Below are 47602 nucleotides of genomic sequence, written 5' to 3' on the forward strand. Positions count from 1 at the left end.
CAACAACGCCATCCACCACCACGCGCAACGGATGCCAAGGTGACTCGAGCCCCAATTTTCCTGCACCACGGCGGGGCACACGCCCCTGGGGAACTAGCCTGATAAAAGTCCCCCCAGCGAAGCTAGTCGTTGCTAGTCGACGTTGAGGGGTTCGTTCCATTTCGACAGGGTCAGCTCGACCGCCCCGGACCCGATGTCGATGTTTGCCCGCACGAGGCGGTGCGAACCGTCCGAGGCGATCCACACGGTCGCCGGCCTGGGCTGCCGGGCTGCAGGATCCAACATCTTGACGGTGTCGGTCGGGACGGTTCCGCTGATCTTGGTGGTGGGAATTCCGTCGATCACCTCCGAGCCTTGTGACTGCAGATTGGTGATTCCCGAGAGTACCTTCGCCACCCCGTTGCTGGGATCAACCACCCGTGAGGCTGCCAAGTCGGAGATGGAGCCCAGGTTGGTCCAGTCATCGAACAGCTTCACCGAGATGTTGTCGTCCTTGGTGCGGAACGGAACGTCCGGCTGGCCCTGATAGGTGCACACGCCTTTCGCGGCGAGCGGATTGGCCCGGACATCGACGTCGGCGCTGGTGATACCGAGCAAACTGTCGACTTTCCCGGACGTTCGAATCGCCACGTGCACGCTCGTCAAAGACTTCGTCGCCTCGAGCGACTGCTTGACCTCGGCCACCAGCGCGGGGTCGCTCGTCGTACTGACCGAACTGTGCGCCTCGGATTCGGGTTTGTCGGCAGCGCAGCCGGGTAGCCACAGCACCAGGCCGGCGGCCACCGCCACCAGAAGGGCGAAAGTCACCGGCGGTTTCCGTTCGTTCATTGCTCATCCTCTCGATGATGTTTCGCCCGAACCGCTCGCAACGCGTGCGGCACCGACCCAACACACAGACCAGTCAAGCCACCACAGCGCAGCTAGACAGCGACGACGTTCACCGGTCCGGTACCCTGTCGCGGTCCTTTCCCGGCCCTCTCCGGCCCCCGTGATCCGCCGTGTGTCGGCCGATCAACCCAGCCGACTATAGGTTCGGTGCGTCCACACTAACCCGGCACGGTACCGCCCGGGCGGCCGTCGCCAACCCGGCATCCGAGCGGCATGACGGGCCATCGGCACCCGGGTACTGCTGGGCCGATGCCGCGACCCTGCCAGTGCCGGCCGGACCGTGCTACGCATGGACCGACAACTTCTCTTCGTCCTCTTCGTCGCGTTCGGCATGCGGTGAGTGGTCACCATTGGAGTCGGGACGGATTTGCCGGGCGATGTAGTCGGCGACAGCGGTCGGGGTGGGATGGTCCAAGATCACGGTGGGCGGCAGGGTCAGCCCGGTGGCGTTCTTGAGACGGTTGCGTAGCTCGACGGCGGTCAGCGAGTCGAAGCCCAGGTCTTGGAACCCGCTGTCGGGGTCGATGTCCTCGGGAGCGGGACGACCCAGCACCGCCGCGGCCTGCGACCGCACTATCCCTACCAGCAGGCCGTGTTGCTCGTCGGGGGCCAGCCCGTGGAGGCGTTGGGCGAGCGCCGACTTCGATTGGGTGGCATCTGCGGTGTCGTCGATTTGGCGTCGCCGGGGGCGGCGGGCGAGCCCGCTGAACAATGCCGGCAAGCCGCCGGCCTGGGCCCGGGCGTTGAGTGCGGCCCGGTCCAGGCGAGTCGCGACCATGACGGGGTGATCGATCGTCAGCGCGGCGTCAAACAACTCCAGCGCCTGCTCCGGGCTCATGGCGACCAGCCCGCTACGGCTCATCCGGGCCAGATCACGCTCACTCAAATGAGCGGTGATGGCGCTGGTTTGCTCCCACAACCCCCACGCCAGGGATGTTCCCGCCAGGCCCGCGACCTGCCGGTGAGCGGCCAGTCCGTCCAGGAACGCGTTCGCCGCCGAGTAGTTGCCCTGCCCCGGAGAGCCCACCGTTGCCGCGATCGAGGAGCACAGCACAAACATCGACAAATCCAGACCCCGGGTGGCCTCGTGCAGGTTCCAGGCCGCGTCCACCTTGGCCCGCAACACCGTGTCGATCCGGTCCGGCGTCAGCGAGCTGATCACCGCGTCGTCGACCACCCCTGCGGCGTGAATCACCCCGCGCACCGGCGGCCACTCCGCCGCAAGCTGCGTGAACAAGCCTGCGACCGCGTCCCGATCGGCCACGTCGCAGGCCACCACCTGCACCCGGGCACCCGCGTCCGCCAACTCGGCGGCGAGCTCGGCCGCCCCCGCGGCGCGATCGCCCCGCCGACTGGCCAGCACCACATGACGCACGCGAAAGGCGTTGACCAGGTGACGTGCCAGTACCGCACCGACCATCCCGGTGGCACCGGTGATCAGCACGGTGCTGTCGGTCAGCCCGTCGGGCAACGCCGAGGGCATGGTCAACACCACCTTGCCGATGTGGCGGGCCTGGCTCATGAACCGGAATGCCGCCGGCGCGCAGCGCACATCCCAGGTGGTGACCGGCAGCCGATGCAACACCTGGGTGTCGAACAGCTCCTTCACCTCACGAAGCATCGCCTGCATGCGCACCGGACCGGCCTCCGACAGGTCAAACGCCCGATACCGCACGCCCGGATAGTTGGCGGCGATCTTCTGCGGATCGCGGATATCGGTCTTGCCCATCTCGAGGAACCGCCCGCCGCGGACCAGCAAACGCAGCGAAGCGTCCACGAACTCGCCGGCCAGCGAGTCGAGCACCACATCGACCCCGCGGCCTTCGGTGACCGCCAAAAACTTTTCCTCGAACTCACAGGTGCGGGAATCGCCGATATGGTCGTCGTCGATCCCCATGGCGCGCAACGTGTCCCATTTGCCGCGGCTGGCGGTGACGAAAACTTCCACTCCCCAGTGGCGAGCCAGCTGCACCGCCGCCATGCCCACGCCGCCAGTGCCGGCGTGGATGAGCACCGATTCGCCCCCCTTGATCTCGGCCAGGTCCGACAACCCGAACAAAGCCGTCAAGAACACCACCGGCACCGCTGCGGCCTCCGCGAACGACCAGCCGCGGGGTGCCCGGACAACCAGTTGCTGGTCCACCACCGCCAGCGGGCCGGCGCCACCCAGGAAGCCCATCACCGCGTCGCCGACGGCCACACCGTTTACCTCGGGACCGGTCTCGATCACCACTCCGGCGCCTTCGGCACCCAGCGGTGGCGCCTGGCCCGGATACATCCCCAACGCGGCCACCACATCGCGGAAATTGACCCCGACGGCTGCCACGGCCACCCGCACCTGCCCCGCCTGCAGCGGTGCCCGGGCCTCCGGGCAGGGCTGGATCACCAGATCCTCCAGAGTCCCGCCGCCACCGGCGGCCAACCGCCACGCCTCTTCGGCGGGCAGCGCCAGCAGCGGCGGCGCCGGGGCCAGCCGGGCGTTGTGCACCACGCCGCCGCGCACCACCAGCTGGGGTTCGCCGACGGCGGCCAGCGCCACAGCATCCACCCCCCGATCCACCGGTGCGTCGGTGTCGACCAACACGATCCGGCCGGGTTGTTCGGCCTGTGCCGAACGAACCAGACCCCACACCGCTGCGCCAGCCAGATCGCTGACATCCTCACCCGGCAATCCCACGGCGCCGCGGGTCAGCACCACCAAGGTGCCGGCCCGGTCGGTGCCCAGCCAGGACTGCAACACCTGCAAGGCGGCGTGGGTGGCCGCATATGTCGAGCCCACCGCATCCGCGCCGGCAGAACCGCACTCCCACACCACCACGGCGGCATCGCCGGCCCCGGCGCCATTGCCGTTGGCGCTCGCCGGCATACCCGCAGCAGCGGCGCAATAGTCCTCCCAAGACAGCACCGACAGCACCGCGGGTTGGCCAGAGTCGTCAACACTGTTGTGGTTCAACGACATTGGTGACCAGATCACTTCCAGTGGCCCCTGGTCCGGCCCGCGGCCGGCCGCGTTCACCGCGGCGCGTAACTGCTCGGCCGTCGTCGCCCGGGTCACCAGGGCGCCGACCGTCAGCACCGGCAGCCCCTCGGCATCGGCGATCTCGACCGAGATGGCATCGGCGCCTGCCGAGGCGAGACGGGCCCGTACCCGCCCGGCGCCGCCGGCGTGCAGCGACACCCCGCGCCAGCAGAACGGCAGCATCGTCTCGGTGGTCTCGATAGCCAATCCCAGGGCATGCAGCACCGCGTCCAGCACGGCCGGGTGCATCCCCATCCCCTCGACCGCCACCCCGTGCTGCGCTGGAGCAACCACCTCGGCGAACAGCTCCGACTCGCGCCGCCAGACCGCCACCAGCCCCTGGAATGCCTTGCCGTAGGCATAACCGCGGGCGGCCAACCGTTCGTACCCGTCAGAAATGTCGACAATCTCGGCACCCTCCGGCGGCCACACCGACAAGTCCGCCGAGGCCTGCGCGGGGCTCTCCCCGAGGGTGCCCATGGCATGCAGCAACCACTCCCCGTCGCAGTGGTCACCGCGGGAATACACCGATACCGCCCGGGTTCCCGCGTCATCGGCGGCGCCGACCACCACCTGTACCTTGACCCCCGCGCCAGGGTGCATCACCAGCGGCGCGGCCAGGATCAGCTCGTCGATGACCGCACAGCCGACCTCGTCGGCGGCGCGGATGACCAACTCCACAAAACCCGCCCCGGGGAACAGCACCACCCCGCCGACGACGTGATCGGCCAGCCACGGTTGATCGGACAATGACAACCGGCCTGTCAATACCACTCCGTCGGAGTCGGGCCGCTCGACCACCGCACCCAGCAACGCATGTTCGGTCGGGCCCAGACCCAGACCGACCGCGTCGGCGGGCCCGTCGCCGCCCGGCGTCTCCCAAAACCGCCGCCGCTGAAAGGCATACGTGGGCAAGTCGACCCGCCGCCCACCCGAGCCGGCGAACACCGCGGGCCAATCCACCGGCACCCCAGTGGTGAACAACTGGCCGGCCGCACCCATTGCAGCGGCTAATTCGGGACGGTCTTTGCCGAGCATCGACACCACGACCGCCTCAGCCGGGGCCAACGACTGCTCGATGGAGCTCGTCAAACCACTGCCGGGACCGACCTCGATGAAGTGCGTCGCGCCGAGCTGCTGTACCTGGCGCGCGCTGTCGGCAAAACGCACCGGCCGGCGGACATGATCGACCCAATACGGCGCTGACCCGAAATCACCTGTGGTGCTGGCTAATTCGCCCGTGACGTTCGACACCAGGCCGATTTGCGGCGTCCGCGGCTCGAACCGGGCCGCAATCCGCGTGAACTCGTCGAGCATCGGCTCCATCAGTGGCGAATGAAAAGCATGCGACACCGTCAACCGGTGCACCCGCCGACCTTGCTCGGCAAAGCGATCCGCAATCGCGCTCACGGCAGCCTCGGCGCCGGAGATGGTCACCGATCCGGGCGCATTGATCGCGGCGATGCCCACCCCCTCGCCCAGCAACGGCATCACCTCTTTTTCAGCAGCGGCCACCGCCACCATCGCCCCACCCGCCGGCAGCGCCTGCATCAACCGTCCCCGCGCCACCACCAACATCGCCGCGTCCGCCAGCGTCAACACCCCGGCCACGTACGCCGCCGACAACTCCCCCACCGAGTGGCCCATCACGAAATCGGGCTGCACCCCCCAGCGCCGCAACACCGCGAACAACGCCACCTCGACCGCGAACAGCGCCGGCTGAGCAAACTCGGTGGTGTCCAGCAACGCCGCATCGCCACCCCAGACAACGTCGCGCAGCGGCAATCTCAGATGCTGATCCAACTCATCGGCCACTTCGTCGAACGCTTCGGCGAATATCGGCAGCCGCTCGTACAACTCGCGGCCCATCCCGAGGCGCTGGGCGCCCTGACCGGGAAACACCACCACCGCCTTGCCCACCGGACCCGCTTGACCCACCGCGACGCCCGCACCCGGGTCACCATCGGCCACGCTGGTCAGCCCCGCGATCAACGCCTGCCGGTCGGCGCCGACCACCACGGCTCGATGCTCGAACACCGACCGACCGGCAAGCGTGCAGCCCACGTCGAGCGGATCCAACGCCGGGTCGGCCTGCACATGGGCCGCCAATCGGCTCGCCTGCGCCGTCAACGCCTCAGCCGATTTCGCCGACACCACCCACGGCATCACCGACAACCGCTGTCCGCCCCCGGTGGTTTGGTCCGCCGCTACCGGGGCCGGCGCGGGTGCCTGCTCCAGGATCACGTGGGCGTTGGTGCCGCTGATCCCGAACGAGGACACTCCGGCCCGGCGCGGACGCCCGCCAACCGGCCAGTCCCGGGCCTCGGTCAACACCGACACCGCGCCGGTTTCCCAATCCACCCGCGGCGAAGGCGCATCCACGTGCAGCGTCGCCGGCATCAGACCATGCCGCATCGCCTGCACCATCTTGATGACCCCGGCAACCCCCGCCGCAGCCTGGGTATGACCCATGTTCGACTTGATCGAGCCCACCCACAACGGCTGCTCTGCAGGACGGCCTTGCCCGTACGTGGCCAACAACGCATTCGCTTCGATGGGGTCACCCAACGTGGTGGCCGTCCCGTGCGCCTCCACCACGTCCACGTCCGCCGCGGTCAGCCCGGCACTGCCCAACGCCGCCCTGATGACCCGCTGCTGGGCCAGCCCGTTGGGCGCGGTCAAACCATTGGAGGCACCGTCCTGATTGACGGCGCTGCCACGCACCACCGCCAGCACCGAGTGCCCCAACCGCAGCGCATCCGAGAGCCGCTCGAGGACCACCACACCGGCGCCCTCACCCCAGCCGGTCCCATCGGCCGCCGCGGCGAACGCCTTGCAGCGACCGTCGGCAGCCAGCCCCCGCTGCCGACTGAACCCGACGAAGATCGACGGCAACCCCATCACCGTCACCCCGCCGGCCAACGCCAGGTCGCACTCCCCCGAGCGCAACGACGCCATCGCCCAGTGGATGGCCACCAACGACGAGGAGCAGGCGGTGTCCACCGACACCGCCGGGCCTTCCAGGCCCAACACGTAGGAAACCCGACCCGAGGCCACGCTGACCGCCGTGCCGGTCAACCCGTACCCTTGCAGCCCCCCGGTTTCCTTGCTGCCATAACTCGGCGCGAAGATGCCGGTGAACACCCCGGTCGCCGACCCCCGCAACGACAGCGGGTCAATTCCCGCGTGCTCCAACGCCTCCCACGAAACCTCCAGCATCAACCGCTGCTGGGGATCCATCGCCAACACCTCGCCGGGGGCGATCCCGAAAAACCCGGCGTCAAAACCCGCGGCATCGTCTAAGAACGCACCCCAGCGCGTATAGGTCTTGCCCTCGGCATCGGGATCCGGATCGAACAGCCCCTCCACATCCCAGCCGCGATCCGTCGGAAACTCCGACACCAGGTCCCGACCCTCGGCGACCACCTCCCACAACTTCTCCGCGGAATCGACCCCGCCCGGAAAGCGACACCCGATCCCCACCACCGCCACCGGTTCGGTGGCCCGCTGTTCGTAATCCCGCAGCCGGGCGCGTGCCTCATCGAGTTCGACAGCAACCTTTTTCAGATAGCGGAAGAGCTTTTCGCTCTGCTGGTCGGCGCCTTCCATGCTCGTCGTCATCGCCACTTGCTCCTCTTCATGATTCGCCCAACTCCGAATCGATCAGCTGGAAAATTTCGTCGGGAGTCGAGGCGTCCTGGATCCGTTTGCCCAAGCGATCCCCGGCGTCGGTGATGGCGCCGAGGATGGCACGCAAACGGTCGGCCACGCGCCGCTTTTCGCCGTCCCCGATCGTCAGCACCAGCTCGTCGATTCTTTTCAATTCCTCGTCGACTCGCCCCTTTGCGTCCATGCTCGCCGGCAGGGGCATGGCCATCCGGCCCGCCTGCCGGTCCCCACCGGACAGTTCAGCCTCCAAATATTGGGCCAGTCCCGATATCGAGCCGTAGTCCCACCCGACCGTCTCCGGCAGCCTCAGGCCGGTAGCCGCGGCCAATCGATGACAAAGTACGACTGTCATCTGGGAGTCAAAACCCAGCTCCGAGAACGCAACATCCCGATTGAGCGACTGCGGATCCGACTCGCCCAGCATCTTGGCGGCCTCGGCAGACACCGCCTCCACCACCAGCCGGTGACGCTCTTGCTGCAACGCGGCCAGGCGTTCCTTCAGCGTCACTTCGCCGGCATGCCCGACGACGGTGTGCACGGCAGCCGGCCGGTTGTCGAGCTGAAGATCCGCGTCAGTCCCGGGCTGGACCGACGAGAGTTCCCAGATCGGTTTCGCCGGGCTCGCGGCACGAAGCGCGCTGCGCAACAACTTTCCGTTGGCGGTCCGGGGAAGCCGCTCCACGACGGCGAGTCTGTGCGGCACCTTGAATGCGGACAGTCTGGTAAGCAACCCCCGGTGGATGTCTCGCATCACCGATTCATCGATGACCGCGTCGCGTGCCGGCACCAGGAATGCCTGCAGTGTCGACGCACCGGCGGCCTCCTTTACTCCGACAACCGCGACCTCAGCCACCGCGTCGTGCTCGACCACCAGTCGTTCGACTTCCCGCGGATTGACGTTGACGGCTCCGACGATTTCCGTGTCGTCCGCGCGGCAACGGTAGGAAACCCAACCCTCGGCGTCGATGCGCACCGCGTCGCGGGTGTCGAGCCACCCGTCATCCTCCACGGTCGGATCGGGACAATTCCAGTAGCCGGTCGCGATCGATGGTCCCCGCACCCATAGATTTCCGTCCGCCCCGGGTTCTGCGGGTGCGCCATCCGGTGCCAGAACACGAATCTCGTAGGGCGGAAGAACTTTTCCCAGAGTTCCCGGACGCCATTCGTCGACGGTATTCGAGACGAAGGTCTGCCCCACTTCCGTCGATCCAATTCCGTCAAGAATGGGGATACCGCCGAAGAATTCGATGAGCCGCTCGGCGAGGCCCATGTCGAGGGCCTCGCCCGCTGACACGATGCACCGGAGCGTCCGAAAAGACTCGGAAGAACATGTGTCGACGACTCTGGCAAAGAAATTCGGCACGCCGTAGAGCACCGACGGCTCGAATCTCTCGCACAGCGTGGCTGCCATTTCCGCACCCACCGGCAAAGGATTGATGACCGCGGAACCGCCTGTCGCAAGGGGGAACCAGACCGAATTACCCAGGCCATAGGCGAAATACATGCGCGCGGTACTCAGCCCCGTGTCGTGGGCCGTGAGCCGCAGCGCCTGGTGACACATGGCGTCGACAAATGTCAACGGGTCGGCGTGCCGATGGATGGCCGCTTTCGGCGGCCCGGTGGTACCCGAGGTGTAGGTCGCGTATGCGTCAGCATCACCTTCGAGCTGCTCGTATTCTGCGGGCTCGGCCCGCGCCGCCGCCGACAACAGCTCGGCGGCATCGACCACACCCGACGGGCGGAACCGGCCGCACAGCGGGCCGGAGGTGACAACGAGCGCCGGCTCGGTGTCGCGCTCCAGAAACGCGTGGTCGTCACGATGCAGATCCGGATTCGCCAGGAAAGCCATGGCGCCACGAGCCAGGCACGCCAGCAATAGCTGCACCAGCTCCGGTGAATCCGGAAGGCACAACAGGACGCGGTCCCCGGCGCCGAGGCCGCGGTGTCGCAGCACGTGCGCAAGCCGCGCGCCGCCGTCATGGATTTGGCCATGCGTGACGATCTCCGGCGCATAGTAGGCGGGCTGGTCATACCATCCCGCTTCCAATGCCCGCTCAGCCAGGAACCCTGCCAGGTTGCCATTCCGCATTACTGGGTGACCGCCCTAGCGCGCCGCAGTGATGACATTCGAAAATTGGCGGCAATCGGCTTCTTCGTGCGGGACATCTTGGAATACGGTGCGAAGAAAATACTCGGTGATGACAATGATCGGCTGTCCGCCGGACAAAATTCGGTAACGGCGCGCGACGGTTCTCCGGCGCGAATGCTGGTATCCGTCGAGAGCGAGCCAGCGGGGCGAGGCTCCGACCCAGACTTTGGCCGCCTCCTTGAATGTCTCGATGTAACTGGCTGCCATAACCTCGCCAATAGGATGATCCGTCCTGGTCAATCGCGCCACTATTTCGGCGGGCAGCAGATCAATGGCGACCAACGACTCCGCGGCCACAAACACGGTCCCTGAATTCCGGCCCTTGAGCAGGATATTTCGTTGCAGAACCCGGCCCGCCGCCGATTGGCCGAGCTCGACCATTTTCGGTGCGGCCCGCCGGATATGTTGATTGACAATCTGCACGACGATCTCTTCGTTGGCCACCACGTTGAGAATCCGGGTCAGGGTGCCATTGGTTGCGATGAGTATCCGAAGATCGCGATCGAGGTGTCGGATCTCTTCATCAGACAGCGTGCAGTCGGTCATATTCCATGTCTCGGGTAATGCGCAAACCCCCATACGTGTGCCGTCATGCGGCACCGTCCACGCGGGTGAATTCCTGGTTCAGGTAACGCTCGACGCAAGTTGAACGTCGGACCTTACCGCTGGTGGTGACGGGAATCGAGCCCGGAGCCACCATAACGACATCCGCGACGCGTACCCGGTGTAAACGCGATATCGCGGACGTGACGTCGCGTTTGACCGTCCGCAGCCTATTCGATGCCTCGTCGTCGGGGTGACCCCACGTCGTGACCTCGATGATGGTGACCAGCTGCTCGGTGCGGTCGTCGGGCACCGCTATCGCCACCACCCGGCCACCGGTGATCTCCTGGATCGTCGCCTCGATATCGTCGGGATAGTGGTTGGACCCATCCACCACCAACAGATCCTTGATACGGCCGGTGATGAACAGTTCGCCCTCGAACATGACGCCGAGATCTCCGGTCCGCAGCCACGGGCCGACCGGCGTGCCGGCCGAGGGATCGACGAGCTTTGCCCCGAAGGTCCGCTCGGTGAGTTCGGGGTTTCGCCAATAGCCCATGGCAACGTTGTCGCCCTGCACCCAGATCTCGCCGACGGTTCCCTCGCGAGTCTCCGTCCTGGTGTCGGGGTCGACGATCCGCACGGTCGATGCCCGCGGCGTACCGTAACTGACCAGCTTGGCGCCCTCATCGGCGTCGTTCCCGCAGCGCTTCGCCCAGCCGGCCGCCAAGTACTGGTAGTCGAAACAGACAGTCTTGGGCGGGCGTCCCGGTCCCGCGGTCGCCACGTACACCGTCGCCTCGGCGAGCCCGTACGAGGGCCGGATCGCAGTCTGGCTGAGGTTGAACTTGGCGAACCGGTCGATGAAACGCCGGACCGTGACGGGGTTTACGCGTTCGGCGCCGGTGGCGATCGCCCGCACGTGCCCGAGATCGAGACCGGCCATATCGTCATCGGACGTTCTGCGCACCGCCAAGTCGAAGCCGAAATTCGGTGCGCTGGAAATCTGTCCACGATGTCTGCCCAGCAATTGCATCCAGCGGGCCGGCCGCTGCAGAAATGCCATTGGGCTTAGCAACACTGCGGTGTCCTGGTTGATCATCGGGAGAATGACGCCCAACATCAAGCCCATGTCGTGATAGAACGGCAGCCACGACACCGCAGTTGACGGAACTTTTTCCGTGTCCCCGAGGTAATCGGACATCAGCTGTACGCAATTGGTGATGACGTTCTTGTGCGACAGGACAACACCGGCCGGCGAGCGGGTCGACCCCGACGTGTACTGGATGTAGGCCGTGCCCGGACGCGCGGGCGCGGTGGCGGCCAGTTCTCGCGGCGAGTCCAGGTCCAGCGAGTCGACCGCGACGACGACCGGTTCCCGGCCCTGCGCGGCGCGCGCATGCGGCACATACCTGGCGACCTCGTCGACGACCGACGACGTCGTCAGAATGACGGTCGGCAGGGAATCCCGCAGGGCGGCGGATATTCGTTCGTCGTGGATGCCGAACTGCGGTACCGGCAGCGGAACGGCGATCAGGCCGGCCTGCAGCGCACCCAGGAAGGCAACGATGTATTCCAGCCCCTGCGGGGCCAATATCGCAACCCGATCACCGCTCGACCCGCAGATCCTCAGCTCGTCCGCCACGATCGTCGCGCGCCGATAGACCTGCCACCAGGTGAGGGTTTCGGTAAACCCCTTCGCATCTACCTCGTAGTCAATGAACTTGTACGCCGCACGGTTGGGGTAGTGGCTGGCTGCCTTCTGCAGCAGATCGGTAAGCGACGACTCGCTCATGGCGAATCGCGTTGCGTTCCCATTCGGCGGTTGCACCGCTTGCGGATCCGCGATCCGTTCGGTTTGCGTTGCCACCTCGCCCCCAGCCTGAAATGACAAGTTCGTCTGCATGATCATCCTTCGGCTCTTGACGGAAGAGAGTACGGACGTTTTGCTGCCGTGTCCTTCGAATCGGAATCGGCGCACAAACGGCTCGTAGATTGCCCGGAAGCGCAACGCCACATCGATGAGGCCCCACGACAATAACAGGGTCCCCGCCGCGCTGCCCGCGGCCCAGAATTAACCCGATCGTCAGCCGCGCTTCGGCACGCTGACGCCCAGCTTCCTGAGTCCGCGCAGCACCTTGGCGTGCGGCAGGCTCGCCGCGACCGCCTTGCGCAGGCTCGGGTTGACCAGACTGCCGTTGATCACCAGCAGGTACTCGAGGCCGTGATCGCGCCATTCGGCTACTTGGTCGACGACTTCCTCGGGGGTGCCGCTGAAGATAACTTCTTTCATGAGTGCGGGCGGGACTTTCGCGGTGTATGACAAGACAGTCTGCTCGTCCATGGTTTGTGGAATCACATCCTGGACCCCGGAGAAGTCGGCTCCCATCGGATGCTCGACGCCGTGGCGGGCCCAGGCTGTACCCGGTACCCCCAGCGCGGTCGTCTTCACGATGACAGAGTCCAGCATCTCCTCGACGTCGTCGCTATTCCGGCCGGTGATCACGCCGCGCACCGCCGAAGGGATGATCGACATCGGGTCACGACCGGCGTCGGACGCCGCGGTGCGCACGGCTTCGAGCGCATGGCGGTAGTCGCAGGGACGCACCAGCACAATCGGAACCCAGGCATCGGCGTAGCGTCCGGTTGCCCGCAGCATCCGCGGCCCGTGTGCGGCGATCCAAATTTCCGGCCATTTCCCCCGGTACGGCGGCAGGTCGAACGCGGCGTTATGCAGCGGAAAGTACGCCGATTCGCGGGAGACGAGCTCCCCGTTCGAATTCCACAGTGCGCGAATGGTGGCGAGGGCCTCTTCGAATCGCGCTACCGGTTTGGTCCATTCCACGCCGTAGGGCTCGTTGGCTTCGCGTTCCCCGACACCGATGCCGAGGATGGCGTTGCCCCGGGTAAGCAGCTGCAGGGTCGCTGCGGCCTGGGCCGTGACCGCTGGATGGCGGCGACTGGCGTCGGTCACGCACACGCCGAGTCGCAGGCCCTTGGGCCGCCCGCAGGCGAGGTTTCCCAGCATCGTCCACGGTTCGTAGTTCGCATCGATGCTGGGCACGAGTTTCGCCGCGATTCCGAGGTATTCCGACGTCGCGATCGAGCGCGGCAGCAATCCGTTCAGGTGGTCGGCGACCCAATACGAATCGGCGCCCGTCAGGGTCGCCGCTACCATGCTGGACCGTGCCAGCCAACTAGCCGGAAACCGCGTATGCACGAGCGAATCCACAAAGCCGAAGCGAAATCCACCCTTGCGCACGGCTTTCACGCCGCGCTGTCGATCAACCACATGCCGGGGGAGACTACCCCAGCCGGCTGCTTACCGCTTACCGCGGTCGAAGTGAGGGCGCGTGGAAATGAGGGCGCGTGAGAGCGCCAGCGCCGGGCTCAGGCGGCTGGCGGTCGCGCCTGAGGACCGCAACGCTGCACCGAGCTGCTTTCCCCGCAATCGGCTCGCGATGTCGAGGGTCTGCCATAATCCTTGCCCATGCCCTTCAGTCCCACCCATAGCCTGCTTGCCCGCGCCGGTAGCACCGCGCTCTACAAGCGAGTTTGGCGGTTCTGGTACCCACTGATGACGCGCGGGCTCGGTGCCGACGAAATCGTTTTCATCAACTGGGCCTATGAGGAAGATCCGCCGATGGCCCTGCCGCTGGAGGAATCCGACGAGCCCAACCGAGCCCACATCAACCTGTACCACCGCACGGCGACCCAGGCGGACCTGAAGGGCAAACGGGTGCTGGAGGTCAGTTGCGGCCACGGCGGCGGAGCCTCCTACCTCACCCGCACCTTGCAACCGGCCTCTTACACGGCGCTCGACTTGAACCCGGCCGGTATCAGACTTTGCCAGAAGCGACACCACCTTCCTGGTCTTGATTTCGTGCGAGGCGACGCCGAAAACCTGCCCTTCGATGACGAATCCTTCGACGTGGTTCTCAACGTCGAAGCCTCGCACTGCTATCCGCACTTCCGGCGTTTTCTCGCCGAGGTGGTGCGGGTGCTGCGGCCGGGAGGATACTTCGCCTACGCCGACCTGCGCCCCAGCAACGAGATCCCCGACTGGGAGGCGGACCTGGCCGACGCCGCGCTGCGGCAACTGTCGCAGCGCGAGATCAACGCCGAGGTCTTGCGGGGCATTGAAAGGAATTCGCAGAAGTCACGGGAGCTGGTCGAACGCCATCTGCCGGCCTTCCTTCGTTTCGCGGGCCGCGAATACATCGGCGTGCAAGGCACCCAGCTGTCCCGCTACCTGGAAAGCGGCGACATTTCCTACCGGATGTACTGCTTCGTCAAGGACTGAGACGGCCAACCGCCCGGCCCAGGGGCGCAGCGATGCTCCGGTAGTGTCACCCGGATGAGTCCGGCCGAACACGAGTTCGACATCGTCGTGTATGGCGCCACCGGCTTCTCGGGCACGTTGACCGCCGAACACCTCGCGGGCGCCGGGTCGAGCGCACGGATTGCGCTGGCCGGCCGCTCCAGCGAACGGCTGCACGCCGTGCGGGAAACGTTGGCCCCGACCGCCCGTGACTGGCCGCTGATCGTCGCCGACGCGTCACAACCGGCGACGCTCGAGGCAATGGCCACCCGGACCCGGGTGGTGCTGACCACCGTAGGCCCCTACACCCGCTACGGCCTGCCGCTGGTGGCGGCCTGCGCCAAGGCCGGAACCGACTATGCCGACTTGACCGGCGAATTGATGTTCTGCCGCAACAGCATCGACCTTTACCACAAGCAAGCCGCCGACACCGGCGCCCGGATCGTGCTCGCCTGCGGATTCGATTCGGTGCCTTCGGATTTGAGCGTCTATCTGCTGTACCGCCGGGCGATCGAAGACGGCACGGGTGACCTCTGCGACACCAACCTGGTGCTCCGCTCGTTCTCCCAGCGCTGGGTCTCCGGCGGCTCGGTCGCAACGTATTCCGAGGCGATGCGCACCGCATCCAGTGACCCGGACGCCTACCGGCTGGTCAACGACCCGTATACGCTGACCACCGATCGCGGCGCCGAACCCGAACTGGGTCCGCAGCCGGATTTTCCCCGCCGCCGCGGATGCGACCTGGCGCCCGAACTTGCCGGCTTCTGGACCGGCGGGTTCGTGCAGGGCCCATTCAACACCCGGATTGTCCGTCGTAGCAACGCATTACAGGACTGGGCCTATGGCCGGCGGTTCCGCTACTCGGAGACGATGAGTCTGGGACGGTCGTTCGCGGCGCCGGTCGCATCCGCCGTCGTCACCGGCGCTGTCGCGGGCGCCATCGGTTTGGGCAACAAATACTTCAGTCGACTACCCCGCCGGTTCGTGGAGCGCATCACGCCGAAACCGGGTACCGGTCCAAGCCGCAAATCCCGGGTGCGCGGCCACTATCGATTCGAGACGTACACCACCACCACGACCGGTGCCCGCTACCTGGCGACGTTCGCGCACGATGTCGACGCCTACCAGTCGACCGCGGTGCTGCTCGGGCAGAGTGGTCTGGCACTGGCACTCGATCGCGACAGGCTTTCCGAATTGCGCGGCGTCCTTACCCCGGCGGCGGCAATGGGCGATGCACTGCTGGCACGTCTGCCGGGGGCCGGGGTTTCGATGGGGACGGTCCGGCTGAACTGACGGCGTCCGGAGTGGGACGCCTACCGCGGCCCGCCGATCGCCTCGGGGCGTCCCCAGCCCATCGTGCCGATGAGCGAGAATTCCGACAGCGTGCTCGAAAGGTCTTGTCGCAAGTCGTCATTCGAGTTGGACCGGCCCGGCTGATAGGCGAGGACCGACACGAAGACCTCGGCAGACGTTCGTCCCGACAGCAATCCCAGATATCCGCCGCTGCGGTCCATGACCGATGTGCTCACCCCCCAGGAACCCGTTACGGCGAAATGGTCGGCGTCCGTTCCATCCGGCCGGCAGGCGGCCGGGTCGACCGCCCCGATGTTGGATGAGACATTGCCGGCCGCCACGCCGACCGTTCGCCGGACCAGCCACCGCGGCAACAGCGGTACCAGGGGCAACAGCACCGACTGCTCGCTGGGGAGCTGCTGACGGCGGATCAGCGCTTTCTTTGTGGCGGCACGGATCTGGCGCAGGTCCGTCGCCGCGGAAGCGGGGTCGACGATGATGTCGACCTTGGTGACCGCGTTGGCGCGGGTATCACCGGCGGTACGTTCACTGACGGGCATACCCACGGTGACCGAGCCGTCCGCGGTGACCCGTCCCAATCGCCGGGCGAGGCGGACCGCCAATCCGGCAAGCAGGGTGTTGCTGGTCCCGCCCAGTGACTGTGCCCGGGCATCCCATTCTTCGGCATCGACCAAGATCGTCGCTGCCGGGAGCATGATGGTTCGGTCCGCTCCCGACAGCGGCGCGACTGTCCCGATACGTCGCGTCACCGCCGCCTCCGGATGGCCGCGGTGACGCCGGGCCGACCGTGCTGCGTCGACGACGGCGCGGGCGATACCGGGGATGTCACGCGTGGCTTGGCCGGCGTCTTCGCGCAACGCTTCCCAGCGCCGGCGTGACCCGGCTGCCGGCCAGCTAATCTGCTCGCCGCGGCCGCAGGCCGCGTCCGCCACCGCCTCGCACAGCCCGACGGCATCGGTGAGGCAATGGGAGATGACCAGGCTGACGCCCGCGCCGCCGCCGACGAACGGGCGCACCGCGAGTCGCCATTCGGGTCCCCGCTCGGCGTCCAAGGGCGCGCTGGCCTGCTCGTTGAGCCAGGTATCGAATTCTTCACGGGGACGCGGCACCGCGACGATCTCGAGGTCGGCCGGGCCGTTGGACGAAACCCAGCGATGACGTCCGAACGGCAGGGGTGAGCATTCGATTCGGCGGGCCAGCCGTCCCCGCTGCAGATGGCGATGAAACTGCCGCAGCCGGTCGATGTCGACCTCGCGGTTGTACACCCAGACACACTGCAACACGTTGAAGGTTCCGGTCGCTCGCTCGGCGGCAAAGAACGTCTGGTCGAGTAGATCGACCACATTGCTCATTGCGTCAAGTCCCTTCGTCTTACCCCCAACCGGTGCGAGCCGGCCCTGACCGCCCGACCGTTGCGACCAACCGCATCCCCACCCAAGCGAGCGCCGCGCGGAAGCCCAAGAACCACAACGTGATTGAGCGACGTGGGGGCACCCCTAGGTTGCATGCTGCCGTGTCGCCAACTCGAGGGCACGTTCGCAACCTCCTCGCGTAGCCGCGGTGCAGTCTAGCGCGCCTTGCCGCCCGAGCTGTTCGCCGTCAACGGGTTCACCGCCCTTCGCCGCTCGTCGACAAGAAACCCGATCACCGGCCGCATCGCCCCGGCTCCGGCCGGGCAGATCGGGCCGACGGGCATGTTAGTGTCACACGGTGCATTTGTCGGACCTTGCTCGATTCATCGTGCGCAGCGCCGCCTTCGAGGTGCCGCGCCGTTATTCCGAGCGGGACCTGAGGCACCAGTTCGTGAAACAACTCGAATTGCGTCAGGTCGATGTCGTTTTCGATGCCGGAGCCAACACAGGGCAATACGCCAAAGGCCTTCGCAGAGCGGGATACAAGGGCCGCATCGTCTCGTTCGAACCGCTATCCCGGCCATTTACCACGTTGGAAAGAAAAGCGGCAACCGATCCGCTTTGGGATTGCCGGCGGTGTGCGCTGGGCGATGCCGACGGGACGGTCTCGGTCAATGTCGCCGGAAACGCCGGTCAAAGCAGTTCGGTGTTGCCCATGCTGACGCGTCACCAGGAGGCCTTTCCCCCGGCCAACTATGTCGGCACCGAGGAGGCGCCGATTCACCGACTGGATTCCGTGGCGCCGGAATTTCTCCGGCCGAACCGTGCGGCTTTTCTCAAGGTCGACGTGCAGGGATTTGAAAAGCAGGTACTCGACGGCGGCAAGTCGACGGTCAATGACCATTGTGTCGGGATGCAACTCGAACTCTCCTTCGCACCATTGTACGAGGGCGGCATGCTCATTCCGGAAGCACTCGATCTCGTGTATTCGTTGGGCTTCATACTGACCGGTTTACTGCCCTGTTTCATCGACGCACGTAATGGTCGAATGTTACAGGCCGACGGTATCTTCTTCCGCGATACCAATTGAGTGGAACCGCTACGCGAGGCCGGCTTGACCGCTGCTGAAACAACGAAAGCCGCCATGGCCGCACCAATGTTTTCCATCATCATCCCCACCTTGAACGTGGCCTCGGCGCTAGGGGTTTGCCTCGAGAGCATCGCCTGCCAAACCTTCCGGGACTTCGAGTTGGTACTGGTCGACGGCGGCTCGACGGATGCAACCCTCGATATCGCGAACAGCTTTGCCCCCAACTTCGGCGCGCGCCTGGTCGTCCATTCCGGCACCGACCGCGGGGTCTACGACGCGATGAACCGCGGCGTGAGCCTGGCTACCGGGACGTGGTTGCTCTTTCTGGGCGCCGACGACGCGCTGTACGAGGCGGACACCCTGGCCCGGGTGGCCGCCTTCATCGGCGAACATGAGCCCAGCGATCTGGTATATGGCGACGTGCTCATGCGCTCAACCAAATACCGCTACGGTGGCGCCTTCGACCTCGATCGCCTGCTGTTCAAGCGCAACATCTGTCATCAGTCGATCTTCTATCGCCGCGAGCTCTTCAGCAGCATCGGCCCCTACAACCTGCGCTACCGGTCGCTGGCCGACTGGGACTTCAATATCCGCTGCTTCTCCAACCCCGCACTCGTCACCCGGCACATGGACGTCGTTGTCGCACGCTTCAACGAGTTGGGCGGACTCAGTAATACCTACGTAGACAAGGCTTTTCTCAAGCGGCTGCCGATCACCACCAGATTCGGCATCAGGGTGGTCATCATTACGGCGCGCTGGTGGCTGAAGTGGCGCGCCCGAACAGGATAACAGTCACAGCGACGTTCCCTGGCGCCTGGCCTCTCTGAATCATGCTGTCGGCCAAAATCTTCCATCGCTATCGATAATCGGCATTATCCATGAAATCAACCGAGCCGGGCTGCCCCCAAGCTCTTGCTCCCTGCGTTCGGCGCGCTGCCGGGCACGGGCAGCCGTCCTGGGCTTCGCGAGCTATCAACCCGCGTATTGCGGACAGAGGTGTTGGATGGACAGGAGTCTCAGCCACCGCGCCTGCTCTGGCGACAGAGTTACGCCGTTGAACGCCTTCATCGCCCATAAGTCGATGATGACGAACTCTTGAGGTCACCGGTGATGCGTTGCAGTCGTGCGTGGTTCAGGGTCATCGTCACTGCGCCCAGGCTGGCCCGATTGTGGGCTACGGTCCACAAAATCGTTGTGTCACAAGGGGCTGCTCGAAGTCACCACTTCGATCATGAGGCGCTAAACCAGATCCGAACACCACACTGGGGCCACCGGTGCCCGCCGTCCTGCAGTGCAGCTTGCGCCCGCCGGGGGGCGAAGTGACTGCGGCCGAGCGGGTATGACCTATCTTTTTTCTGTCAACCAGCTCGCCAGGCGCAGGGCTATCAAGGCAGCGTTTTCCGGCAGTGCCGTGGGTCGGCGTGTCGCTGCTCATCGTCGTCGTGCTGCCAGCTTCAACATGAAGAAGTCGGTGTTGGCGCCCGAATTGGGCGATGATCGGCGATCCCGCTGGACATATCGAAGCTGCCGGACTGGGGCGGTGAATGAGTTCATTGTCACGCTCCGGCCTGGTCGATGACGGTGGTGCAGCGTGTCCAGGATTCCACGACGCGCTCACTGGGGTCGGTGATGACGGTCGGCACGTCGGGGGTAGGTGATTTAGCAGGTTGTGTTCGCGGCAGTAATCGTCGTTGTAGATGGTGTCGAAGTAGCGTTGCGGGCCGTCGGGAAAGACCGCCGCGATGGTGGTGTCAGGTGACATGGTGCGCGCGGCCCAGCCGGCGACAAGTGCAACCGCGCCCACACTCCAGCCGCCGCTGGTGTGGTGGGTGGCCGCCAGGGCGCGTGCCGCCCACACTGCCTCCGCCGGAGCCACCCAGTGCACTTCGTCGAACGCGGGGTAGTCGACGTTGCGGGGGTAGATGCTCGACCCCAGCCCGCGCATCAACCGCTTGCTGGCCGGTTGACCGAAGATGGTCGAGCCGATGGTGTCCACACCGATGACTTTCAGGTTCGGGTTGAACTCGCGCAACACTCGGGCCACGCCCGCGGAATGTCCGCCGGTTCCCACCGAGCACACCAGGACGTCGATGCGTCCGAGTTGGTCGATGAGTTCTAATGCCAGCGACCGGTAAGCGTCGATGTTGTCGGGGTTGCTGTACTGGTCGGGGCACCACGCGTTGGGATCTGCAGCCAGCAGCTCGGCGACTCGGTCCTTGCGGGCCTGCTGCCATCCACCGACCGGGTGTGGCTCGGTGACCACATCGACGTCGGCGCCGTAAGCGCGCAGCATGTTTTGCACGATCGGTTCCATGCCCGGGTCGGTGACTACGGTCACAGGATGCCGGTAAGTCATGCCGGCCAACGCGAGCCCTAGCCCCAGCGATCCGCTGGTGGACTCGACAATACGGGCCCCCGGTAGCAGCTGCCCGCGGCCACGCGCGCGTTCAACCATGTGCAGGGCGGGACGGTCTTTCATGCTGCCGCCCGGGTTGAACCCTTCCAATTTGGCCCAAAACCCGCGATCGTCGGCGGTCAGCGGCGCCGAGATCCGCAGCACCGGAGTATTGCCGACCAAGGCGTCTGGTCGGCGAAAAGGGCTGGGGGCGGTTTGGCGTCTGGCAGTGGGGTGCTGGACCCTTGCCAGGATGGGTTGCCCTGAGCTGCGCAGGTCGACGGTGTCGAGCGACACGTCGGAGAGCTCGCAGGGCTTCAATGATAAGAGATTGTTCATCGGATCGTCGCTTTGTGCTGGGCGGCCGCAACGCAGCGCGCGGCCATTGACATGGGCAGCAGGTCACCGACCGTCGTGTGCAAGGCACAACAGCCAGGCGCTGACCAGTCAGCGACGAGAAAGACAGAACCGGGTCAGCAAATCTTGACCCGTAAGGGCAGCGGCTAGACCTCCCGGTGGGCCCCGCCCAGCCGGCACCGCACGGCGGACCAGCGAACCGGCGACGACGACCAGGGCCGACACAAGACTCAGTGCAACCAACGCGGTGGACGACGACTTTGTCAGCATCGCGGTCGGGAACGCCGCGTGGTGTGTGCCCGCAGAACCGTTGTCTACGTGCGGGTGATCGAGCGTGGTCGCGAACTCACTGCCCAGTGAGGACACCAAAGCGTGGGCTGGGTGAGAATTGTGGGATATCGGCCGTAGCAGGTCCGAGTGAGCGGCGATGGCGAGCATCCCAACCGCGGACACCACGGCGACGAGGGACCGCAGGTGTGGCCGGCCGCGAGCAGCGCTGCACCAGGCCGCCGCCCGCACCCACGCCTGCCAGTACCCCATACCCCTAGAGGGTACAGCGCAGTCCTACTCTTTGCCAAGGCGAGTACAGGGCGGCTGGGTGGCCCCACCACCGTTGGGCCGCAAGGCGGCTGTACGGCCGGCGGTGATTTGTTGAAAAATATTTCATTAGCTGCCGTTTTGAGGTGCAGCCGCTACACCCTTGTCGAAAACGATTGTCATTAAAAGCTCAGCTTCTTGATAATGATAATCGTGTTTATTAGCCTGGCTGAGTGGTAGGAGAGCTTTTTCAAAATTAACGAGCCAGATTGACGTTCGGCGGCATGGCCCCGATCAACACCATGACAGACTCTTCCCCGCCGACTTCCGCCCGATCGTCGACCAATTGACTGGAATGATCATCATTGCCAACAGGCAATCTGGCATCGGTTACCCAGCCGGGGTATGTAACGCTTTAGCTCGTCACCGCTGATTACTAACCGCACGTGAAGAATCTCACCAGACACAACGATGTTTCAGCTACTTAAGGGAGTCTGCAAACCATCGCTGACGGCGCTCCCGGGAGAACTGGGCCTTTTCAGCCGCCAGCGCAAGGGACGGGCCTTCGAGCATCCCCGTGGGGTGCGGGCCACTCAAGAAGTTCACCGCCACCTTCCCCACTTCACCACGGCCGAACTCGATAAAGCAGTCGGCTGCGCCGTCATACGGAGCGGGCGGCGGTGTACCCCGAACATCAGCGATGATCTGCTCAGCCACAAACTGCGCCGCGCGCAAGGCGAACACGCCCGCCTTGGCGGTATGAGCAGCAGCCACATCGCCAATGGCATACACGCCATCAAATCGAGTGGCCAAATTGGTCTTGGCGACCGGGATCCAACCCTCCGGCGCCATGCCAGCTTCGGCAACGACGGCGGGCACTCGATGCACCGGGATTCCGATGAACAGGTCATACGGGATACCGCCCCCCTCGACGAATTCCGCGGTCTTGGAGGCACCTTCGAGGCGGCCCACAGTTCGCTTCGGCACAAAGGTAATCCCACGAGCGGTGAGGAGGTCAAGCAGTGGCCGCGAGACTTCCTGCGCCACGGGAACAGGTGCCCCCATATATCCGGTTACGGTGATCGTTACCTGGTTACGCAAGCCTCGCTGAGTGAAGTAGTCCTCGAGCAGGAACGCAGCTTCGAACGGTGCGGGAGGACACTTGTACGGTTCGCCGAGCACGCCAATGACGATATTTCCGCGGTCAAATGCCGCCAGTGCCTGGCGTAAACGGTCCGCGCCGTTGAGGGTGTAGTACTCATAACCATTCTCAACGAAGCCAGGAGTGGCCCTGACATCGTAGTCGGCCCCCAATGCCACGACGAGGACATCGGCATCGTACGACTGAGAGTCGGTCTGCACTTGGCGACTTTCCGGGATGATTTTGGTGATTGTTTCCTGGCGGAACTCGACAGTGGGCTGCGCAATAGCTGCATATGGCAGCCGCGCCTCTTCGGCACTGTATCTGCCCATCATCACGTCAATCTTGGAAAATCCGAAATGGAACGAGTCGTTGCGATCAATGAGCGTAATCCGCACATTGTCTGCGAGCGACTCTGACAGGCGCGTGGCCAACTCCAGCCCGCCGAATCCCGCACCGAGGATAAGTACGTTAGTCGTCATCAACATCCGATCTTTGGCGTTTGATTGCTGATCTACGCCCGAGTACCCACTCGTCGCGGGCTCAACCCTCGACGTCCCCCGCCACCGACTCCTGGTCTGAGCCGCCCCGCGGGTCAAGCGTGGGCAGCGCGCATATAGTCAAGAAGCTCAGCATCTACTCATGCCCCCCGAAGAAGATCATATTGCCTTTTGCCGCAAAGAGTTTGATCGCTGGCATATTCGCCACCCGCGCCGCGCGCGCGTTGCATCGTCGGCGGGGTGGACACCCACCACGCTGCGGTGGTGCTGCTCAACGGCACCCGCATCGCTGACGGCGGTTCCCAGCCACCGCCGCCGATTACACGTTGCTGCTGGCCTGGTTGCGCTCATTGGGACGGCTGTTCGCGGTTGGCGTCGAGGGCACTGGCGCCTATGGCGCCGGCTTGGCCCGCCACCTCACCGCCGAGGGAGTGCGGGTGGTCGAGGTGAACCGCCCCGACCGGCGCCAACGTCGCATTAAATTAATTTAAGGGCAAGTCTGACCCACTTGATGCCTACGCCGCCGCCGATACGGTCTTATCCGAAAGGGCCACCGTCACACCGAAACTGGGCACTGGAATCGTAGAAGCCATCCGCGCCCTGCACACCACTCGGGCTGGCGCGGTCAAGGCCCGTACCGCGGCGATCAACGAGCTGCGCTCGTTGCTGGTCACCGCGCCCGCTGACTTGCGCGACCGCATGCGGGAACTCTCCGTGGCCGCCTGCGCACGCCTGCGACCCAGGTGACTTCAGCGACCCGCAGGCCGCTGTTCGTGTCACGCTGCGTACCCCGGCGCCGCGCCACCAAGCCCTGACCGCCGAGATTGCTGCCTATGACACCCAATTGCGGCCCCTCGACGAACGGGCCTGCCCGCAACTGCTTGCCCTCCACGGTGTCGGATACGAGACCGCCGCCCAGCTGCTTATCACCCCCGATCGGATAGGCTCCGAAGCAGCGTTTGCCGCGCTGTGCGGGGTCGCACCGATCCCGGCATCCAGCGGCAAAACCCATCGCCACCGATTATCCCGCGGCGGCGACCGCCAAGCCAACCGCACCCTGCCCATGATCGCCTGCACCCGGCTGGGCCACCGACGCTCAAACCCGCGCCTATCGTGATCGTCGCGCACGAGAACAACTGTCGCCCAAAGACATTCTGCGCTGCCTCAAACCCTACCTCGCCCGACAGATCTACAAGGCCCTCACCAGCGCAAACATCGAACCAGCCGAAATCGCTATAGCAGCTTGACAACCATAAGAGCATCGGGGCGGCTCATGAGTTGGAAGCTGGGGTAAGCGACTGGCGCTTACCCCTTTATCTTTTGGAGGGCAGGGAGGGCAGGTACCGGGTGGGGTCGGCGTCGTAGCTGTTGAGGCATACCTGGGAGCAGAAGTACTGCCTGTGCCCGTCCAAGTCGCGGTGCCCGGCGGCGCGGTCGATCACAAGCTCCATTCCGCATACCGGGTCGGTTGTGGTGGCGACGGCTTCTCGGCCGTCACCCAGGTGCCAGCGGGCAGGCTGCGGCTGGGTGATGCCGTAGTCGCGCGCCGTCGCGTCAGTGCGCGCTCGTCGCGCCGGATCACGCGTGGGCGGTCGCAAGCGCCGTGTCTCGACCTCCCACACCCAGCCGCTGATGGTCACGTCGTCGGGAATGAGCGGATGGTTCTCAAACACCTCGATCGTCTTCAGCAATGCCTCGTCGACGTCATCGATCATCCCGATCCACTTGGCGAAAGAGCCCTTGTCAAGCTTTAACTCGGGCAGCGTCGGATCCAAGATGGGCTCTTCGGTGTCGATACCCTTGGCCTTGAAATAGGCCTCCAGATCGTTGGCGTTGGCTGACAACATCCCGCACTGGGTGTGTTGAACGATGACAATCTCATTTGTGCCAAAAAAGTTCGTCGACAACATCGCTGATCGGATCGCGTCATCAGTGACGATCCCCCCGGCGTTGCGGAAGCAGTGTGCATCCCCATGCCCGACCGGCGAATCAACCTGGATACCCAGTGCTTCGTTAACCGGTAGGCGCTCGTCCATGCAAGCTAGTACCCAGAGTCTACGATCGGTAGGGCCAAAGCGGCCGAACCGACGGCGCTTGGCCCAATGCTCATATGCCACGACCTTGGCGGTCAATTCGTCCTTCAATGTTTCCACCGTGACTTCCTCCTTCGTTGGTCCGCACAGACGTTGCGGGGCATTAGGAGCTGCGATCTAGCTAGTAATCCACCTTTGCCGGCCCTTGTGCCAGCGTGTGCTACCATTCACCATCCCACTCCTATACTGTGCGGGGGTAGGGACCTTAGGCACCGCACGCAAGAGCACGAAGTCTCTACCGGTGGCAACCGAGCTGCTGGAAATCGGTCGGCGCACTCACCGCCCGCAACACCTCGCTGGCTCGGCGCAGTTCCTCGGTATCCGCGTGCAGCCGGGGGTTCCCCCCAGCATCTCGGTCGTGGGCCGACCGTCGCGCCAGCTGCGCGATCACTCGGCTTGGGATCAGACTCCCGATATAGTCGCACCGCGCGCTCACGCGAGGTTGTCCCGGTAGTTCCTTGCCACTGCCGCTGCAAACTTGCCTTCTGCAGGCTTGCAAGGTCAAATTTCGTTCGAAAGTCTCCGAGAAGCCACCGGCCATGAGTTCGCTTTCAGCGTGAGCAAAGCGGTCAGAAATCACAGGCTGCCAGGGTTAATCACGATGGCGGTTCGGTGTGGGGTGAACGGTCACTTCGCGGGGCCGACCTCCGCAGACCTCCAATGACAACAATCGGCGCTACCCAACGCGCTCATAGAGCGCAACCCCCCTCGCCTCACCGCGGTCAGCACGCATACGGCGAGGCAATGCACCACAATCCGCGCGAGCGGATGGTGCACCATCTGTCCGGCCCGGGACGTCTTCTTGGACATCTCATCTCCTCGTGCGAACTACCCTACCCCGCCAGGGTACCGATCACGGCGTTCTCCCGTGGCTCGCTTGGCCGGGGCGAGAAGATATTGCCATACCCCTGTAGGGTATGTTAGCCTGCGCAAAGGTGTGGAAAGTACATGGGAAATAGGCAAGACATGTGCACTGTCAGCGTGAGCGTCACAGATGTCACGTGCGCGATCGGCGAAGCTCCCGGCGTTGACACCGGGCGAAATCGCGGAACAGTGACTACCGCGAGCGGTCGGCATGTGGAGAGCGACGTGATGAAATACGCCGGTCGACGAGGCAGGTTGTCGGTGTGCCAGTTGAAATGCCATCTCCCATCGATTCACCGAAGGAATCTATCGTGACTCGTGTTACCAGAAACATGTCGGGCGGACATGTCGAATTGGACATAGGCGGTATGACGTGCGCGTCCTGCGCTGCTCGAATTGAAAAGAAGTTGAACAAGATCGGCGGGGTAACGGCATCGGTCAACTTCGCCACCGAGAAAGCTCGAGTCGACTTCATCGGTGAGATCTCGGTCCTACAGTTAATCAAAGCCGTTGAGCAAGCCGGCTATGCGGCGGACATCTCTGCACCGAAAACTCGTGAACCGGGCGGTGATGCAGCAGCGAGCTTGCAACAAGATCCGACCGCCGCGCTGCGGCAGCGGCTGGCGGTCGCACTGCTGCTAGCGGTGCCGGTGATCGCGATGGCGATGGTGCCAGCATTTCAATTCACCAACTGGCAATGGCTATCGCTGACACTGGCTGCGCCGGTGGTGGTGTGGGGTGCACTGCCATTCCACAAGGCTGCGTGGGTCAACCTGCGCCACGGCACTGCCACCATGGACACCCTCGTCTCGATGGGTACCATCGCCGCGTTCGGTTGGTCGATCTACGCGCTGTTCTGGGGCAGTGCCGGCCTGCCCGGCATGACCCACCCGTTCGCGTTGACAAGCACCCGCACCGATGGGACCAGCAGCATGTACTTGGAGGTGGCCGCCGGGGTGACGACCTTCGTCCTAGCTGGCCGCTATCTGGAGGCGCGCTCCAAGCGGCGAGCCGGTGCGGCCTTGTGGGCGCTGCTTGAACTCGGCGCCAAGGATGTCGCCGTGCGCCGAAACGGTGTGGAGCAACGAATCCCGATCAGTCAACTTGTTGTCGGCGATGAATTCGTGGTGCGCCCCGGCGAGAAGATCGCCACCGATGGCATCGTAATCGAGGGCTCCTCGGCCGTCGATGCCTCCATGTTGACCGGTGAATCCGTACCGGTCGAGGTCGGTCCACAGAGCCAGGTGGTCGGCGCTACGGTCAACATGGGTGGACGACTTGTAGTGCGTGCCAACCGCGTCGACTCCGATACCCAACTAGCGCAGATGGTCAAGCTCGTCGAAGAGGCACAGACCGGAAAGGCCCGGGCGCAACGACTGGCCGACACGATCTCGGCGATCTTCGTGCCGATCGTCATCACGCTGTCGGTCGCCACCCTCGCGCTTTGGATCGGCACCGGAGAGCCGATCGCGGCGGCGTTCACCGCGGCTGTCGCAGTGCTGATCATCGCCTGCCCATGCGCACTTGGCTTGGCCACTCCCACCGCACTGATGGTCGGAGCGGGTCGCGGCGCGCAACTGGGCATTCTGATCAAGGGCCCGGAGGCGCTGGAGTCAACCCGGCGCATCGACACGATTGTCCTCGACAAGACCGGCACTGTGACTACAGGCGCCATGACCCTGCTCGACGTCATCACCGCCGAGGGAGAACGACCAGACGACGTATTGCGCGTTGCGGGTGCACTCGAAGATGCCTCGGAACACCCCATCGCCAAAGCGATCAGTAAGGCTGCCCGCGACAAGGTCGGCGATTTGCCACCCGTTGAGGACTTCACGAACCTCGAGGGGCTAGGTGTTAAGGGGGTTGTGGACGGACACACAGTCGTGGTCGGCCGCGAGCGGCTACTTGCCGAGTGGGCCCAACACCTCCCGGACACGTTGGCACGGTCCAAGCAAGAAGCGGAGTCGCAGGGGAAAACCGTGGTCGGTGTCGGCTGGGACGGCACAGCACGGGCGCTGCTCGTGGTCGCGGACGCCGTCAAGCCGACCTCCGCCGAAGCGGTTCGTCAGCTGCGTGCGCTTGGCTTGACGCCGATATTGCTCACCGGCGACAACGGGGCGGCGGCACGCAGCATCGGACATCAGGTGGGCATCGCCAACGTCGTCGCAGAAGTGCTTCCCCAAGGCAAGGCCGAAACTGTCAAGCGGCTCCAGGCTGAAGGCAAGGTAGTGGCCATGGTCGGTGACGGCGTCAACGATGCAGCCGCGCTCGCTCAGGCCGACCTCGGATTGGCCATGGGGACCGGCACCGACGTCGCTATCGAGGCCAGCGACCTGACGCTGGTGCGCGGGGACCTACAGGCGGTACCCGATGCAATCCGGCTCTCCCGCAAAACATTAGCCACGATCAAAAGCAATCTGTTTTGGGCGTTCGCCTACAACATTGCCGCCTTGCCCCTAGCGGCCTCCGGACTGCTTAACCCGATGCTGGCCGGCGCCGCCATGGCCTTCTCGTCGGCCTTCGTGGTCAGCAACAGTCTACGGCTACGCCGATTCCATTCGGTAATAACTAAACCCCCGCTTGGGGCCAACTAAACCGTCGACCGATACAGCGCAACGCAGGAGTCATCGGTTGCGCGGCCGCTCGGCGGTGAGGTAGTGCAGTCGCGGGACGTTCCCGGTCGTCATCGCAACAAATCCGGCCTCGGCGGCCAGCTCCTCCAACTGGTCAAAGACGTTGTGCACCTCCGAGTGACCATGGGCAACGCTGATCATTCGCTCCACCAACGAATTTCTCGGCGGGCCAACGTCAGCGGTAAGTGCCCGACCACCAGGCCGCAAGACACGAAACATCTCCCGCACGGCATCAGCACGATGATCCGGGGCAATGTGGTGAAAGGTGATGCTGGACACCACTAAGTCAAACGATTCATCTCCGAAAGGGAGATCTTGGGCAGTGGCGGCATGGAACGTGCAGTTAGCCGGGCTATGTGCAGCCGCGTAGTCCAACAGCGGCTGCAGCGGATCTATCCCCACCACCTCACCGGCAGGGTCCACAACAGGTGCGATGCGTCGCGCGAAATAGCCCGTGCCGCATCCCACGTCGAGCACCTTCTCACCGGGTCTAGCACCGGATGCAGCGACCAGCTGATCCCAAATGTGGGCGCGCCGTCCCAGGTACCACAGGTCGGTCACCAGTTCGTAGGCCCATGGATGCGTAGTCATCCAACCGGATTGGTGATCGTGTCTTACACCGTGTCGCTTCTTCATCAATCCCACCGTGCCATGCCCCGTCCTGCTCGAGCAACCTCCCTGCTGTCTACCACTGTTTACCTAGACCCCCATCGGGTATACACCGTCGGGCAAGGGTGAAATGGCCCTATGCTGCACGCCCGGAAAGGACAATTACCGTGATGAGACAACGGTTCTTCACCGTGATCGCGGCAGCGCTCGCGGCGCTGCTCACCTTGACCGCGTGTAACAGCTCACGCGATCAGGCCGGCTCCAGCACCACGTCAGCCAGCCACTCGAGCGGATCAACTTTGCCGCCAGGTGCTCACAACGACACCGATGTCGCGTTCGCCAAGGACATGATTCCTCATCACCAGCAAGCCATCCAGATGAGTGAGATCATGCTCAGCAAAGACGGTGTCGACCCACGGGTGATCCGGTTAGCCAACCAGATCAAGACGGCGCAGGGACCCGAGGTCCAACAGCTGCAGGCATGGCTGGACCAGTGGGGGCAACCGACCATGCCAAGCCACAGCGGCATGCCCGCAATGGGCGAAAACAGCGGGATGATGTCCGAACAAGACATGCAAGCCTTGAAAAACGCCCGCGGCGTCGAGGCGAGCACCCTGTTTCTTACCCAGATGATCCAGCATCATAAAGGCGCAATCATGATGGCCCGCAACGAAATCAACTCCGGAGAAAACCCACAAGTCATCGCGCTGGCCCAATCCATCGTCACTAACCAGCAACAGGAGATTCAGACCATACAAGACATTCTGAATTCGCTGTAGTGAACGACCAGTGAGGCCCCGACATATGGTGCCGAGCGTGATATGAGGCCCATGGAGTGTCTCATAGGAGCTCACCGCTCCGGTGGCCGATAGGTCTCTAGCTGGCGATGGCGCCCACCCGCAATGATCTCGCCGATCTCGTCGGGCTCGTCGGACAGCACGAGCAAAGTCATATCGTCGGGCGAAACCATTCCCGGCGCAAGCACACGAGCGCGGATCCACCTCTCGAGGCCACCCCAATAGTCCGATCCTGCAAGCACAACCGGGAAGTGCCGGATCTTCTCAGTCTGTATTAGCGTTAGCGCCTCGAAGAGCTCGTCGAGCGTCCCGAATCCCCCAGGCAGCACCACAAACGCCGACGCATACCTGACAAACATCAACTTGCGCACGAAAAAGTACCTAAACTCCAGCGGAAAATCGACAAACGGGTTGCTACGTTGCTCGTACGCAAGCTCGATGCTCAGCCCGATCGAGCGCACGCCGGCTTCGCGAGCGCCCCGGTTGGCGGCCTCCATTATCCCCGGCCCACCGCCGGTGATGATGTCGAAGCCCAGAGTGCCCAGTTTTCTGGCCAACGTGCGCGCAAGCTTGTAGTGCGGGTGATCCGGCGGCGTGCGTGCGGAGCCGAAGATTGACACGGCGTGCGCGACATCCGTCAGCGCCGAAAAGCCAAAGGCAACTTCGTCGCGGATGCGCGCCACGCGGTCGGGGTCGCTGCCCACCAGTGGGGGAAAGCCCGGTCCCAGGCAGCAAAGCAACTCCTCGTCGCACGTGGCGGGGGTATGGCCTGGGGGCTTGAGCATCCACGATCGTCGCATAGCGACAGCGGGAATGGAAGCACCCGGCAATCGACTTATGTACCCCCACGGGGTACATTGACTATCAACGATGTCATTTGGTGGCGGCCCGCTCGTCCCCACAGCAACGCCGAGAAGACTCGACGACAAATAGGTTGGGAGGTTAGGTGGAAGCCTCATACGGATATGTAGCGCACAAGGACAGCTACGCTAAGCGACTGCGCCGCATCGAGGGTCAGATTCGCGGCATTGCCAAGATGATCGATGAGGACAAGTACTGCATCGACATCCTCACCCAAATCAGTGCTGCCAGCAGTGCTTTGCGCTCAGTGGCGTTGAACCTGCTTGACGACCACCTTGACAGCTGCGTAAGCCAAGCAATTGCCGAGGGCGAAACCGAAGCTGACGTGAAGTTGGCCGAAGCCTCGGCAGCCATTGCCCGACTGGTTCGCTCCTGATCAATACGGCATGGACGGGCGATCTGGGACCTCGGCTATGCACCGACACAAGCACTTGACGCATGTACCCTACCTGGGTAATTTACGTCTGGCAGTTGGCCGGCCCCTCCCTTCAAGTGCAATGACTGATCACTTTTCGGCCCAGACGCCGACACCGCCGTCCAGGCCCTGGTTGGTGTCGTGGAATGGGACTCGCAACACAAGCCGGCCGAGCAGATAACACCAATAGCCGAGAGCACGATATGACGACGGCCACCAGTTGCGTCACGCCAGTTGTGGCTGAGCCCCTGGCGGCAAGAGATCAAGAGGTCCGATCCGCCGCTGGGATGGCAGTACTCCGGAGGCGAACGTGGTGGCAGGGTGTGGCTGTCCGCAACCTGTGACGAGTCAATTATCAAGGAAGGAAGTGTTCGGGATGGCGTGGCAGGGACTATTGGCGAAGGCGGTGCCCACGGTGGTGACCGGTGCGGTGGGTGCTGCGACGTATGAGGCGCTTCGCTGGGCGGTGGCGAAGCTTCCGCTGCGCGAGGCGAGCGTCACCGTAACCGCATGGGGGATGCGTGCCGCCCGCGGCGCCGAGCGCACGGCAGCGACGAGTGCTGAGCAGGTTCGGCTGACGGTCGCCGACGTGATGGCCGAGGCAAGGGAGCGCGTCGGGGAGCCAGTTTCACCGCTGGTGGTGGCGGACTCGGGCCACGACCATGACCACTGACACACTCCCTGACGCCAACCTCGGGCTAGAAGTTCTGTCCGACGCGGCGGGACGGATGCGGGTGCGCGCCAGCGGGTTTGAGTTCGATACGGTGCGGGCCGTCGCTATCGAGGACACGGTCATCAAGGTGCCCGGTGTGCATACCGTGCGGGCCTATCCGAGAACCGCATCGGTGGTGATCTGGTATTCGCCCGGCCACTGCGACACCGCTGGGGTTTTGTCGGCGATCGCCGATGCCCGCCTCATCCCGGCGGAGTTGGTGCCCGCGCGCGCCCCGCACTCGGCTGATGTGCCCAGCACCGGTGTGCTGCAAAAGATCAGCGGTGGGCTCCGCCGCTTGCTGGGCCGCTCACCCGGCGCCGACACGCTGAGCGAGGCAGTCGATACCAGCGGCTGCCACCAAGGGCCAGCCGCCGCGTGCCATGCGCCGCCGAGCCAGGATGGTCAGGGAGAGCAGCGGCGGTGGTTGCGGCGGGTGTGGCTGGCCTTGCCGTTGGGGCTGCTGTCGCTGGCGGCGCCGATGTTGTTCGGCGCCTATCCATGGGCGGGGTGGTTGGCGTTCGCCGCGACAGTGCCCGTGCAATTTGTGGCCGGGTGGCCGTTCCTTAAGGGGGCCGTGCAGCAAGCGCGGGCACTCAGCGCGAACATGGACACGTTGATCGCGCTGGGCACGCTGACCGCGTTCGGCTACTCCACGTATGAGTTGTTCGCCGGTGGCCCGCTGTTTTTCGACACCGCGGCATTGATCATCGCGTTCGTGGTGCTGGGCCGCTACTTCGAGGCCAGAGCCACCGGCAAGGCCTCGGAGGCGATCAGCAAGCTGCTCGAGATGGGCGCCAAGGAAGCCTGCCTGCTCGTTGACGGCCAAGAACTGCTCGTGCCGGTGGATCAGGTGCAAGTCGGCGACCTGCTGAGGGTGCGGCCCGGGGAAAAGATCCCCGTCGACGGCGAGGTCATCGACGGACGCGCCGCCGTCGATGAGTCGATGCTCACCGGCGAATCGGTCCCGGTCGAAAAAACCGTGGGCGACCGCGTTGCCGGGGCAACCGTCAACACCGACGGGCTGTTGACGGTGCGCGCCACCGCGGTGGGCGCCGACACCGCCCTGGCCCAGATCGTGCGGCTGGTCGAGCAGGCCCAGGGCAGCAAGGCCCCGGTACAGCGGCTGGCTGATCGGGTCTCGGCGGTGTTCGTGCCGGCCGTCGTTGGTGTTGCCGCTCTGACCTTCGCCGGGTGGACACTGCTCGCGGCCAACCCGGTCGCCGGCATGACCGCGGCGGTCGCGGTGCTGATCATCGCCTGCCCGTGCGCGCTGGGCCTGGCCACCCCCACGGCGATCATGGTCGGCACCGGCCGCGGCGCGGACCTGGGGATCTTGGTCAAGGGCGGCGAGGTGCTGGAAGCCTCGAAGAAGATCGACACCGTCGTTTTCGACAAGACCGGCACCCTCACCCGCGCCCAAATGCGGCTCACCAATGTGATTGCCGGCAAGCGGCAAAAGCCTGACCTGGTACTGGGTATCGCGGCCGCGGTCGAGTCGGGCTCCGAACACCCCATCGGCGCGGCGATCGTCGCCGGCGCCCGCGAGCGGGAAGTAGAGATTCCGGCCGCCACGGGGTTCGCCAACCTGGCCGGACACGGAGTGCGGGCCGAGGTCGATGGTCAAACCGTGATGGTGGGGCGTCGCAAGCTCGTCGACGACCACGATTTGTCGCTGCCCGACAACCTGGCGGCGGCGGCCACCGAACTCGAGGAGCAAGGCCGCACGGCGGTGTTCGTTGGCCGGGACGGGCAGGTGGTGGGTGTGCTCGCGGTGGCTGACACCCTCAAAGACGACGCCGTCGACGTGGTCCGGCAGCTGCACGCGATGGGACTGCAGGTCGCGATGATCACCGGCGACAACGCCCGAACCGCCGCGGCGATCGCCAAGCAGGTCGGTATCGACCGGGTGCTGGCCGAGGTATTGCCCGACGACAAGGTCACCGAGGTGCGCCGGCTCCAAGGGGAAGGCCGGGTGGTCGCCATGGTGGGCGACGGTGTCAACGACGCGCCCGCGCTGGTGCAGGCCGATCTGGGTATTGCGATCGGAACAGGTACCGACGTGGCCATCGAGGCCTCCGACATCACCTTGATGTCGGGCCGGTTGGACGGCGTCGTGCGTTCAATCCAGCTCTCCCGGCAGACCCTGCGCACGATCTACCAGAACCTCGGTTGGGCATTCGGCTACAACACCGCCGCGATACCGCTTGCCGCGCTCGGCCTGCTTAACCCGATTATTGCGGGGGCCGCGATGGGATTCTCCTCGGTCAGCGTGGTGACCAATTCCCTGCGGCTACGCCGCTTCGGCCGCGACACATGACAAGAACTCGTATCGCCCGAGAATCTGAACGGCGCGACAGCACACGAGCTGAGCACCCCGGTATCGCATGATCCAGCACCTGATGCTTCGGTGGGTGGTCACCGGACTGTTCGCGCTGCCCGCTGTCGACTGTGGTCTCACGATCATCAGAAAAGGCCGACCGTGGACGTCAGTTGTGGGCCACGGACTGCATTTCGTCATGGCGGTGGCGATGGCGGTCATGGCCTGGCCGTGGAGCATGCAGTTACCGACGACCGGACCCGCGGTGTTTTTTCTGCTGGCGACCGCGTGGTTTGTGACAATGGCTGTCGTTGCGGCCCGAACGGCCGTCCCGCGAGTGTGGTATGGGTATCACGGCCTGATGATGCTGGCGACGGCCTGGATGTATGCCATCATGAACGGCTACTCGCTCCCCATCGGATGGAGCACCCAACACCACCCTCAGCCGGATACGTCGGTGCCGGGCATGGATATGGCCGGCATGAACATGCCAGCCACCGGCAGTTCGCCCACATGGTTCAGCGCGGTGAACTGGCTTGGCATCGTCACCTTCGCGTTCGCAGCAGTTTTCTTCACAGGCAGGCACTTCATCGAGCGCAACCATCAAGCACCACCATCCAAATCGCTGGGAAGCTTGGGTCAGGCGATGATGGCTGCCGGTATGGCCATTCTGTTTGTGGCTACGCTATTTCGAATCTAGGCTCGGGCGTCGCAAGACTTCACCGGGGCACGGGGCCAGGGGGGCATGCCCGTCATGGGTGGGGCCAAATTTGTCGTGGGCACCTAAAATAATGACACGGGGCCAGCCGTGCCACCACCATGGTCGACGCGCAATCACCGCACCATAATCCGGCGCCGGCTACGCCTCTGATGGAGAATATTCACCCTATCCGCCCCCTGCCCTGGCCATAGCGGATCGGCGATCGCGCCGGTGCATACCGGGGGTGGTGAAAGACGCTTTCCCGTCGGTGGTTCGACCCGCGTACATTGTTGATCCATATACCGTACCGGGGTAGTGTTATGCATATGGAAGAGACTACTTCTTGCTGTTGTAAATCGACCGGCTGCACGTGCGGTGACTCTAGTTGCACCCAGGCTGCAGGCTGCCAGTGTGGGCATCCCGATTGCACGTGCAACGCCTGAGCACCTCGACTGGCTCTCGTCGAGGTATCGGCTAACTTAAATCCCGCCGGAGCCCACCCGCTTCTCACGTCTTGTTACCAGCAACCGGTTCGCGCACCACTGGAGTTTGCGGAGCCTCCGGTGTTCGACACGCTGTGAGTGGCTCATACGAACTATCGCTGCCCTCGTACTGTGAATCGCCCCGGGTTTCGTGCACACCTTCTTTTGTGGGAAGGATGGCACGATGCCAAGCAAGTACGATCCGGAACTCAAGGCCAAAGCGGTCCGGCCGGTTCGGGAGCATCGCGAGGAGTACGAGACCGAATGGGCGGCGATCCGGGCGGTGTCCTCGCGGTTGGGGATGACCGCGGAGACGCTGCGTAAGTGGGTGCGCCAGGCCGAGGTCGATGACGGGCAGGCGGCGGGGATGACCACCCGCGAATCCCAGGAGTTGCGGGAGCTCCGAAAGAAGAACCGCGAGCTTGAGGAAACCATCGAAATCCTCAAGGCGGCAACGAGTTTCTTCGTGCGGGCGAGCGACCGCGACGCCGTTGATCTGTGCGTTCATTGCCGAGCATTGTGCTCGGTTCGGGATCGTTCCGATCTGCCGGGTGCTCACCGAGCACGGGTGCAAGATCGCTCCGAGAACGTTCTACGCATGGCAGCGACGGGAGCCGTCAAAACGGGCCCTGTGGGACATGACGATCACCGAGATCCTGGCCGGCTACTACGAGCCTGACGAGCATGGCCGGCGCAAGCCAGAATCGCTGTAAGGGGCCACGAAAATGTGGGCCCACCTGCAACGGGAGGGCATCGAGGTGGCCCGCTGCACGGTGGAACGCCTCATGCGGGCCAACGGCTGGCAAGGCGTGGTGCGGACCAAAAAGGTCCGCACCACCGCCGCCGATCCGGACGCGACCCGCCCGCCGGACCTGGTGGACCGCCAGTTCCAAGTGCCGGCCCCCAACATCCTGGTGGTGGCCGACTTCACCTACGTGCGGCTGGCCGCCGGGGTGTTCGTCTACACGGCGTTCGCCATCGACGCGTTCGCCGGGCGCATCGTCGGCCGGCAGTGCAGCGTCAGCAAGCACACCGAGTTCGTCGAATCGGCGATCCGCCAAGCCGCCGCAACTCGGGCGAGAGACGGTAATCCATTGACGGGGAACACAATTCACCACTCGGATGCCGGGTCTCAGTATACGTCTGTGCGGTTCGGGCAGACCCTGATGCTGGCCGGGATGAAACCCTCGATTGGGTCGGTGGGCGACGCCTATGACAACGCCCTCGCGGAGACCACGATAGGTCTCTACAAGACCGAAGCCGTGCGCAAGGATTCACCGTTCCGCCGCGGCCCGCTGCGCCGGCTGGCCGATGTGGAACTACTCACCGCCGACTGGGTGGCCTGGTTTAACACCAGCCGCCTCATGCACCGCCTCGGCCGCATACCCCCGGCGGAGTTCGAGACGAACTACTACGCTCAAGATGCAGCCGCCAAGACGGAGGCACACCAGTAACCGAGTGTGCACGAAACCCAGGGCGGTTCACAACGTGTTGTCGGTGTCCATGTGGGACGCTGATCGGTGATGGCTTGCCACACCACATTCCGGTTCTGTCTGGACCCGAGCAGGACGAGGTGCTGGCCCGGCATGCCGGGGCGTCGCGGTTGGCGTTCAATCAGTGCCTACGGATCGTGAAAACCGCGCTCACCCAACGCAGAACGGTCCCTGGGCCCGCGCGAGTTTCGCCGACTGATCGTGTTCGCGCCGGGATGGACGTACCGTTCGCGGCGGATGGTGGAGCTGGCGCACGCACCTGCCATGAGACGCGACCCCCACACTCTAGGCCCGCGTCCACGACAAATCTTCAAGCGGTTAGCGGGTATTTCGGTAACGCATCCGCATCGACGTGCAAACGCTGCTCACCGATCTCGCCGTCTACATTCAAAACATTGTCGAGAGTCGCTGCGCACGCGCCTGCGCTGCGAGGAGCCCGTTCAATTCGCTGCTAGTTCCACCACCCTGCCCCTGCCGTTGTCGGCGACAAATACTTTCTTTCTGGCGGTGTCCACCGCCACGCCCATCGGATGGCCGCCGGTGAACGGCAATACCATCGGGGTGCTCGACCCGGCATCCAGCTTCACCACCTTGCCGGTTTCATGGTCTGTGACGTAGACGGCGCCAGCGGTGTCCACCGCGATACCCGAGGGCACAGCCAGGCCGGTGAAGGGCAGCTCGATCGGGGTGCTCGACCCCGGATTCACCTTGAGCACCCTGTCGTTGTCGGAATCGGTGACATAGACGGTGCCGGAGGCGTCCACCGCCACACCATCTGGATGATTGAGGCCGGTGAACGGCAGATCAGCCTGCGTGTTCGACCTGACGTCTAGCTTCACCACTCGGTCGTTGCCCCGGTCGGCGACATATACGTTGCCGGCTGCATCCACGGCGACCCCCTGCGGGTAGTTCAGGCCGATGAATGGCAGCGCCGCGGGGGTGTTCGACCCCGCCGCCAGCTTCACCACCCTGTTGTTGAAGTCAGCGACGTACACGGTGCCGTTGGCGTCCACCGCCAGCCCCTGCGGCTGGTAAAGGCCCGTGAACGGCAGCACAGTCTGGGTGTGCGACTCGAGGGCCAACTTCACCACCCGCCCATACATGCCCTGACTGGTGACGTACACGGCGCCGGCGTTATCCAACGCCACCCCGCCTGGGGAGAAGAAGTCGAGCCCGGTGAACGGCACCACGGTCTGCCCGGACTCCGACGTCGAGGGGTGCGGTCCCCGCGTTACCAGGTATCCGGCCACGCCGGTGGCGACGATCACTAGCAATGCGGCCCCGCCGATGAGGGTCCGCTTGCGTTTGTGGCGAGGCCCGACTCGTGCTTGGGGTGATTGAGTGAAGTTGGGTGAGCCCGCAGGGCTGACGGAGGGCGGGGTGCCGGGTCGGCTGCGCCCGCTGCCGGCGCTGGGCGGTGTTCCGCTGGGCTGGGCGGTGGGTGAGCTTGACATTCGTGACCATGCTCTGGCCTGGGTTACGGCGTCGGTGCTGGCCAGTCCGGAATCAGCGGCATCGGTCGGCAGAGCTGCTTTCGCGCGGTGCTGCAGAATTGCGGCCGCCTGGTCCTGCTCGGCTGCGGTTAGGGCATTGTGGGCGGCGGCGGCCAGTTCGCCGGCGCTGCGATAGCGATCTTCGGGCTTTTTCGCCATACCTTTGGCGATCACCTGATCTAGCGCCACCGGAACCGTCCGGGGTCGCAGCTGGCTGGGCCGCGGGGCAGGCTCCATCAGATGCGCCCCGATCACCCCTTCGATGCTGTCAGCCCGGTACGGAGGTGACCCGATCAAACACTCGGCCAACACACAGGCCAGCGCATAGATATCGGCGCGATAGGTGACCTCTGCGCCGGTGAACCGCTCCGGGGCCATGTAGTAATAAGTTCCCATCACCATGCCGGTGTGGGTCAGCCCTGGATCGGCGGCGGCACGGGCGATACCGAAATCCACCAGATAGGCGAAGTCGTCGCCGGTGATCAGGATGTTTTCCGGTTTGATATCGCGGTGCGTCACGCCGCTGGCGTGCGCGGCGTCCAGCGCGGCGGCAACCTGGCGCACGATTGCCACCGCCCGTGCCGGGGACAGCGGACCGTCGCGCGTCAACATGCTGCGCAGAGAAGCGCCATCGATCAGCCGCATGTCCAAGTACAGCTGCCCGTCGATCTCTCCGTAATCATGGATCGGCACCGCATGCGGCTCGGTCAGCCGCCCCGCGGCGTCGGCCTCGCGTTGCATCCGCTCGCGAAACACCGGATCGGCGGAGAATTGCTCCGAGATCAGCTTCAGCGCCACCACCCGGTGTTTGCGGGTGTCCTCAGCCTCATAGACCTCGCCCATCCCGCCGCGACCCAGCAACCGCATCAGCCGATAGTGCCCAAAAAGCGAACCCACCCGTGAACTCGGCTCACTGACGCCTGCCATCGAACTCCTTGACGTGGTTAAGAGATAGCGTTCACCGCTGTCGCTAGCCGCGACTGGAGCCAGCTCGGCGGCGGGATGGATCCATATTGCGCCAGGCCGTCTTGACCCGGACCAATCATCGTCTGCATAAACGCTCTTACCGCGGTGCCCGTCGCGGGATCCGGATACTTAGAGCAGACGATCTGATAGGTGGGCTCCACGATCGGGTACGCACCCGGCTGCGTCGGCCGGTAGAACGATGCCGTGTCCAACACCAGGTCATTGCCCTGCCCGGTGATCCTGGCCCCGGCAATCGTTTTGCCGACCGACTCGGTCGTGATCGATACCGGATCCGGACCCGCTGAGGTGATGATCTGGGCCACGTTCAATTGTTTGCCCAACGCGAACGACCACCCGGTGTAGGTGATCGACCCGTCGGTGGTCTGCAGGGTCGCCGTCACGCCATTGTCCCCGTCGGCGCCGACACCGACACCGCCCTGAAAAGTCTGGCCGTCGCCTTTACCCCAGGCACCGTTGGATGCTGCCCCGAGGTAATGCTGGAAGTTGGCTGAGCTACCGGATTGGTCGCTGCGGAAGATGACGCGAATGGGCGTTGAGGGCAGATTGACGCCTGCATTGAGCGCCTTGATCGCCGCATCATCCCACCTGTTGATGGTGCCGTTGAAGATCCTCGCCATCGTGGGCGCGTCCAGGTTCAGCGAGCTCACGCCGCTGATGTGATAGGTGATCGCGATCGGTTCAAACACCGCCGGCAGCTCCCACGCCGGGGACCCACATCGCGCCGCCGCCTTGTTGGGTTCACCCGTCGACGGGTCCAATGGCACGCCGGAACCCGCCAGGTCTGTCTCGCTCTTGATGAACTGCTCCACCCCGGCGCCGGAGCCATTTGCCTCGTAGTCCAGCGTGTAACCGGGGCACACCTGGGCATAGACGTAGACAAATCGTTGTATCGCGTTCTGTTGTGCGGTCGCGCCACCGGCGTTGAGTTCCTCCTTGCCGCCGCAGTCCACTTTCACCGACGATCCTGAGGAGGTGTTAGTTTTACCACCGCAGCCCGAAAATGCCAGTGCGCTAGCCACCAGCAGGCTCAAGAGGCCAGTTCGAGTAAATGCCACAGAACTCCTCTGCAGAGTAAAGGTGACGGACACACTTAGTTTGCCACTGCTTCGCACACCGTGGGTTGGGTCAAGACGCCGCGTTATGGAGTTGCCCCCATTCATTTCCGGGTCGCCCGCCGAACCTCGCGTGCCGGCTGCTGAGCACTGGCCCTGCGAGTGCGATGGGTCGAGGGGTTTGCGGGATTGCAGTCCATGCACAAATCTTGCTGCCGCGGTGGCGGCAGGCCGGGATTGGGACGGGCGGCGGGCGACCTCCTGATGGTGATCGTCTAACCATTGCAGAAGCGGCGGATGGCCTCTTGACCCCGAGTGCGTGGTGTTTGCCGCGGACCGGCCAGGGATGAGTCGCCACCACATGAGACGTACTTACCAATCGCAATCTATCGCGTCCAAGTTCGCAGCGGGAGTGTTCGCCGCAACACTGGTTCTGCGAGCAGCCCTCGCGTACCCTAAACGGGTATGAGGCACCTGGGGGGACGGGCCAACGGCTGCCACACGGCGCCAACGCTGCTGTCGTTACGGCCTCACGCACGTGGAATAGCACCTGCTGGCGACGCGATGGCGGTGCCCGACTGGGCCGGCGAATTCGCTGCACGCCCGTATGGGCGCTGGCATCGGTCCGACCGTGCGACGTCCAACGATTGCAGATGGCCACGGTTGCGATCCTTGATCGCCATCGCGGCCGCAGTGGGAGCACTTGTCATCCTCGGCCATTCGGCTCTGATGCATTCGCACGCGCACCCAGCTCACCCACCGCACCCGTTGCTGACTTCAGTGGGTAGCGAGTTCGCGGTCAACGTCGACCACCCGCATTTGGTCGATGGCTGGTCGAGCCCGTGCCATCAGCTGTTCGCCACCCCTGTGTTGCTGCGGTCAGCCAATGACTTGATCGCGCTCGGCGCTGTTGTGACGGCGACAGCGTTGATGGATTCACTTGCCCAACGGGCCGTGCCGACCGTGCGGGGTCCGCCCTGGGCCCCTGCCACCCTCACCGGTCAGGATCTCTTGACGCGGTTTTGTGTTACTCGTCGCTGATCGGTCAGCGCCAAGCCCTCGTGACATGGGCTGTGTCCCGTCACGACGGCTGGTGACCGCTGGCCCATGTCAAGGGCCGCGCCTGTGGCGGCCTCGATGCAGAAGCGACGATGCGATGAACCACAACCTTTTTCTAGAGACTCGTGAGAATTCCATGCCGTGCACCTTGCGGCAACTGCCGGTGACCAGCCGGCGCAACTCGCCTAGCCAATGCCAACCCTCCCCCGGTACCTATCGGCAGTCCAATGCCCTGGTCGGCAACACACCGGTCCTGCGGATATCAGCCCCGCTGACAGCTGACGATCGCGGTTTTTGGGCCAAGCTGGAGGGGTTCAACCCCGGCGGCAGCATGAAAGACCGTCCCGCCCTGCACATGGTCGAGCGCGCCCGAACTCGCGGTGACTTGCGACCTGGAGCCCGGATCATCGAATCTACTAGCGGATCGCTCGGGTTAGGTTTGGCGCTGGCCGGCATGGTCTATAAGCACCCGGTGACTGTGGTCACCGATCCCGGCATGGAGCCCATTGTGCAGAACATGCTCACCGCCTATGGTGCCCATGTCGAGCTGGTCACCGAGCCGCACCCAGTCGGCGGGTGGCAGCAGGCACGCAAAGACCGGATCGCCGAGCTGCTTACCGCCGACCCCGACGCCTGGTGCCCCAACCAGTACAACAACCCCGACAACGTCGACGCCTACCGGCCCCTGGCACTGGAACTCCTTGCCCAGCTGGGACACATCGACGTGCTGGTGTGTTCGGTGGGAACCGGCGGACATTCCGCCGGTGTGGCCCGCGTGCTGCGCCAGGCTAATCCCAACCTGAAACTCATCGGCGTGGACACCGTGGGTTCGACCATCTTCGGCCAACCGGCGGCCACCCGGCTGATGCGCGGGCTGGGCTCGAGCATTTACCCGCGCAACGTTGACTACCCGGCATTCGACGAGGTGCACTGGGTCGCTCCGGCCGAAGCCGTCTGGGCCTGCCGTGCCTTGGCAGCCACCCACCACACCAGCGGCGGCTGGAGCGTGGGCGCCGTTGCTCTAGTCGCGGGCTGGGCCGCGCGCAGCATGTCACCGCACGCCACCATCGCCGCGGTGTTTCCCGACGGGCCGCAACGTTACTTCGACAGCATCTACAGCGACGACTACTGCCGCCGCCACAACCTGCTCGATCACCTTCCGCCGGATGAGCCGGCCGTCATCGCCCACCCCGGCGACACGGTAGTGCAATCGTGGACACGGTGCTCGGCGGTCGTCGACCCCGCCGGAGTGACACGGCAATGACCTTGGTGTCGCAGTTCCGCAGTTTCGACATGCCCAGCCGCATGCTGATGATCAACCAGTTCGGCATCAACATCGGCTTCTACATGCTGATGCCCTACCTGGCGGCCTATCTGGCCGGCCCGCTCGGTTTGGCCGCATGGGCTGTCGGGCTGGTCCTCGGTGTGCGCAACTTCTCCCAGCAGGGCATGTTCGTCGTCGGCGGGACGCTGGCCGATCGGCTCGGCTACAAACCGCTGATCGTGGCCGGCTGCGTGCTGCGCACCGGCGGGTTCGCCCTGCTGGCGGTCGCCCACTCACTTCCTGCGGTCCTTATCGCCTCGGCGGCAACGGGTTTCGCGGGGGCGTTGTTCAATCCGGCGGTGCGCGCCTACCTCGCCGCTGACGCCGGTGATCGCCGCGTCGAGGCGTTCGCCCTGTTCAATATCTTCTACCAGGCGGGCATCCTGCTGGGCCCGCTGGTCGGATTGGCGCTGATGGTGTTCGACTTCCCAATCACCGCAGCAGGGGCCGCGGCCGTGTTCGCCGTGCTCACGGTCGCCCAACTGCTGGTGCTGCCCCAGCACAATGCCGATCGTCCACCGGAGAAGACCTCGATACTCGACGACTGGCGTGTCGTCGCCGGTAATCGGTCCTTCCTGTTGTTCGCCGCGGCGATGATCGGCTCGTATGTGTTGACATTCCAGGTTTACCTGGCCCTGCCGCTGCAGGCCTCACTGCTGGCGCCGCATTCCCAGACCGCCGTAGTGGCAGGGATTTTCCTGGTGTCGGGGATCGTAGCCGTCGCCGGACAACTACGCATCACCCGCTGGTTTTCCGCGCGCTGGCGCTCCGGGCGCAGCCTGGTTATCGGCATGGCCATCCTGGCTGCGTCGTTCCTGCCGCTAGCACTGGTTCCCGACGGGCAGCGCTTTGGGGTGGGTCCAGCAGTCGCCGCACTGCTGGTGTCAGCTGCGATGCTGGCCGTTGGCGGGGCCGCAGTCTTCCCGTTCGAGATGGACACCGTGGTCGCGCTGGCCCGGGGCCGGCTGGTTGCAACGCATTACGGCTTCTACAACACCATCGTTGGCGTCGGAATCCTGCTCGGCAACTTGGCCACCGGCTCTATCATGGGTGCCGCACGACACCTCGGCGTCAGCGAACTCATCTGGGCGGGGCTGGTTCTCGTAGGCATCACCGCCGCTTTGGCCCTACGCGGTCTCGACCGCGGTCATCACCTGGAGGTCCAAAACGCAGCCACCAATCCTTGAATGCATCGACACCGCCACCCGCTGCCACGGCTACGACGGAATGCTTTGCCTTACAACAGATTAGGAGGAATTCAATGACAGAGCAGGAGCAACCAATGACAGACACCGCCCCCACCGGCTCAGCGTGGACCTGGGTCTACCGAACCTTTGCCATTACCGGCATCGCAGCCGGGATCTTCATCATCGCCGCCGGGCTGTGGCTGCTTTTTGCGCCGCCGAGCTGGTACAACGCCCGGACCCACGGTTGCGCCTCGATGGAAGCCGACATCAAACAAATGAAGCAGGACATGGAAAACCACATGAAAAACATGAAAGAAAGCATGAAAAACATGCCGGGCATGAGCTCGATGCCTTCCACCAGCATGAGCCCGATGCCGAACATGCCGAGCATGAGCCCCATGCCGAACATGCCGAGCATGAGCTCCATGCCGAACATGCCGAGCACAAGTCCGATGCCGAACATGCCCATGCCCCCTCGCTAACTGCTCAACGGGGAATTAATAGGCGGACAAACTGTTACACCGACGAACACCAGTGACCGACGACAGTTTGGACGCCGCCCGAAAGGGCACACCCGTACTATTCGAGACCGACGTACACCGGTGGCGCGACGGACCGACGAGCTTATCTAGGCCGCTGACGGCACGTCGCGCCACAGGGCCATCGGCCCGGCCGGCGAGCACCGCATAAAGGAGTCGTTATTGTGAGTAGCCATTACGGGGCGGAGCCGTCGCTGTGACCGCATCACCCTTGCATCTGACGTCTGTAAACCGGCGAACGTTTCTGCTCGCCGCTGCGGCCAGCGGAGCGGCGGTGGCTGGTTGTGGTCGCTCGACCGGCTCCTCGTACAAGGACATCAGCGCCGCCGTCGCCGCGGCCGAAGCGGCCCGGCCGCACACCGGACACACCGTCACCGCCACACTGTCACCGCAACCGACGACCGTCGACCTCGGCGGTGTGCTCGCACGCACCCTTGCCTACAGCGATGCCCTACCCGGACCAGTAATCCGCGCCAACGTCGGCGACCAACTGGCAGTTACCGTCAAAAATCGGCTCGACAACCCCACCTCGGTACATTGGCACGGAATTGCCCTGCGCAACGACATGGACGGCGTCTATCCAGCCACCCCGAACATCGCTGCCAGTAGCGACTTCACTTACCGGTTCTCTGCACCCAACCCCGGCACCTACTGGGCGCACCCGCACGTCGGGCTGCAAACCGACTACGGGCTCTATCTGCCGGTAATCATCGACGACCCCACCGCACCAGGCAATTACGACGCAGAGTGGATCGTTGTCCTCGACGACTGGACCGATGGCATCGGCAAGGGTCCCCAACAGATCTACAACGAACTCACGGCGCGATACACCTCAGCCCCAGAGACACCGCCCAGCATGGGCGGCATGCCGGAAATGGCCGCCGGTGGGGGCAGCGCCCTGCTCGGCGGGGACGCCGGCGACATCAACTACCCCTACTACCTGGTCAACGGACGCATTCCCGCAGCGCCGACCACCTTCAACGCTGAACCCGGTCAGCGGATCTGGATCCGATTCATCAACGCCGGCGCCGACACCGCTTTCCGGGTCGCCCTAACCGGTCACGTCATGACGGTCACCCACACCGACGGTTATCCCGTGCTGCCCACCGAGGTCGACGCCCTGTTGATCGGGATGGGTGAACGCTACGACGTCATCGTCACCGCCGGCGACGGTATTTTCCCGCTAGTCGCCGTACCGGAAGGCAAGAGGGCTGCGGCTGGACGCGCGTTGTTGTCCACTGGCGCCGGCACCGTACCCGAGGTCGACTTTCAGCCGCCTGAACTCACCCGCCGGGTCGGCACGGTCGAAATATTCACCGCCACACCAGCTGCCACGCTGGGATCGGCCAAAGCTGACGTCAGCCTCGGCGTCGAACTGACCGGTTCGATGGTGAACTACGACTGGGGCATCAACGGCAAGCCCTACCCGAAAAACCCGCCGCTGACCATCAAACACGGACAATCGGCGACGCTGACATTTACCAACTCAACGACGATGTATCACCCTATGCATCTGCACGGCCACACTTTCCAGATGATCAAATCCGACGGGACTCTTGGCGCACGCAAAGACACCGTGATAGTGCTGCCAAACCAGAAAGCCAACGCCGCGCTGGTCGCCGACAACCCCGGCATCTGGATGATCCACTGCCACAACACGTATCACCAAGAAGCCGGCATGATGACCAGCCTCAACTACACCCTCTGATCAGGTCCAACAGCGCCCGTGTATCCAGCCTTGGCGGTCTGGCCCGGTTTCGCAAGCCGCCCATACCGCATGCCGCCGCCGGTCGAATCGACAGCCACCAGAACGGGGAATGGGCTGTGCACAGCGGGGCCCGTGAAGAGCATGACAATCCTTAAGCCACCATTGAAATACCGGCCGCTTGATGGCATCGGCGGGCCCAGCGTTGGCCGCGCGACGATACCGGTTCTCCGGCACGCCGTCTTAGCTGGCTAGTTGATAACCGGCTTCTACGACGGCGCCCTGGATGGCAGCAAAGTCCAGTGGAGAATCGCTTTCGATGACTACCTGGCCGCTGGCCAGATCGACATCAACAGCTGTGACTTCGGGGATATTGCCGATTTCTTCACGCACCGAGGACACGCAATGTTCGCAGGTCATCCCGCTGACCGTTACCGTAACAGTACTCATGTCGCTCCTCCTGGCATCCGCCAGTGCCCACATTTACGTCGTCACCCCTACCATACCCCTAGCCCGTATGTAGTGACAGGTCCGCGACAGGATTGGTCCCGGGCCCCCGGCTGGCCCCTTCGCGCCGACACCCGCGCCGCCCGATCTCCACTCAACCTGGCACCGGGCACCCACGCGAACGGTCCCGACTCCCTTCGCACGACGGTCCGAGATCCTGCGTTCGCTCACTTTTGGTGTGCCGATCGGCACTGAAACAGTTTGGCCCACAGGTTTATTGATGTCGTGACGATGACTCATTGCGCCGGCTCCCGAGCGCCTCGAGTTCTCACCGCCGCGACCGCATACTCGCCCACGGGTGTCGCGATGTTGCTCAACATGGCGATCAAACGCTGGTGGTTCTGAAATCCTGATTGGCAGCCCAAACTGCGGCATTTGCAGGGCTGGTCGATTAGCCCGAAGTTCCCCCCTGCGGGGCGGTCCTGAGGGGTCTGCATCGTTATGAGCAGGTGTTTCGCGTCCGATGGCTGCCGATTACGTAGACATGTATTGGAG

General features: G+C 64.4%; 33 protein-coding genes and 3 pseudogenes. 18 read left to right on the forward strand and 18 right to left on the reverse strand.

Annotation, left to right across the window (positions count from 1 at the left end):
- Positions 1–132: 132 nt before the first annotated feature.
- The 6 genes from CDN38_RS04940 to CDN38_RS04965 all read right to left on the reverse strand — a co-directional run bounded on the left by CDN38_RS04940 (position 133) and on the right by CDN38_RS04965 (position 13446).
- Positions 133–828 carry an LppX_LprAFG lipoprotein gene (locus CDN38_RS04940; RefSeq protein ID WP_075511772.1) on the reverse strand — a complete coding sequence of 232 codons (696 nt, stop codon included), beginning with the start codon at positions 826–828 and terminating at the stop codon, positions 133–135.
- Between the two features lie 343 nt (positions 829–1171).
- Positions 1172–7528: a type I polyketide synthase gene (locus tag CDN38_RS04945; RefSeq protein ID WP_099319324.1), complete on the reverse strand. Its 6357-nt coding sequence runs from the start codon at positions 7526–7528 to the stop codon at positions 1172–1174.
- A 16-nt stretch (positions 7529–7544) separates the two neighbouring features.
- Complete coding sequence (locus CDN38_RS04950) at positions 7545–9665, reverse strand: p-hydroxybenzoic acid--AMP ligase FadD22 (RefSeq protein ID WP_075511771.1); 2121 nt, start codon at positions 9663–9665, stop codon at positions 7545–7547.
- Positions 9666–9680: 15 nt separating this feature from the next.
- On the reverse strand, positions 9681–10271 hold the full coding sequence (locus CDN38_RS04955) for a chorismate--pyruvate lyase family protein (RefSeq protein ID WP_075511770.1): 591 nt from the start codon (positions 10269–10271) through the stop codon (positions 9681–9683).
- A gap of 43 nt (positions 10272–10314) precedes the next feature.
- Complete coding sequence (locus CDN38_RS04960) at positions 10315–12063, reverse strand: AMP-binding protein (protein WP_099319325.1); 1749 nt, start codon at positions 12061–12063, stop codon at positions 10315–10317.
- 291 nt (positions 12064–12354) lie between these two features.
- Entirely contained in the window at positions 12355–13446 is a 1092-nt protein-coding gene (locus CDN38_RS04965) for an LLM class flavin-dependent oxidoreductase (RefSeq protein WP_233026756.1), read from the reverse strand.
- Positions 13447–13758: 312 nt separating this feature from the next.
- On the opposite strand from CDN38_RS04965, the gene CDN38_RS04970 reads away from it, so the two are divergent.
- Positions 13759–14571: a phthiotriol/phenolphthiotriol dimycocerosates methyltransferase gene (locus CDN38_RS04970; protein ID WP_075511769.1), complete on the forward strand. Its 813-nt coding sequence runs from the start codon at positions 13759–13761 to the stop codon at positions 14569–14571.
- Positions 14572–14625: 54 nt separating this feature from the next.
- A complete protein-coding gene (locus tag CDN38_RS04975) occupies positions 14626–15882 on the forward strand; it encodes a saccharopine dehydrogenase family protein (protein ID WP_075511768.1) in 1257 nt (418 codons plus the stop codon).
- A gap of 20 nt (positions 15883–15902) precedes the next feature.
- Here the strand turns inward: CDN38_RS04975 and CDN38_RS04980 are convergent, their stop codons facing one another.
- Positions 15903–17255 (reverse strand): condensation domain-containing protein, encoded by a 1353-nt coding sequence (locus tag CDN38_RS04980; RefSeq protein ID WP_099318826.1) that lies wholly within the window; start codon positions 17253–17255, stop codon positions 15903–15905.
- A gap of 215 nt (positions 17256–17470) precedes the next feature.
- The gene (locus CDN38_RS31690) at positions 17471–17599 is read right to left on the reverse strand and encodes a hypothetical protein (RefSeq protein WP_267888290.1); all 129 of its coding nucleotides are present in this window, start codon (positions 17597–17599) and stop codon (positions 17471–17473) included.
- Positions 17600–17613: 14 nt separating this feature from the next.
- On the opposite strand from CDN38_RS31690, the gene CDN38_RS04985 reads away from it, so the two are divergent.
- Both CDN38_RS04985 and CDN38_RS04990 read left to right on the forward strand, forming a co-directional pair.
- Positions 17614–18345 carry an FkbM family methyltransferase gene (locus CDN38_RS04985; protein ID WP_075511766.1) on the forward strand — a complete coding sequence of 244 codons (732 nt, stop codon included), beginning with the start codon at positions 17614–17616 and terminating at the stop codon, positions 18343–18345.
- A gap of 54 nt (positions 18346–18399) precedes the next feature.
- Entirely contained in the window at positions 18400–19134 is a 735-nt protein-coding gene (locus CDN38_RS04990) for a glycosyltransferase family 2 protein (protein WP_075511778.1), read from the forward strand.
- Between the two features lie 767 nt (positions 19135–19901).
- On the opposite strand, the pseudogene CDN38_RS04995 reads toward CDN38_RS04990, so the two are convergent.
- The 3 genes and pseudogenes from CDN38_RS04995 to CDN38_RS05005 all read right to left on the reverse strand — a co-directional run bounded on the left by CDN38_RS04995 (position 19902) and on the right by CDN38_RS05005 (position 23257).
- Positions 19902–20992: pseudogene (locus CDN38_RS04995) on the reverse strand (PLP-dependent cysteine synthase family protein).
- 195 nt (positions 20993–21187) lie between these two features.
- Positions 21188–21637 carry a putative copper homeostasis (lipo)protein LpqS gene (lpqS, locus tag CDN38_RS33500; RefSeq protein WP_456320257.1) on the reverse strand — a complete coding sequence of 150 codons (450 nt, stop codon included), beginning with the start codon at positions 21635–21637 and terminating at the stop codon, positions 21188–21190.
- A gap of 477 nt (positions 21638–22114) precedes the next feature.
- Positions 22115–23257, reverse strand: a complete 1143-nt coding sequence (locus tag CDN38_RS05005; RefSeq protein ID WP_075511777.1) for an NAD(P)/FAD-dependent oxidoreductase — start codon at positions 23255–23257, stop codon at positions 22115–22117.
- A 567-nt stretch (positions 23258–23824) separates the two neighbouring features.
- On the opposite strand from CDN38_RS05005, the pseudogene CDN38_RS32340 reads away from it, so the two are divergent.
- A pseudogene (locus tag CDN38_RS32340) lies at positions 23825–24022 on the forward strand (IS110 family transposase); the annotation flags it as partial.
- Between the two features lie 97 nt (positions 24023–24119).
- Positions 24120–24392: a transposase gene (locus CDN38_RS30385; RefSeq protein WP_233026757.1), complete on the forward strand. Its 273-nt coding sequence runs from the start codon at positions 24120–24122 to the stop codon at positions 24390–24392.
- A gap of 196 nt (positions 24393–24588) precedes the next feature.
- On the opposite strand, the gene CDN38_RS05015 is transcribed toward CDN38_RS30385, so the two are convergent.
- Positions 24589–25428: a YHS domain-containing protein gene (locus CDN38_RS05015; RefSeq protein WP_075511765.1), complete on the reverse strand. Its 840-nt coding sequence runs from the start codon at positions 25426–25428 to the stop codon at positions 24589–24591.
- Between the two features lie 1136 nt (positions 25429–26564).
- Between CDN38_RS05015 and CDN38_RS05020 the strand changes: the two genes are divergently transcribed.
- Positions 26565–28826 carry a heavy metal translocating P-type ATPase gene (locus tag CDN38_RS05020; RefSeq protein WP_082277233.1) on the forward strand — a complete coding sequence of 754 codons (2262 nt, stop codon included), beginning with the start codon at positions 26565–26567 and terminating at the stop codon, positions 28824–28826.
- Between the two features lie 30 nt (positions 28827–28856).
- Here the strand turns inward: CDN38_RS05020 and CDN38_RS05025 are convergent, their stop codons facing one another.
- Positions 28857–29456 (reverse strand): class I SAM-dependent methyltransferase, encoded by a 600-nt coding sequence (locus CDN38_RS05025; RefSeq protein WP_233026759.1) that lies wholly within the window; start codon positions 29454–29456, stop codon positions 28857–28859.
- A 188-nt stretch (positions 29457–29644) separates the two neighbouring features.
- Here CDN38_RS05025 and CDN38_RS05030 point away from each other — a divergent pair, with 188 nt between their 5' ends.
- Positions 29645–30253 (forward strand): DUF305 domain-containing protein, encoded by a 609-nt coding sequence (locus tag CDN38_RS05030; protein ID WP_075511762.1) that lies wholly within the window; start codon positions 29645–29647, stop codon positions 30251–30253.
- Positions 30254–30324: 71 nt separating this feature from the next.
- On the opposite strand, the gene CDN38_RS05035 is transcribed toward CDN38_RS05030, so the two are convergent.
- Positions 30325–31056 carry an LOG family protein gene (locus CDN38_RS05035; RefSeq protein ID WP_075511761.1) on the reverse strand — a complete coding sequence of 244 codons (732 nt, stop codon included), beginning with the start codon at positions 31054–31056 and terminating at the stop codon, positions 30325–30327.
- 161 nt (positions 31057–31217) lie between these two features.
- On the opposite strand from CDN38_RS05035, the gene CDN38_RS05040 reads away from it, so the two are divergent.
- The 6 genes and pseudogenes from CDN38_RS05040 to CDN38_RS32345 all read left to right on the forward strand — a co-directional run bounded on the left by CDN38_RS05040 (position 31218) and on the right by CDN38_RS32345 (position 37709).
- A complete protein-coding gene (locus tag CDN38_RS05040; protein ID WP_075511760.1) occupies positions 31218–31508 on the forward strand; it encodes a metal-sensitive transcriptional regulator in 291 nt (96 codons plus the stop codon).
- Between the two features lie 415 nt (positions 31509–31923).
- Positions 31924–32220 carry a DUF1490 family protein gene (locus tag CDN38_RS05045; RefSeq protein WP_075511776.1) on the forward strand — a complete coding sequence of 99 codons (297 nt, stop codon included), beginning with the start codon at positions 31924–31926 and terminating at the stop codon, positions 32218–32220.
- A 55-nt stretch (positions 32221–32275) separates the two neighbouring features.
- Positions 32276–34579 carry a copper-translocating P-type ATPase gene (locus tag CDN38_RS05050; RefSeq protein WP_099318829.1) on the forward strand — a complete coding sequence of 768 codons (2304 nt, stop codon included), beginning with the start codon at positions 32276–32278 and terminating at the stop codon, positions 34577–34579.
- Positions 34580–34646: 67 nt separating this feature from the next.
- Complete coding sequence (locus CDN38_RS05055; protein WP_075511758.1) at positions 34647–35279, forward strand: DUF5134 domain-containing protein; 633 nt, start codon at positions 34647–34649, stop codon at positions 35277–35279.
- Positions 35280–35945: 666 nt separating this feature from the next.
- Positions 35946–37215, forward strand: a pseudogene (locus CDN38_RS05060) (IS3 family transposase).
- Positions 37216–37289: 74 nt separating this feature from the next.
- Entirely contained in the window at positions 37290–37709 is a 420-nt protein-coding gene (locus CDN38_RS32345; protein WP_161951659.1) for a helix-turn-helix domain-containing protein, read from the forward strand.
- On the opposite strand, the gene CDN38_RS05065 is transcribed toward CDN38_RS32345, so the two are convergent.
- On the reverse strand, positions 37695–39674 hold the full coding sequence (locus CDN38_RS05065; RefSeq protein ID WP_075511757.1) for a serine/threonine-protein kinase PknD: 1980 nt from the start codon (positions 39672–39674) through the stop codon (positions 37695–37697). The genes CDN38_RS32345 and CDN38_RS05065 overlap by 15 nt on opposite strands.
- Positions 39675–39691: 17 nt before the next feature.
- Positions 39692–40789, reverse strand: coding sequence for a phosphate ABC transporter substrate-binding protein PstS (pstS, locus tag CDN38_RS05070; RefSeq protein WP_075511756.1), 1098 nt, complete (start codon positions 40787–40789; stop codon positions 39692–39694).
- A gap of 561 nt (positions 40790–41350) precedes the next feature.
- On the opposite strand from pstS, the gene lpqS (CDN38_RS33505) reads away from it, so the two are divergent.
- From lpqS (CDN38_RS33505) to CDN38_RS05085, 3 genes are all read left to right on the forward strand, one after another.
- Positions 41351–41827: a putative copper homeostasis (lipo)protein LpqS gene (lpqS, locus tag CDN38_RS33505; protein WP_456320271.1), complete on the forward strand. Its 477-nt coding sequence runs from the start codon at positions 41351–41353 to the stop codon at positions 41825–41827.
- A 154-nt stretch (positions 41828–41981) separates the two neighbouring features.
- Positions 41982–43109: a PLP-dependent cysteine synthase family protein gene (locus CDN38_RS05080; RefSeq protein ID WP_075511774.1), complete on the forward strand. Its 1128-nt coding sequence runs from the start codon at positions 41982–41984 to the stop codon at positions 43107–43109.
- Positions 43106–44356 (forward strand): MFS transporter, encoded by a 1251-nt coding sequence (locus tag CDN38_RS05085; RefSeq protein ID WP_075511755.1) that lies wholly within the window; start codon positions 43106–43108, stop codon positions 44354–44356. Before CDN38_RS05080 ends, CDN38_RS05085 begins: the two co-directional genes overlap by 4 nt.
- 136 nt (positions 44357–44492) lie before the next feature.
- On the opposite strand, the gene CDN38_RS29255 is transcribed toward CDN38_RS05085, so the two are convergent.
- Complete coding sequence (locus CDN38_RS29255; RefSeq protein WP_075511754.1) at positions 44493–44825, reverse strand: hypothetical protein; 333 nt, start codon at positions 44823–44825, stop codon at positions 44493–44495.
- A 266-nt stretch (positions 44826–45091) separates the two neighbouring features.
- On the opposite strand from CDN38_RS29255, the gene CDN38_RS05095 reads away from it, so the two are divergent.
- The gene (locus CDN38_RS05095; RefSeq protein WP_099318830.1) at positions 45092–46603 is read left to right on the forward strand and encodes a multicopper oxidase family protein; all 1512 of its coding nucleotides are present in this window, start codon (positions 45092–45094) and stop codon (positions 46601–46603) included.
- 240 nt (positions 46604–46843) lie between these two features.
- On the opposite strand, the gene CDN38_RS05100 is transcribed toward CDN38_RS05095, so the two are convergent.
- The gene (locus tag CDN38_RS05100; protein WP_075511753.1) at positions 46844–47050 is read right to left on the reverse strand and encodes a heavy-metal-associated domain-containing protein; all 207 of its coding nucleotides are present in this window, start codon (positions 47048–47050) and stop codon (positions 46844–46846) included.
- Positions 47051–47602: the final 552 nt, after the last annotated feature.

The sequence above is a fragment of the Mycobacterium ostraviense genome, assembly GCF_002705925.1.
Taxonomy (GTDB): domain Bacteria; phylum Actinomycetota; class Actinomycetes; order Mycobacteriales; family Mycobacteriaceae; genus Mycobacterium; species Mycobacterium ostraviense.

Excerpts from the sequence above, each read along its gene's own strand:
- CDN38_RS04945 (WP_099319324.1), bottom strand. The coding sequence starts at position 7,528 with ATGACGACGAGCATGGAAGGCGCCGACCAGCAGAGCGAAAAGCTCTTC.
- CDN38_RS05005 (WP_075511777.1), bottom strand. The coding sequence starts at position 23,257 with ATGACGACTAACGTACTTATCCTCGGTGCGGGATTCGGCGGGCTGGAG.
- CDN38_RS05055 (WP_075511758.1), top strand. The coding sequence starts at position 34,647 with ATGATCCAGCACCTGATGCTTCGGTGGGTGGTCACCGGACTGTTCGCG.
- CDN38_RS05025 (WP_233026759.1), bottom strand. The coding sequence starts at position 29,456 with ATGACTACGCATCCATGGGCCTACGAACTGGTGACCGACCTGTGGTAC.
- CDN38_RS05045 (WP_075511776.1), top strand. The coding sequence starts at position 31,924 with ATGGCGTGGCAGGGACTATTGGCGAAGGCGGTGCCCACGGTGGTGACC.
- CDN38_RS05065 (WP_075511757.1), bottom strand. The coding sequence starts at position 39,674 with ATGGCAGGCGTCAGTGAGCCGAGTTCACGGGTGGGTTCGCTTTTTGGG.
- CDN38_RS04965 (WP_233026756.1), bottom strand. The coding sequence starts at position 13,446 with ATGGTAGCGGCGACCCTGACGGGCGCCGATTCGTATTGGGTCGCCGAC.
- CDN38_RS04975 (WP_075511768.1), top strand. The coding sequence starts at position 14,626 with ATGAGTCCGGCCGAACACGAGTTCGACATCGTCGTGTATGGCGCCACC.
- CDN38_RS31690 (WP_267888290.1), bottom strand. The coding sequence starts at position 17,599 with ATGCCCGTCGGCCCGATCTGCCCGGCCGGAGCCGGGGCGATGCGGCCG.
- CDN38_RS04980 (WP_099318826.1), bottom strand. The coding sequence starts at position 17,255 with ATGAGCAATGTGGTCGATCTACTCGACCAGACGTTCTTTGCCGCCGAG.
- CDN38_RS05030 (WP_075511762.1), top strand. The coding sequence starts at position 29,645 with ATGAGACAACGGTTCTTCACCGTGATCGCGGCAGCGCTCGCGGCGCTG.
- CDN38_RS05085 (WP_075511755.1), top strand. The coding sequence starts at position 43,106 with ATGACCTTGGTGTCGCAGTTCCGCAGTTTCGACATGCCCAGCCGCATG.
- CDN38_RS04970 (WP_075511769.1), top strand. The coding sequence starts at position 13,759 with ATGCCCTTCAGTCCCACCCATAGCCTGCTTGCCCGCGCCGGTAGCACC.
- CDN38_RS05080 (WP_075511774.1), top strand. The coding sequence starts at position 41,982 with ATGCCGTGCACCTTGCGGCAACTGCCGGTGACCAGCCGGCGCAACTCG.
- CDN38_RS04955 (WP_075511770.1), bottom strand. The coding sequence starts at position 10,271 with ATGACCGACTGCACGCTGTCTGATGAAGAGATCCGACACCTCGATCGC.
- CDN38_RS04950 (WP_075511771.1), bottom strand. The coding sequence starts at position 9,665 with ATGCGGAATGGCAACCTGGCAGGGTTCCTGGCTGAGCGGGCATTGGAA.
- CDN38_RS05020 (WP_082277233.1), top strand. The coding sequence starts at position 26,565 with ATGTCGGGCGGACATGTCGAATTGGACATAGGCGGTATGACGTGCGCG.
- CDN38_RS05050 (WP_099318829.1), top strand. The coding sequence starts at position 32,276 with ATGCGGGTGCGCGCCAGCGGGTTTGAGTTCGATACGGTGCGGGCCGTC.
- CDN38_RS04960 (WP_099319325.1), bottom strand. The coding sequence starts at position 12,063 with ATGAGCGAGTCGTCGCTTACCGATCTGCTGCAGAAGGCAGCCAGCCAC.
- CDN38_RS04990 (WP_075511778.1), top strand. The coding sequence starts at position 18,400 with ATGGCCGCACCAATGTTTTCCATCATCATCCCCACCTTGAACGTGGCC.
- CDN38_RS29255 (WP_075511754.1), bottom strand. The coding sequence starts at position 44,825 with ATGGGCATGTTCGGCATCGGACTTGTGCTCGGCATGTTCGGCATGGAG.
- CDN38_RS04940 (WP_075511772.1), bottom strand. The coding sequence starts at position 828 with ATGAACGAACGGAAACCGCCGGTGACTTTCGCCCTTCTGGTGGCGGTG.
- lpqS (WP_456320257.1), bottom strand. The coding sequence starts at position 21,637 with ATGGGGTACTGGCAGGCGTGGGTGCGGGCGGCGGCCTGGTGCAGCGCT.
- CDN38_RS05100 (WP_075511753.1), bottom strand. The coding sequence starts at position 47,050 with ATGAGTACTGTTACGGTAACGGTCAGCGGGATGACCTGCGAACATTGC.
- CDN38_RS05035 (WP_075511761.1), bottom strand. The coding sequence starts at position 31,056 with ATGCTCAAGCCCCCAGGCCATACCCCCGCCACGTGCGACGAGGAGTTG.
- lpqS (WP_456320271.1), top strand. The coding sequence starts at position 41,351 with ATGGCGGTGCCCGACTGGGCCGGCGAATTCGCTGCACGCCCGTATGGG.